Annotated in this window: 46 protein-coding genes; 8 read left to right on the top strand and 38 right to left on the bottom strand. The window is 62.2% G+C overall.

The genetic code is table 11. The features are described 5' to 3' along the window. Nucleotides 1-131: 131 nt before the first annotated feature. The 9 genes from der to ndk form a co-directional block, all read right to left on the bottom strand. Nucleotides 132-1,478 (bottom strand): ribosome biogenesis GTPase Der, encoded by a 1,347-nt coding sequence (gene der, locus BM269_RS26300; protein ID WP_057259522.1) that lies wholly within the window; start codon nt 1,476-1,478, stop codon nt 132-134. A 7-nt stretch (nt 1,479-1,485) separates the two neighbouring features. Next, nucleotides 1,486-2,634, bottom strand: coding sequence for an outer membrane protein assembly factor BamB (gene bamB / locus BM269_RS26295; protein WP_090444591.1), 1,149 nt, complete (start codon nt 2,632-2,634; stop codon nt 1,486-1,488). A gap of 3 nt (nt 2,635-2,637) precedes the next feature. Further along, on the bottom strand, nt 2,638-3,285 hold the full coding sequence (locus BM269_RS26290) for a YfgM family protein (RefSeq protein ID WP_090444588.1): 648 nt from the start codon (nt 3,283-3,285) through the stop codon (nt 2,638-2,640). A 29-nt stretch (nt 3,286-3,314) separates the two neighbouring features. Continuing rightward, entirely contained in the window at nt 3,315-4,619 is a 1,305-nt protein-coding gene (gene hisS, locus BM269_RS26285; RefSeq protein ID WP_211482751.1) for a histidine--tRNA ligase, read from the bottom strand. Nucleotides 4,620-4,663: 44 nt separating this feature from the next. Next, the gene (ispG, locus tag BM269_RS26280; protein WP_090444584.1) at nt 4,664-5,926 is read right to left on the bottom strand and encodes a flavodoxin-dependent (E)-4-hydroxy-3-methylbut-2-enyl-diphosphate synthase; all 1,263 of its coding nucleotides are present in this window, start codon (nt 5,924-5,926) and stop codon (nt 4,664-4,666) included. Between the two features lie 15 nt (nt 5,927-5,941). Beyond that, on the bottom strand, nt 5,942-7,096 hold the full coding sequence (locus BM269_RS30080; protein ID WP_090444581.1) for a RodZ domain-containing protein: 1,155 nt from the start codon (nt 7,094-7,096) through the stop codon (nt 5,942-5,944). 13 nt (nt 7,097-7,109) lie between these two features. Next, nucleotides 7,110-7,925 carry a type IV pilus biogenesis/stability protein PilW gene (pilW, locus tag BM269_RS26270; RefSeq protein ID WP_090444578.1) on the bottom strand — a complete coding sequence of 272 codons (816 nt, stop codon included), beginning with the start codon at nt 7,923-7,925 and terminating at the stop codon, nt 7,110-7,112. Further along, the gene (rlmN, locus tag BM269_RS26265) at nt 7,925-9,097 is read right to left on the bottom strand and encodes a dual-specificity RNA methyltransferase RlmN (RefSeq protein ID WP_090444574.1); all 1,173 of its coding nucleotides are present in this window, start codon (nt 9,095-9,097) and stop codon (nt 7,925-7,927) included. Before rlmN ends, pilW begins: the two co-directional genes overlap by 1 nt. Before the next feature lie 88 nt (nt 9,098-9,185). Beyond that, nucleotides 9,186-9,611 (bottom strand): nucleoside-diphosphate kinase, encoded by a 426-nt coding sequence (gene ndk, locus BM269_RS26260; protein WP_090444571.1) that lies wholly within the window; start codon nt 9,609-9,611, stop codon nt 9,186-9,188. 214 nt (nt 9,612-9,825) lie between these two features. Here ndk and BM269_RS26255 point away from each other — a divergent pair, with 214 nt between their 5' ends. Further along, on the top strand, nt 9,826-10,509 hold the full coding sequence (locus BM269_RS26255) for a Bax inhibitor-1/YccA family protein (protein WP_090444568.1): 684 nt from the start codon (nt 9,826-9,828) through the stop codon (nt 10,507-10,509). 70 nt (nt 10,510-10,579) lie between these two features. Here the strand turns inward: BM269_RS26255 and rlmD are convergent, their stop codons facing one another. The 7 genes from rlmD to BM269_RS26220 all read right to left on the bottom strand — a co-directional run bounded on the left by rlmD (nt 10,580) and on the right by BM269_RS26220 (nt 17,272). Beyond that, nucleotides 10,580-11,920 carry a 23S rRNA (uracil(1939)-C(5))-methyltransferase RlmD gene (rlmD, locus tag BM269_RS26250; protein ID WP_090444565.1) on the bottom strand — a complete coding sequence of 447 codons (1,341 nt, stop codon included), beginning with the start codon at nt 11,918-11,920 and terminating at the stop codon, nt 10,580-10,582. 66 nt (nt 11,921-11,986) lie between these two features. Next, a complete protein-coding gene (rpoS, locus tag BM269_RS26245; protein ID WP_090444559.1) occupies nt 11,987-13,000 on the bottom strand; it encodes an RNA polymerase sigma factor RpoS in 1,014 nt (337 codons plus the stop codon). Nucleotides 13,001-13,010: 10 nt separating this feature from the next. After that, on the bottom strand, nt 13,011-13,904 hold the full coding sequence (locus BM269_RS26240) for a peptidoglycan DD-metalloendopeptidase family protein (protein ID WP_090444556.1): 894 nt from the start codon (nt 13,902-13,904) through the stop codon (nt 13,011-13,013). Nucleotides 13,905-13,920: 16 nt separating this feature from the next. Continuing rightward, complete coding sequence (locus BM269_RS26235) at nt 13,921-14,805, bottom strand: protein-L-isoaspartate(D-aspartate) O-methyltransferase (protein WP_090444552.1); 885 nt, start codon at nt 14,803-14,805, stop codon at nt 13,921-13,923. Next, nucleotides 14,802-15,539 (bottom strand): 5'/3'-nucleotidase SurE, encoded by a 738-nt coding sequence (surE, locus tag BM269_RS26230; RefSeq protein WP_090444548.1) that lies wholly within the window; start codon nt 15,537-15,539, stop codon nt 14,802-14,804. Before surE ends, BM269_RS26235 begins: the two co-directional genes overlap by 4 nt. A gap of 54 nt (nt 15,540-15,593) precedes the next feature. Further along, nucleotides 15,594-16,646, bottom strand: coding sequence for a KGGVGR-motif variant AAA ATPase (locus tag BM269_RS26225; RefSeq protein ID WP_139232880.1), 1,053 nt, complete (start codon nt 16,644-16,646; stop codon nt 15,594-15,596). A gap of 20 nt (nt 16,647-16,666) precedes the next feature. Further along, complete coding sequence (locus BM269_RS26220; RefSeq protein ID WP_090444542.1) at nt 16,667-17,272, bottom strand: toll/interleukin-1 receptor domain-containing protein; 606 nt, start codon at nt 17,270-17,272, stop codon at nt 16,667-16,669. 120 nt (nt 17,273-17,392) lie between these two features. Here BM269_RS26220 and BM269_RS26215 point away from each other — a divergent pair, with 120 nt between their 5' ends. After that, a complete protein-coding gene (locus tag BM269_RS26215; RefSeq protein ID WP_090444539.1) occupies nt 17,393-18,367 on the top strand; it encodes an NADPH:quinone oxidoreductase family protein in 975 nt (324 codons plus the stop codon). Here BM269_RS26215 and BM269_RS26210 read toward each other — a convergent pair. From BM269_RS26210 to BM269_RS26170, 9 genes are read right to left on the bottom strand one after another with little or no spacing between them, the layout of a single operon-like run. Further along, nucleotides 18,357-18,761 (bottom strand): hypothetical protein, encoded by a 405-nt coding sequence (locus BM269_RS26210; RefSeq protein WP_090444536.1) that lies wholly within the window; start codon nt 18,759-18,761, stop codon nt 18,357-18,359. The two genes, BM269_RS26215 and BM269_RS26210, sit on opposite strands and share 11 nt — an antisense overlap. Before the next feature lie 12 nt (nt 18,762-18,773). Beyond that, nucleotides 18,774-19,514 carry a DUF899 domain-containing protein gene (locus tag BM269_RS26205; RefSeq protein WP_090444533.1) on the bottom strand — a complete coding sequence of 247 codons (741 nt, stop codon included), beginning with the start codon at nt 19,512-19,514 and terminating at the stop codon, nt 18,774-18,776. Beyond that, entirely contained in the window at nt 19,511-20,164 is a 654-nt protein-coding gene (locus BM269_RS26200) for a Vgb family protein (RefSeq protein ID WP_090444530.1), read from the bottom strand. Before BM269_RS26200 ends, BM269_RS26205 begins: the two co-directional genes overlap by 4 nt. A 48-nt stretch (nt 20,165-20,212) precedes the next feature. Then, nucleotides 20,213-21,424: a helix-turn-helix domain-containing protein gene (locus tag BM269_RS26195; RefSeq protein WP_090444527.1), complete on the bottom strand. Its 1,212-nt coding sequence runs from the start codon at nt 21,422-21,424 to the stop codon at nt 20,213-20,215. Between the two features lie 6 nt (nt 21,425-21,430). Beyond that, nucleotides 21,431-21,901, bottom strand: a complete 471-nt coding sequence (locus tag BM269_RS26190) for a hypothetical protein (protein WP_170860488.1) — start codon at nt 21,899-21,901, stop codon at nt 21,431-21,433. Continuing rightward, nucleotides 21,898-22,260 carry a GFA family protein gene (locus tag BM269_RS26185; protein ID WP_090444524.1) on the bottom strand — a complete coding sequence of 121 codons (363 nt, stop codon included), beginning with the start codon at nt 22,258-22,260 and terminating at the stop codon, nt 21,898-21,900. Before BM269_RS26185 ends, BM269_RS26190 begins: the two co-directional genes overlap by 4 nt. Continuing rightward, nucleotides 22,257-22,946, bottom strand: coding sequence for a DUF6683 family protein (locus tag BM269_RS26180; protein ID WP_090444521.1), 690 nt, complete (start codon nt 22,944-22,946; stop codon nt 22,257-22,259). The genes BM269_RS26185 and BM269_RS26180 overlap by 4 nt, the downstream gene beginning before the upstream one ends. Continuing rightward, nucleotides 22,943-23,326, bottom strand: a complete 384-nt coding sequence (locus BM269_RS26175) for a hypothetical protein (RefSeq protein WP_090444518.1) — start codon at nt 23,324-23,326, stop codon at nt 22,943-22,945. The genes BM269_RS26180 and BM269_RS26175 overlap by 4 nt, the downstream gene beginning before the upstream one ends. Then, nucleotides 23,323-23,988, bottom strand: coding sequence for a DUF6683 family protein (locus BM269_RS26170; protein WP_090444515.1), 666 nt, complete (start codon nt 23,986-23,988; stop codon nt 23,323-23,325). Before BM269_RS26170 ends, BM269_RS26175 begins: the two co-directional genes overlap by 4 nt. Nucleotides 23,989-24,096: 108 nt before the next feature. On the opposite strand from BM269_RS26170, the gene BM269_RS26165 reads away from it, so the two are divergent. Then, complete coding sequence (locus BM269_RS26165; protein ID WP_139232879.1) at nt 24,097-24,861, top strand: alpha/beta hydrolase; 765 nt, start codon at nt 24,097-24,099, stop codon at nt 24,859-24,861. Between the two features lie 9 nt (nt 24,862-24,870). Here the strand turns inward: BM269_RS26165 and BM269_RS26160 are convergent, their stop codons facing one another. The 3 genes from BM269_RS26160 to BM269_RS26150 are packed head-to-tail and all read right to left on the bottom strand — an operon-like array spanning nt 24,871 to nt 28,169. After that, nucleotides 24,871-25,911 (bottom strand): DUF2157 domain-containing protein, encoded by a 1,041-nt coding sequence (locus BM269_RS26160; RefSeq protein WP_090444510.1) that lies wholly within the window; start codon nt 25,909-25,911, stop codon nt 24,871-24,873. 15 nt (nt 25,912-25,926) lie between these two features. Further along, a complete protein-coding gene (locus BM269_RS26155) occupies nt 25,927-27,942 on the bottom strand; it encodes a DNA repair helicase YoaA (protein ID WP_170860487.1) in 2,016 nt (671 codons plus the stop codon). 26 nt (nt 27,943-27,968) lie between these two features. Then, the gene (locus tag BM269_RS26150; RefSeq protein WP_055931517.1) at nt 27,969-28,169 is read right to left on the bottom strand and encodes a YdcH family protein; all 201 of its coding nucleotides are present in this window, start codon (nt 28,167-28,169) and stop codon (nt 27,969-27,971) included. 135 nt (nt 28,170-28,304) lie between these two features. On the opposite strand from BM269_RS26150, the gene BM269_RS26145 reads away from it, so the two are divergent. Beyond that, nucleotides 28,305-29,111 (top strand): PP2C family protein-serine/threonine phosphatase, encoded by an 807-nt coding sequence (locus BM269_RS26145; protein WP_090444503.1) that lies wholly within the window; start codon nt 28,305-28,307, stop codon nt 29,109-29,111. On the opposite strand, the gene BM269_RS26140 is transcribed toward BM269_RS26145, so the two are convergent. The 7 genes from BM269_RS26140 to BM269_RS26110 form a co-directional block, all read right to left on the bottom strand. Beyond that, the gene (locus BM269_RS26140) at nt 29,108-29,824 is read right to left on the bottom strand and encodes a hypothetical protein (RefSeq protein ID WP_090444500.1); all 717 of its coding nucleotides are present in this window, start codon (nt 29,822-29,824) and stop codon (nt 29,108-29,110) included. The two genes, BM269_RS26145 and BM269_RS26140, sit on opposite strands and share 4 nt — an antisense overlap. Before the next feature lie 13 nt (nt 29,825-29,837). Further along, nucleotides 29,838-30,935 carry a cell division protein ZapE gene (zapE, locus tag BM269_RS26135; protein ID WP_090444497.1) on the bottom strand — a complete coding sequence of 366 codons (1,098 nt, stop codon included), beginning with the start codon at nt 30,933-30,935 and terminating at the stop codon, nt 29,838-29,840. A gap of 110 nt (nt 30,936-31,045) precedes the next feature. Continuing rightward, nucleotides 31,046-32,479: a dihydrolipoyl dehydrogenase gene (gene lpdA, locus BM269_RS26130; RefSeq protein WP_090444494.1), complete on the bottom strand. Its 1,434-nt coding sequence runs from the start codon at nt 32,477-32,479 to the stop codon at nt 31,046-31,048. 13 nt (nt 32,480-32,492) lie between these two features. Next, entirely contained in the window at nt 32,493-32,822 is a 330-nt protein-coding gene (locus BM269_RS26125) for a PspC domain-containing protein (protein ID WP_090444491.1), read from the bottom strand. Between the two features lie 69 nt (nt 32,823-32,891). Then, the gene (gene odhB, locus BM269_RS26120) at nt 32,892-34,127 is read right to left on the bottom strand and encodes a 2-oxoglutarate dehydrogenase complex dihydrolipoyllysine-residue succinyltransferase (RefSeq protein WP_090444488.1); all 1,236 of its coding nucleotides are present in this window, start codon (nt 34,125-34,127) and stop codon (nt 32,892-32,894) included. Between the two features lie 74 nt (nt 34,128-34,201). After that, nucleotides 34,202-37,057: a 2-oxoglutarate dehydrogenase E1 component gene (locus BM269_RS26115; protein ID WP_090444485.1), complete on the bottom strand. Its 2,856-nt coding sequence runs from the start codon at nt 37,055-37,057 to the stop codon at nt 34,202-34,204. A 173-nt stretch (nt 37,058-37,230) separates the two neighbouring features. Continuing rightward, complete coding sequence (locus tag BM269_RS26110) at nt 37,231-38,130, bottom strand: LysR family transcriptional regulator (RefSeq protein WP_090444483.1); 900 nt, start codon at nt 38,128-38,130, stop codon at nt 37,231-37,233. 100 nt (nt 38,131-38,230) lie between these two features. Between BM269_RS26110 and BM269_RS26105 the strand changes: the two genes are divergently transcribed. The 4 genes from BM269_RS26105 to BM269_RS26090 all read left to right on the top strand — a co-directional run bounded on the left by BM269_RS26105 (nt 38,231) and on the right by BM269_RS26090 (nt 41,371). Further along, nucleotides 38,231-39,079 (top strand): MBL fold metallo-hydrolase, encoded by an 849-nt coding sequence (locus tag BM269_RS26105; protein WP_090444480.1) that lies wholly within the window; start codon nt 38,231-38,233, stop codon nt 39,077-39,079. A 195-nt stretch (nt 39,080-39,274) separates the two neighbouring features. Then, on the top strand, nt 39,275-39,646 hold the full coding sequence (locus tag BM269_RS26100; RefSeq protein ID WP_090444477.1) for a BlaI/MecI/CopY family transcriptional regulator: 372 nt from the start codon (nt 39,275-39,277) through the stop codon (nt 39,644-39,646). A 44-nt stretch (nt 39,647-39,690) separates the two neighbouring features. Beyond that, nucleotides 39,691-40,098: a DUF2251 domain-containing protein gene (locus tag BM269_RS26095; RefSeq protein ID WP_090444474.1), complete on the top strand. Its 408-nt coding sequence runs from the start codon at nt 39,691-39,693 to the stop codon at nt 40,096-40,098. A gap of 1 nt (nt 40,099) precedes the next feature. Beyond that, on the top strand, nt 40,100-41,371 hold the full coding sequence (locus BM269_RS26090; RefSeq protein WP_090444471.1) for a leucine-rich repeat-containing protein kinase family protein: 1,272 nt from the start codon (nt 40,100-40,102) through the stop codon (nt 41,369-41,371). A gap of 1 nt (nt 41,372) precedes the next feature. On the opposite strand, the gene BM269_RS26085 is transcribed toward BM269_RS26090, so the two are convergent. The 3 genes from BM269_RS26085 to BM269_RS26075 all read right to left on the bottom strand — a co-directional run bounded on the left by BM269_RS26085 (nt 41,373) and on the right by BM269_RS26075 (nt 57,657). After that, nucleotides 41,373-44,708: a S41 family peptidase gene (locus BM269_RS26085; RefSeq protein ID WP_090444467.1), complete on the bottom strand. Its 3,336-nt coding sequence runs from the start codon at nt 44,706-44,708 to the stop codon at nt 41,373-41,375. A 418-nt stretch (nt 44,709-45,126) separates the two neighbouring features. After that, on the bottom strand, nt 45,127-45,711 hold the full coding sequence (locus BM269_RS29910) for a hypothetical protein (RefSeq protein WP_229204804.1): 585 nt from the start codon (nt 45,709-45,711) through the stop codon (nt 45,127-45,129). Between the two features lie 9 nt (nt 45,712-45,720). Beyond that, complete coding sequence (locus BM269_RS26075) at nt 45,721-57,657, bottom strand: hypothetical protein (RefSeq protein ID WP_211482750.1); 11,937 nt, start codon at nt 57,655-57,657, stop codon at nt 45,721-45,723. Between the last annotated feature and the right edge of the window lie 14 nt (nt 57,658-57,671).

Below are 57,671 nucleotides of genomic sequence, written 5' to 3'. Positions count from 1 at the left end.
TGGGGATGCTGCTCCAAAGACACTGTACCTTGTTTTTTTAAATCTTGCAGCCGGATAAACCTTAAGATCGACTTATCCGGGGTCAGGATCGGCATTTGCTCTGCACATGTCGGACCTGAACCCGTCCGACTTTATTTGCCTTCGCGCTTATCGAATGGATTCTTGCCGTTGCGCAACTCAATGCGCAGCGGGGTGCCGACCAGCTTGAAGCTATCACGGAAATGCTTCTCCAGATAGCGCTTGTAGGGCTCGGACACCGCATCCAGCGAATTGCCGTGGATCACGATGATCGGCGGGTTCTGGCCACCCTGGTGCGCGTAGCGCATTTTCGGCCGCACGCCGGCCTTGCGCTTCGGCTCCTGCTTCTCCAGTGCTTCCTGCAAGGCGCGGGTCAGCTTAGGCGTCGGCAGGTCGGCCGTGGCAGCGGCATAGGCGCCGTTCACCGACTTCATCAGCGGGCCGATGCCGGTGCCGCGCAGGGCCGAGATGAAGTGGGTATTGGCGAAGGACAGGAAGTCGAGCTTGCGGTCCATGTCCATCTTCACCTGGTCGCGGTCGTCCGACTGCAGGCCGTCCCACTTGTTGACCGCCACCACCAGGGCGCGGCCGGTCTCCAGGATGAAGCCCGCGATGTGGGCGTCCTGCTCGGAGATGTCCTGCTGCGCATCGAGCATCAGGATCACCACATTGGCTTCCGAGATCGACTGCAGCGTCTTCACCACCGAGAACTTCTCGATCGCTTCGAACACCTTGCCGCGGCGGCGGATACCCGCCGTGTCGATCAGGGTGTACTGCTTGCCTTCGCGCTCGAACGGGATCTCGATCGAATCGCGGGTGGTGCCCGGCATGTCGAAGGCGATCACGCGCTCCTCGCCCACCAGGGTGTTGATCAGGGTCGACTTGCCCACGTTCGGACGGCCCACCAGGGCGATCTTCACGCCGCGCTCTTGCGGCAGCAGTTCTTCCTCGTCGGCCGGACGCGAGGCAAACGCCTTGTCCAGCGCTTCGGCCACCAGGTCGTGCACGCCGTCGCCGTGGGCGCCGGAGATCGCATACGGATCGCCCAGGCCCAGCTCATAGAAGTCCGACACGGCCGCGGTGTAGCGCATGCCTTCGGCCTTGTTCACCACCAGCAGCACCGGACGGCCGGACTTGCGCAGGAAATCGGTAATCGTCTTGTCGTGCGGGGTCATGCCCTGGCGGCCATCCACCAGGAACACCACCACGTCGGCTTCGGCCACGGCCTGCTTGGTCTGCAGCGCCATCTGGAACATGATGCCTTCCTTGGCGACCGGCTCGAAACCGCCGGTATCGATGACCAGGAACGGGCGATTGCCCACGCGGCCCTCGCCGTAGTGACGATCGCGCGTCAGGCCAGGGAGGTCCGCCACCAGCGCATCGCGCGAGCGGGTCAGTCGATTGAAAAGGGTCGATTTCCCGACGTTCGGGCGACCCACAAGTGCAATTACCGGCTTCATATTGTTTTTATTCGACCGCGATAGCGGCCACAGTCCCATTCTGGGTTTGGAAAATCACATTCGGACCGGACAACAGCGGCGCCGACTTGATGGCGCTGCCGTCGGTGCTGATCCGACCTAATACCGTGCCATCTTCCCGCGACAGGAAGTGCACATAACCTTCAAGGTCGCCCACGGCCACGAAACGGCCATAGGATACCGGCGCCGACAAGCGGCGGTATGCCAGCTTCTCGTTCTTCCATGCCGATGCGCCGCCTTCGCGGGCAAAGGCCTGTACAGCGCCCTTCTCGTCCGACACGAACACGAAGCGCTGGTCCACGCCCAGGCCCACGTCCGACGATGCCGGCTTGGTCCAGCGGGCCACGCCGGTGTTCAGGTCCATGCAGCCTACCTTGCCCTGGTAGCTCACGGCGCACAGGTCCTGCTCGTACACGCTCGGCGTGCCGCTGATGTCGGACACGCGTTCCAGCTCGGTGGCGCCGCGCGGTTCGGACAGCGGCACCTCAAAGCGCGGCACGCCGTTCGACAGTGCCAGCGCCAGGATGCGGCCCGCAGGCTGCGCCGCGTACACGTTATTATTGGCGATCACCAGGCCCGGCATATTGCGCAGGGTCAGCGGCGGCGTCACGCGCTGGATGAACCAGCGCTTCTTGCCGTCTGCCGCGTCATAAGCGGTAACCTTGTTGTCCACGGTGCGCACGATCACCACGTCGTTGCCGACCGCCGGCGCCGACAAGATCTCGCTCGAAGCCTGGACCTTCCACAGCGCCTTGCCGCTGCCGTCGAAGGCCATCAACTGGCCCTTGACGGCGCCTACGGCCAGCAATTTGCCGTCCGGACTGACGCCGACACCGGCGGTCAGGTCGGCGCCGGTCTTGCTGCGCCACTGCACCTTGCCGCTGGCGGCATCCAGGCGTTCGATCACGCCATCGGAATCGGCCACGAACACGCTGTTGTCAGCCAATGCCGGCGTGAACACGTTGGCGCCTGCCTTGCTGGTGCTGTGCTTCCAGACCATGCGCGCCGGCACGCCCGATTTGAGTTCTTCCAGCTTGGCCGGGGCGAACTTGTCTTCCTTCTTGAACGGATTCAGGCTGCCGCAACCGCTAGCCAGTGCCAGTACGCCCAGTGCAATTACAGTACGGGTCGTCAGCATGGCTTAAGCTTTCACTTCCGGCACGGTGCCGCCGATCGATTCGAGCTTGAGCTGGATCAGCTGGCGGCCGGGATTGTTCTTGTCGGCGGCTTCCAGCGCGGCCTTGTAGGCGGTGCGGGCTTCCTCCAGCTTGTTCTGCGCGGCCAGGACGTCGCCTTTGCGGTCTTCCACCGCTGCCTTGAACTGCGGCAGCGCGGCCACTGCCAGCGCCTTCAGCGCAGCGTCGTAGGCTTTCTCGTCCAGCAGCACGCCTGCCAGGCGGATCGAAGCGATGTTCTTATGCTCGTCGTTGCCGTGCGCAACCACCCACTCCAGCTGTGCCTTGGCAGACTTCAGGTCATTGGCATCGAAGAAGGACTTGGCGGCGCTCAGCGCGCCCAGCGAGGCGTATGCCGTGCGGCCGAACTTGGCTTCGATGTCGCCAGCCACGCGCGCCACCTTGGCATTGTCCTTGGCCGTGACCGCGGTCTGCAGTTCATCGAACAGCACGGACGCTTGCGCCGCCTGGTTGCGCTGGTAGTAGTTCCAGCCGTTCCAGCCGGAATAGGCCGCCAGGCCTGCGATCACCACCCAGGTGGTCAGGTTGCCGTACTTTGCCCACCACGCCTTGAGGTTAGCAAGCTGTTCTTGTTCGTCGAGATCGTATGCCATGTTTCAGTCTGCCTGTTTCTGTATTTTGATTAATGGTGGTGGTGATGGCCATGGTCATGATCACAATCATCTCCGCATGTGATCTGGTCCACGACGTAATCGACAACGCCTTCAAACGCGACGGTCTGTTGCTGGCCCTCGCCTTCTGCAGCGCGCATTGCCTTGACGACGGCAGTATGGTTGGCCACTTCGTCTTCGCCGATGATGACTGCGAAGGTTGCGCCGGAGCCATCGGCTTTTTTCATCTGCGACTTGAAGCTGCCGGCGCCGCTGGCGCTACCGCAGTGCAGGATCACGTCCAGGCCGGCGTCGCGCAGGCGCTCGCCGATGATGAAGGCTTGCATGCGTGCCGCTTCGCCCTGGTGCACCAGGTAGACGTCGCACTGGCGCGGCGCGGCGGTGTCGCCGGCGCCTTTCATCAGTTCGATCAGGCGCTCGATGCCCATGGCGAAACCAACCGCCGGGGTTGGCTTGCCGCCGAACATTTCGATCAGCGGGTCGTAACGGCCGCCGGCGCAGACGGTGCCCTGCGCGCCCAGCTCGTCGGTGACCCACTCGAACACGGTGCGGTTGTAGTAGTCGATGCCGCGCACCAGGCGGGTATTGACGGTGTACTGGATCGCGTTGGCGTCCAGGATCGTCTTCACGCCTTCGAAGTGCGCCAGCGACTCTTCGCCCAGGTAGTCCAGCAGCTTCGGCGCGCTGTTGACGATACCTTGCAGGTCCGGGTTCTTGGTGTCCAGGATGCGCAGCGGGTTGCTGTGCAGGCGGCGCTTGGCGTCGGCATCCAGGTGCTCTTCGTGCTGTTCCAGGTAGGCGATCAGGTCGACGCGGTGGCGGGCGCGCTCCTCGGCGTCGCCGATGGAGTTGATTTCGAGGCGGATGTTTTCCAGGCCCAGGTCATCCCACAGGCGGCGGCACATCGCGATCATTTCGGCGTCCACGTCGGGGCCGGTGAAGCCCACCGCTTCCGCGCCGAACTGGTGGAACTGGCGGTAGCGGCCGCGCTGCGGTCGCTCGTGGCGGAACATCGGGCCCTTGTACCACAGGCGCTTCGGGCCCTCGTACACCAGGTTGTGTTCCAGTACGGCGCGCACCACGCCTGCAGTGCCTTCCGGACGCAGGGTCAGCTTGTCGCCGTTCATGGCGTCTTCGAAAGAATACATTTCCTTCTCGACGATATCGGTCACGGCGCCAATGGCGCGCGAGAACAGGCGGGTCTCTTCCACGATCGGGGTGCGGATCTGCTGGAAGCCGTAGCTCTGCACCACGGACTGCGCGGTGTTCTCGAAGATTTCCCACAAATGGGCGTCAGCCGGCAGGAGATCGTTCATCCCCTTGATGGCTGTGATTTTGTCTGCTTTATTGGACATATTCTTTAAGCTGCCTTGCTATAGTTTTTCTGTACGTAGTCGAGCACGATCGCCTGGAACTCGCTGACGATGTTATCGCCGCGCAGCGTCGCCACCTTCTGGCCGTCGACGAAAACCGGCGCGGCCGGCGATTCGCCGGTGCCCGGCAGGCTGATGCCGATGTTCGCATGCTTCGATTCGCCCGGGCCGTTGACGATGCAGCCCATCACGGCCACGTTCATCGCCTCCACGCCCGGGAAGGTCTTTTTCCATTCCGGCATCTGCTCGCGCAGGTAGCTCTGGATATCGTCCGCCAGTTCCTGGAACACGGTGGACGTGGTGCGGCCGCAGCCCGGGCAGGCAATCACCATCGGGGTGAATTTGCGCAGGCCCATGGTCTGCAGGATTTCCTGGCCCACCACCACTTCCTTGGTGCGGTCGCCGCCCGGCTCCGGGGTCAGCGAAATGCGGATGGTGTCGCCAATGCCTTCCTGCAGCAGCACCGACAGCGCCGCGGTCGAGGCCACGATGCCCTTGCTGCCCATGCCCGCCTCGGTCAGGCCCAGGTGCAACGGGTAGTCGCAGCGCTTGGACAGTGCGCGGTACACGGCGATCAGGTCCTGCACGCCGGACACCTTGCACGACAGGATGATCTTGTCGCGCGCCAGGCCCAGTTCTTCCGCACGCACCGCGTTTTCGATCGCGGAAGTGATCAGCGCTTCGTACATCACGGCTTGCGCGGTCCATGGATTGTCGCGGGCCGCGTTTTCGTCCATGATGCGCGCCAGCAGCGCCTGGTCCAGCGAGCCCCAGTTGACGCCGATGCGCACCGGCTTGTCGTACTTGGCCGCCACTTCGATCATCTGCGCGAACTGGGTGTCGCGCTTGGCGCCCTTGCCCACGTTGCCGGGGTTGATGCGGTACTTCGACAGCGCGGCGGCGCACTCCGGATACTCGGTCAGCAGCGTGTGGCCGTTGTAGTGGAAGTCGCCCACCAGCGGCACGTCGATGCCCATCTTGTCCAGCTGGTCGCGGATGTAAGGCACAGCGGCCGCCGATTCGGGACGGTCCACCGTCAGGCGCACCAGTTCGGAACCGGCGCGCGCCAGTTCCTTGATCTGGATCGCCGTCGCCACCGCGTCGGCGGTGTCGGTATTGGTCATCGACTGCACCACCACCGGCGCGTCGCCGCCGACCCAGATCTTGCGCTCGCCGTGCTGCACCAGCACGCGGCGGCTGGCACGGCGTGCCAGTGGTCCGGATGGGATCGGGTTGTTCGAAGAAGACATGCTTGGCTACTCTTATTACTTGATGTTCACGAGGGCATACGACTTGCCCGGACCTTGCGTCAGTTCCAGCTTGCCGCCGGCCAGGTTGGCGCTTACCGCGCCCGGCTTGCCGACGATCAGCACGTCATCCGCGCGCACATTGAAGGTTTGCGTGCTGCCGGCCCGCACTGTGCCACGGGTCACGTTAGGCTGGCCGACGCGGCGAATCTCGACCCACGAATCTTCCTTCACGGTCAGCACCAGCTTGCCGCCCGCGCTGCCTACCGCCGGCGCCGCGCCCGCCACCGTCGCCGGCATGGCCGGCGCGGTCGCTAGCGGCGCGCCGCCCGGCACAGGCGTTGCTGCCGGCGCCGGCGCAACGGCCGCCGGCTTGACCGGAATCAGGCCTGGCGAGGCCGGGGCGGTCGCTGCCGGCGCAGTGCCAACCACCGGCGCGGCACCCAGGGTTGGCGCCGCGCGGTTGACCGGCGCTGTGGCAGGTGCGGCAACGCCACCGGTGGTCGTGCTCATGCCGGCGGCCGCTGCCGGCACACCGACACCGGCAACCGCATCCGGCGCAGTATTGCTGCCTGGTTGCGGCGGTACCGAAATCAGCGGCACGTTCTGCGTCTGCATTGGCGCCTCGGCAGCCTGCCCGGCCGGCTGGGTCACCACCACCGGTGCAGGCGCTTCGGCCGGCGTAACAGGTGCGGCAAGGCCGCCACGGGTCGCTAGGGTCAGTGGCGACAGGATCCCCATCTGCCAGGCCGCAGCCAGGCCAATCAATGCCAGCACGCCAATCCCGGCCACGATCGCGCCCAGCGGCTTGCCATTATTGCGTTCGTTCAGCGAAGGGAAGCGCGACTGCTGGAACGAAGCCTGCACCCGGGTCGGACGCACGGTCGCGTCGGCGTGGCCGGCGGCCCCCTCCACTTCCACCATTGCCACCAGTGGCGCCGGATCGAGCCGCACCGCCTTCGCGTAAGCGCGGATGAAACCACGCGTCACCGCGCGGTTTGGCAATGCATCGAAATCACCCTGCTCGATAGCCGCCACCTGGCGCGGCGCCAGTTTCAATTGGTCTGCCACCTGCTCCACTGACAGGCCCATGGCCTCGCGTGCTGCTGCCAGTGCTGCCCCGGGCGTGGAAGCATGCTGCTGGCTGGTCGGCTTGTCCTGCTCAGAATCCATTGGTTCCCCGTTCTCACTCATCAAACGCCCCACGTTGATACGCTGCATACTCCGGCGACTGGGCGTGATGGCGCCGCAGTTGGGTCGCAAAGCTCTGCTCCAGACCCTCATCGCCCATTTTGTGCTGCACCTTGACCGCCAGCCACAGCACGTCGGCCGACAGGCCGTCCAGTTTCGCCACCTTGTGCAATTGCGCGATAAAGAAGCCGGCGCGCGGATAATCGCGCCGCGCATAGTACACCTTGGCCAAGCCGATATTCGTTTCCGGCACATCAGGCGCCAGTTTCAGGGCCGGCAACAGGTATTTTTCCGCCTGGTCGATGTCCTTGATCTTCAGCGCACAACTGCCCGCATTGTTCATGGCACTGGCCGGCGAACGGTAATTGCGGCTTGCCAGCGCCGTATCGAAATGCTTGAACGATTCCTTGATGCGATCGTTCTGGCACAGGAAGGACCCGTAATTATTGTTCAGGTCAGGATCGTTCGGCGCCATTTTCAGGGCCTGCAGGAAGTTGTCGTTGGCCAGTTCCTTCTCGCCCATGCGCATATAGATGATGGCGCGCAAGCTGTAGCCATTGGCTCCCTGCGGATCGGCTGAAATCGCCTTCTTCACCTCATCGAGCGCGATCGGGTAATTACCCTGCTCGAAATAACCGATCGCGAGCTGCATGCGGATCTCCGCGCGTTTTTGCGCGGCGGTCTGGTCGGAAACGGTTTTCAGGTCTTCTTTGCCACTGGGGCCAGTCACCGAGGTCACGCAGCCCGCCAATACACTGGCCAGCGCGACCGCGGCCAGGCACTTGAAGCGGCGCTGGGCGAAATCGGTCATCAGGAACGGATCTCCACAATCTTGCCGAAATCGGCGCCGTACTTCTTCTGGTATTCGGTCATCTTCTCCATCCTTTCAGCCACGCGGGTGCGATCTTTCACTTCCCCCGCCAACTGCCCGCAAGCTGCGTCGATATCATCGCCGCGCGTCTTACGGATGGTGGTTACGATGCCCGCATTCATCAGAATTTCAGCGAAGGCCTTGATGCGCGGGTTCTTGGAGCGCAGCAGGCCCGATTCCGGGAAGGGGTTGAAAGGAATCAGGTTGAACTTGCAATTGACACCGAACTGCGGATGGTTCACCAGCGCGATCAGCTCGCGCGCATGCTCATCCGTGTCGTTGTAGTTATCGAGCATGCAGTACTCGAATGTGATGAAGTCGCGCGGCGCGAACTCCAGGTAGCGCTTGCATGCCGCCAGCAGTTCCTTCAGCGGGTACTTCTTGTTGAGCGGGACCAGCTCGTCGCGCAGCTTGTCGTTGGAGGCGTGCAGCGATACCGCCAGCGCCACCGGCACGTCTTGCGACAGCTTGTCGATCATCGGCACCACGCCCGAGGTGGACAGGGTCACGCGGCGGCGCGACAGGCCGTAGGCGTTGTCGTCCAGCATCAGCTTGAGCGCGGTGGCGGTCGGTCCGTAATTCAGCAGCGGCTCGCCCATGCCCATCATCACCACGTTGGTGATCTGGCGCTCGCCTTTCGGGCCGGGTTCGATGCCTTTGGTTTGGCGCAGCGCGAATTCGGCCATCCACAACTGGCCAATGATTTCGCTCACGGTCAGGTTGCGGTTGAAGCCCTGTTTGCCGGTCGAGCAGAAACGGCAATTCACGGCGCAGCCGGCCTGAGTGGAAATGCACAGCGTGCCGCGGTTTTCCTCCGGGATGAACACGGTTTCCACGGCATTGCCATTACCCACGTCCACCAGCCATTTGCGGGTGCCGTCGGTCGAAGTATGGTCGCTGATGGCAGTCGGCGCCACGATGTGGGCGCGCGTCTTCAGCTTCTCGCGCAAGGACTTGGCGAGGTCGGTCATGCTGTCAAAGTCGGACGCACCGAACTGGTGGATCCAGCGCTGCAGCTGTTTGGCACGGAAAGGCTTCTCCCCCAGCTCGGCGCAGTAGGCGACTAGTTGCTCCGGATCGAAATCCAGCAGATTGGTGAGGGATGTTTCCATGCTTTTTTACTCAATTTCAAAAACGGCTTTGCCCCGGACCAAAGATCCGGGGCAAGGCGCAATACTACTTTACTACTTTTCCGTAAGCTTAACGGGAGTAGACGTTCAGTGCTGGGAAGTAGTAGGCGATTTCCACAGCAGCGGTTTCAGCGGCGTCGGAGCCGTGCACAGCGTTAGCGTCGATGGAGTCAGCGAAATCAGCGCGGATGGTGCCTTTTTCTGCCTTCTTCGGGTCGGTAGCGCCCATCAGGTCGCGGTTTTTCAGGATCGCGCCTTCGCCTTCCAGAACCTGGATCATCACAGGACCGGAAATCATGAAGTCCACCAGGTCCTTGAAGAAAGGACGCTCGCGGTGCACTGCGTAGAAGCCTTCGGCTTCAGCGCGCGACAGCTGGGTCATGCGGGCAGCGATCACTTTCAGGCCTGCGCCTTCGAAACGGCTGTAGATCTGGCCGATCACGTTTTTGGCTACTGCGTCAGGTTTGATGATCGACAGGGTGCGTTCGATTGCCATTATGAAAAACTCCAATAAAAAGAAAGGTTTAAAACAAGAAATTAGATTCTCGATCAACCCTAGATTTTAACATAGTTCACTCTCTATGCCTAAGGAAACACTCCGAAGGGGCGAGTAAGGGCTTCCCCTAAGCGTTTTTAAGTATTTCCTAAGCCAGAAAGTCCCCATCCGGTCGACGGCATGCTATGCTTTTTGGTAAAGGAGGCATTTAAATATGCAAAACGTACATCATTTTGGTAGCGGCGTCGCCACCGACAACGCACAGATTCGCAACCGCGTGCTGCGCAATACTTACTGGCTGCTGTCGCTGTCCATGATCCCGACCGTATTGGGCGCGATCATCGGCGTCATGTTCGCCATTCCGATTCCGCGTGGCTTCATGGGTTTCCTGCTGTTCATGGCAGTGGCGTTCGGCTTCATCTGGGGCATCCAGAAGAACAAGGATTCCGGCCTCGGCGTCGCGCTGCTGTTGGGCTTCACCTTCTTCATGGGCCTGTTGCTCACGCCCTTGCTGACCCGCACCCTGGGCTTTGCCAACGGCGGCACCCTGATCATGACCGCCTTCGGCGGCACGGCAGCCATCTTCATGGCGCTGGCCAGCTACGCGACCGTGACCAAGCGTGACTTCTCGATGATGGGCAAATGGCTGTTCGCCGGCGTCATCGTGGTGCTGCTGGCATCCGTGGCCAACATCTTCCTGGGCATGGGCGCGCTGGCCATCGCCATCTCGGTACTGGTCATCGCCATCTTCTCGGCCTACATCCTGTACGACGTGCAGCAGATCGTCAACGGCGGCGAGACCAACTACGTGTCCGCCACCCTGGCGCTGTACCTGGACGTGTACAACATCTTCAGCAGCCTGCTGAGCCTGCTGGGCCTGGCCGGCGACCGCGAATAAGCGCTACGCCACCCCATAAAAAAGCCGGCTTGCGCCGGCTTTTTTTTCGTCCTTGATGCGCCCTCTCGGATCAGGCCAGGTCGAACACCGCCATCGACTCCACGTGCGAGGTGTGCGGGAACATGTTCATCACGCCGGCTTGCGACATGCGGTAGCCGGCACGGTGCACCAGCACGCCGGCGTCGCGTGCCAGGGTCGAGGGCGAGCAGGACACGTAGACAATGCGCTTTGGCAGCAGGTCCGGATGGCTGTCCTTCAGCTCGGCCAGCGCCAGCGACAGGGCCATGGCGCCATCGCGCGGGGGGTCGATCAGCATGCGGTCGAACTTGCCCAGGGCAATCAGGTCATCCTTGGTGATTTCGAACAGGTTGCGGCACTGGAAAGTAGTGTGGCCGTCGACGCCGTTCACCTTGGCGTTGGACAGCGCGCGCTCGGTCAGCGCGGTCGAACCTTCGATGCCGACCACTTCGCGCGCCTGGGTTGCCAGCGGCAGCGTAAAGTTGCCGAGGCCGCAGAACAGGTCGGCCACGCGCTCGTCCTTCTGCACATCCAGCAGGCGCAACGCCTTGTGCACCAGCACCCGGTTGATGTGGTGATTCACCTGGGTGAAGTCGGTCGGCTTGAACGGCATCTTGATGCCGAATTCCGGCAGCGCGTAATACAGTTCCTTGCCGGCCGGGTAGAACGGATAGGCGGTGTCCGGGCCTTTCGGCTGCAGCCACCACTGGATCTGGTACTGGTCGGCGAAGGCCTTCAGCTTGTCTTCGTCGCCCTCGCCCAGCGGCACCATATTGCGCATCACCAGTACGGTATTGTCTTCGCCGACGGCCAGCTCGATCTGCGGCACCTTGTCGAAGATGGTCAGCGAATGGATCAGGGCGCGCAGCGGCATCATCATGTCCGAGACGTGCTGCGGCAGGATCTGGCAGCTCTGGATGTCGGCCACGAACACCGATTTCTTTTCATGGAAGCCGACCAGCACCGTGCCTTTCTTGGCCACGTAGCGCGCGGACAGGCGCGCACGGTAACGGTAGCCCCAGGTCGGGCCGTACATCGGGCGCATCATGGTGTCGGACTTGACCTTGGACAGGTGCCACAGGTTGTCTTCCAGTACGCGCTGCTTGATCGCCACCTGCGCCGACGCTTCCAGGTGCTGCATGGAGCAGCCGCCGCAGATCTCGAAGTGCTCGCACTTCGGCTTGACGCGCATCGACGATTCCTTGTGCAGCGCCGTCATGCGGCCCTGCTCCCAGTTCTTCTTCTTGCGCAGCAGTTCAAAGCTGACTTTTTCACCCGGCAGCGCGCCTTCGATGAAAACGACCTTGCCCGGCGAGCCGTCTTCGTTCTCGATGTGGCCAACGCCACGGGCATCCATGTCCAGGGATTTGATGTCGACGATAGTGTCTTGCATAGCGATTAAGGTTGCAGCCGGCGCGTTGCGCGCCCAAAGCCCGCTATGATAACAGACCGCGCTTCGCTATAGCAGCGAGTCGCGCACTACGCCGCGCGCCGCCATGGCGCGTTTCAGCTTGACCAGCGCCTCCTGCTGGATCTGGCGCACCCGCTCGCGCGTCACGCCCATTTCCTCGGCCAGGGTTTCCAGCGTGGCCGGATCATCGTTATCCAGCCCGAAACGGCGCATGATGACGATGCGCTGCTTGTCCGGCAGCTTGGTCAGCCAGTCGCGCACCAGCACCGTCATCTCGTGATGCTCGGCCCGCGCATCGGGCGAATCCTCGGAATCGCCCGGCAGCATGTCCATCAGCGAGGACTGCGGGTCGTTATCGAGCGGCGCATCGAGCGAGGTGGCGTGCTCGGACAGGGCCAGGATATCCTGCACCTCCTCCACCGGCCGCCCCACCAGGTCGGCGATATCCTCCGCCGTGGCATCCTTGCCATTGTGGTGCTGCGCTTCCAGGTGGTACTTCCCCCGCAGGATCTGGTTCAGTTCACGCACCATGTGCACCGGCAGGCGCACGGTGCGCGCCTGGTTCATGATGGCGCGCTCGATGCTCTGGCGTATCCACCAGGTGGCATAGGTGGAGAAGCGGAAGCCGCGCTCCGGCTCGAACTTGTCGATGGCGCGCATCAGGCCGATATTGCCCTCCTCTATCATATCGAGCAGGACCACGCCGCGGTTGATGTAATGCTTGGCGATCGAGACCACGAGGCGCAGGTTATGCTCGATCATGGTCTGGCGGGCGGAGAAATCGCCCTGCTTGGCCAGTGTCGCGAAATGCACCTCCTGCGGCGCCGTCAACAGGGGACGGGTGCCGATCTGGTTCAGGTAGTGCTGGGTGGTGTCGGTGGAGAGCTCCGCCGCCAGGACTTTTTTCAGCTCGTCGACGGTTTCGACGACAGCGCTGCTGCCCTCGACCGCAACCTCGCCGTCCGCTTCCATGGAATCGATGGCGACTTCATCGATCGGCTCGTCCGGGAATTCCTCAGGAATCGAGTCGTCTTCCAGTTGGTCATTCGGCGAGCGTGTCATGGGTGCTTATCTAGCGGTTAGGCAGGAATTTCGATGGATCCACCGGCTTGCCCTGCTGCCTTATTTCAAAGTGCAGCTTGACCGTGTCGGTATCGGAGTCCCCCATTTCAGCAATTGCCTGGCCCCTGCGCACTTCCTGCCCCTCCTTCACCAGGATGGAGCGGTTATGGGCATAGGCCGACAACAGGCTGTTACTGTGCTTCACAATGACGAGATTACCATATCCGCGGATGCCGCTACCGGCATACATCACTTTTCCTCGTTCGGCAGCCAACACTTGTTGCCCGGCGCGGCCGGCGATGTCGATGCCCTTGTTCTTGCCCTCGTCGAACTGGGCCACCACGCGGCCGTCGGAAGGCCAGGTCCACGACAGGTCGCGGTCTTCGGCGCTGACCGCCGCTGCCGGCGGCACGGCCGGTGCCGGTGTCGGCGCCAAGCCGGCAACCAGGGTCGGCTTGTCGGCGCGGTCGTCGGATTTCTGCAAATCGGCCACGGCGGAATCGGAATATGGACGCTTCTCCCCCTTGGGCGCCGACTTGCGCGGCGGCGGCGGGGTTTTCTCGATCTGCGGCGGGGTCGGCACAGCCGCCAGCTGCACGCCTTCCGGCTGCGTCAGGCGCAGCACCTGGTCGACCTTGATGTCGTCCGGGTTGGCCAGGTTGTTCCAGGCCGCCAGGTCGCGGTAATTCAGGCCGCGGTCAAAGGCGATGCGGATCAGGGTGTCGCCCTTGTGGACAGTGTAGTAGCCTTCCTTGTCTTTCGGCTCTTCCGGCGCCGGCTTCGACGGCGGGGCAACCAGCGGAATCGAGCGATCCTCGACCGGGGCCGGCTGCTTCACGGTTTCACAGGCGGTCAGCACGACCACCGAGGCGGCCATCAGGAAAAGGGAATATTTCTTCGTCATTCTATTAATCTGTGTGTTAAACGGTGCCAGGGCGCAGCGGCACAAAATGGCAGTCTTCCAGCGTCTGGCGCACCCATTCGTTCTTGCTGACACGGGTCACCAGTTCGAGATGCTGGGTGCGAGCCCCGACCGGGGCGACCAGGCGGCCGCCGATATTCAGTTGATCCAGCAAGGCCTGCGGCACTTCCAGGCCGGCGGCGGCAAGGATGATGCCATCGAAAGGCGCCGCCTGCGGCAAGCCTAGCATACCATCTCCGTAGTGCAAACGCAGGTTCGGCACCCGCAGCGGGCGCAAGTTGGACTTGGCCAGTTCGTGCAGGGGCTTGATGCGCTCGATCGAATACACTTCTTTCGCCACGCAGGCCAGCACTGCCGCCTGGTAGCCGCAGCCGGTGCCGATTTCCAGCACGCGCTGCAAATCCTGCCCGGCGCGCATCACTTCGATCATGCGCGCCACGATATAAGGCTGGGAAATGGTCTGGTGGTGGCCGATCGGCAGCGACGCATCGATATAGGCCTGCGGCGCCAGGCCTTCATCCATGAACATATGGCGCGGCACGGTGTCGAGCGCGCCCAGCACCACCGGGTCGCCGACGCCCTGCTTCGCCACCCGCTGCACCATGGCGCGGCGCACGCCGTCCGACACCAGGGCATTCTGGCGCGGCGCAGCCATGGGACCAAGCTGCACCTGGGCGCGCTCCTGGGCATAGGAATGGGCGCGTGAAGGCGATGCCACCGGTTGCGGCGGGCGCCAGCCGCCCGGGCTGGCAGCAGCGCTGCGGGCGGCGTTCTGGGTTGCGGTTTGTGGCGTGGCCACGGTGTTGTAGACCGGCTTTTTCGCCGGGCTCTTGTCGGTAACGGATGACAGGGGCAGCGGGAAAGTGCGGGTCTTTTCGCTCATGCGATGGCCTTTGCCAGGGAATCGAGTTGTTGGCGATGGGTCAGGTCGATCTGCAACGGCGTCAGCGACACGCGGCCATTGGCGACGGCATGGAAGTCGGTGCCTTCGCCGGCGTCCTTGCAGGCGCCGGGCGGGCCGATCCAGTAGATTTCGCGGCCGCGCGGGTCGAGCGCCTTGACCACGGGTTCGGCCTGGTGGCGGCGGCCCAGGCGGGTCGGCGTCAGCGGTCCCAGTTGCTCATACGGCAGGTTCGGGATATTCACGTTCAGCAGGTAAGGCCGCTCCAGCAGCTCCAGGTAGCGCTGCACCAGGTCGCGCGCCACGCGGGCGGCGGCATCCACATTGGCCCAGCCGTAGGAACCCTGCGAGAAGGCCATGGCCGGCACGCCAAACAGATAGCCCTCGGTGGCGGCTGCCACGGTGCCCGAGTACAGGGTGTCGTCGCCCATATTCGGGCCGTTGTTAATGCCTGACACCACCAGGTCCGGCACATGGTCCAGCAGCCCGGTCAGCGCGACGTGGACGCAATCGGTCGGCGTACCATTGACAAAATAGAAACCATTGGCCGCCTGGTGCACCGACAAGGGCCGGTCCAGCGTGAGGGAATTGGAGGCCCCGGAGCGGTTGCTGTCCGGTGCCACAACCACGATATCGGCGATGGGCTGCAGGGCTTCCGCCAGCGCATTGATGCCGGGCGCCAGATAGCCGTCGTCGTTACTGATAAGGATTCTCATACAGGGAATTTTACCTGAAGCAACGACGGGCGCAGCCAGCCGGCCACCACAAATTTACATGACAGCGGGTAGCGGCCAGTATCCGGCGCGGTCCTGCGCCAGGGGCAGGCTGTGGTGGTGGTTCAGCGTCACCGGCCCGGCCGCAGGCAAGCGTTGCCAGGGACAGAGTCCAGCGCCAAACCATTGCATAAATGCATAGTAGCCTTGCTGCAGGGCCAGTGCCGGCAGCGGCTCGCCACTGGCCAGGCCGGCGCAGTGCGGCAATTGCACCGCATCGAAGTAGTCTTCCAGCGACAGCCAGGGCAAGCCGTAGGCCTGGCCCAACATGTCCTCGAACAGCGCCTGGTAGCCGCCCTCCCCGTCGGCACCGCGCCGCCAGAACGTGCATTGTCCCGCATCCGCGGCATCGATGCGCGACGGCAGCGGGTACACCAGCAACTGGCGCTGTTCGTCTTCATGGCAGCTGCGGTAAGCGGTGGCGCGCGCCACCAGGTCCTGCAAGCCGTCGAAGTTCTGCCGGTTCGGCGCAAACACCAGCACCAGCCGGGTCGGCAGCAGCGTGGTGCAGATGGCGGCACAATCGCCGCGCCCGCTGCGCGCATCGACCAGCACATCGCCGAAATAACGCGCCAGGCGCGCGGCAAAGGAGCGGAACAGCGCGGGGCAAGCGTCGAACAAGCCTTGCCAGTCCAGCATTGCCGCGCGTTCCGCATGGCTGCCATCGCACCGCCCAGCGCGCAGCAGCCAGAGTGGCCGGTCATCGCATGCCCTGACCAGGTACTGTTCCCAGCGGACCGCGCTGAGCACCGCGTCGGCCAGCGCCTGATCGCTGGCGTAGCGGCCGGCGCGTTCCAGCAGCTGCTCGCGGCATTCCTCGAACAGGTCCAGCACGCCCGGGGCCTGCGCCGCGCCGGGAAAATAGTAATGCAGGCCCGGGGCCTCCAGGTCCCAGTCGATCAGCAGCACCGGCGCCGTGCGGCGGCATGCCAGTATGTGCCCAAGGTTGGCCAGTGCCATGGTGCGGCCTACGCCGCCTTTATAGGAATAGAAGGTGGTGACTTCGCCGGCTGAGGGCAGCTCCGGCAGGTGCAGGCGTAGGTGTTCCATGGCGCTCTTTCGGTGGATACTCAGCGTGGGAAGTGCGGTGCTGCCGGCGGGCGCCATTCCGGCGGCACCGGCGGCAGCGCGAACTGCCTGCAATCGTGCTCGGGCGGGATGCTCGCCTTCAGGCAGTGGTAGTGCATCGTGATGCGATCGACGATGCGCCGGATGTCGGGCAGGAAATCGGGGTTGGTCTTCAAGTCCCCGGTTGCCAGCGTGTAGCGCGAAAAATCGACATACATGCCAGGCTCGCTGATCTGGCGCGGCAGGTTCAGAGGATGGCGGGTCATGATCACAGGGATGATCAGGTGGCTGGGAAGCTCGTACCAGCCGCTGCGCTCGGCCTCGATCATCTGCATGGCGGCGAACTCGCGCCGGGTGTATGGGTGGGCCTCGTACTTGGGCGTGTAGATCACGATCATCGTCGCGCTCTGGCACATCGCCAGGGCCAGGCGGTGGTCGATATCGTCGCCGCCACCCAGTTGCTCGCTATCGACAAAAAGTTCGGTCTCGTTGTCGAAATGGGGCTCCAGATAGCACTTCAGGGCATCGACCAGGTCGTCCTTGAAGTGGCTCATATATGCGTGCTGGCCATGCGCGTAACTGAAAAAGCAGCCGTACCGGATACTCATGGCAATCGCCTCCCCTGCCAAGCCAATGTATCCCCCTCCCGCACGGTAAACTTTGTGCCCGCGCAAAATGTTCTCGGGCATAATCGCACGATCGTTCCAGAAAAAAATCAGGGAGACCAAATGAAGGCTATCGTTTGCAAGGAATGGGGCTTGCCCGACACGCTGGTGCTGGAAGAAGTACCCGACCCGCAGCCCGGCCCGGGCCAGGTGGTGCTGCAGGTAAAGGCCGCCGCCGTCAACTTCCCCGATGTGCTGATCATCCAGGGCAAGTACCAGTACAAGCCCTCCCTGCCCTTCACGCCGGGCAATGAAGTCTCGGGCGTGGTGCTGTCGGTGGGCGAAGGGGTGCAGGGCTTCAAGCCGGGCGACAAGGCGATTGCCTTCTCCGCGCACGGCGGCTTTGCCGAACAACTGCTGGTGCCGGCCGCTTCGCTGATGCCGATGCCGCCGGGGATGGACTTCGATACCGCCGCCGCGATTAGCCTGACCTATGGAACCTCGCACCATGCGGTGGCGGATCGCGCCCAGTTGAAAGCCGGCGAGACCATGCTGGTGCTGGGCGCCGCCGGCGGCGTCGGCCTGGCCGCGATCGAAATCGGCAAGGCGCTCGGCGCGCGCGTGATTGCCGCCGCCTCCAGCGAAGAAAAGCTGGCCGTCTGCAAGGAGCATGGCGCCGACGTCCTGGTCAACTATGCCAGCACCGACCTGCGCGAAGCAATCAAGGCCGCCACCGACGGCAAGGGGCCGGACGTGATCTATGACCCGGTCGGCGGCGAATACGCCGAACCGGCCTTCCGCTCGATCGGCTGGCGCGGGCGCTACCTGGTGGTGGGTTTCGCCAACGGCGAAATCCCGAAGCTGCCCCTGAACCTCACGCTGCTCAAAGGCGCCTCGTTGATGGGCGTGTTCTGGGGCGAATTCGTCAAGCGCGAGCCGAAAGCCAACCTGGCCGGCATGATGCAGCTGCTAGGCTGGCTGGCCGAAGGCAAGATCCGTCCTCATATCTCGGCCCGTTATACGCTGTCCGACACGCCGCATGCGCTGCAAGCCATGGCCGCGCGCAAGGTCACCGGCAAGGTGATCATCAAGCCTTGAACCACTGCACCAAGCGGGCGGCAAGGTAAATAACCGCGCCGTTCGCGGCAAGCATCGCCACCAGGTGCAGGCCCAGCGCGGCCACGGCCTGCGACAGCAGCCCCGTGGCGCCGGAGCCGCAGATCGTAATCAAGGCCGGCATCAGCACGAAGCCGGCGCCGTGCGTGGTCGACGTGATGAAAGTCCACAGCGCCATGCCGGCCTGCCCGGCCAGCGCGTGGCCCTTACTGAAGCGGCAGGCCAGCGCAGCGACCAGCAGCACGCCTGCGCCCCACTGCAGCGCGGCACGGTCCAGCGGCAGCCTGAAGGCCAGCGCCGCCGCCACCACCGCCATCGACGCCAGGTGGCCGCAGGCGATCGCCGCCACGGCCCGCCAGGGCCGCAAGCTCGACATGGCGTCCCCGCATCAGGCGTGGGCGGATCCGCAGCACGACGCGGCCGGCTGCGCGTAACGGTCGTGATGCCTGACCCACGCCATGGTGTAGGGCAAGCCCTCTTCGTGGCGTCCCAGTGGCGTGAGATCGAGGAAGCGATAGGTGTGCATCATCACTTCCACGCCGCGGCCGAAGGTCGAATAGGTGTGGTAGACCACCCCCGCATCATCCTTGTAAAACACGCTGACGCCGGGCGCGTCTTCGTGCGGAAAGCCTTGCCCGGCATAGTTGTAGTAAACCTCGCCGCCGGCCATGTCTTCCGGCGCGAAGCTGACGTGAAAGTCGTAATTGAAATCGCTTTCCCCCGACGACACCCATTTGAACTGCCAGCCCATCTCCTTGCGCATGCGCTCCAGGCTGGCCAGCGGTGCACGCGACACCACCACCAGGCTTACGTCGCGCTGGGCCAGGTGCGCCAGCGCGCCGTCCGTATGGTCGGCCATGTAGGAACAGTGCGCGCAGCCGCGCTCCTGGCCAGGAGCGAACATGAAGTGCTGCACCACGAGCTGGCTGCGTCCTTCGAACAGGTCGGACAGCGACCGCTTGCCCTGCGGCGTATCGAACACATACTGCTTGTCCACGCGCACCCAAGGCAAGGCGCGCCGGGCGCTGGCCAACTGGTCCTGCTGGCGCATCAACTCCTTCTCGCGCACCAGCAATTGCTTGCGCTGCGCCACCCATTGCTCTTGATTGACGACCGTATGCATGTTCATTCTCCTTGCGGGCGGCGCACTGCGCGCACCTTGCCGCTGTTTTCGCCGCCGGCATAGAACAAGCCTGCGCCATCGGATTCCAGACCGCTGACGAACACGCCGGGCGGCATTTCCAGCAGTTCCAGCACAGCGCCGCTGTGCGGATCGACGTGGCGGATATCGCTTTGGTCGCCCTCCCAGGTGCCATGCCACAGCTCGCCATCCACCCAGGTCACGCCGGTGACGAAGCGGTTCGACTCGATGGTGCGCAATACGGCGCCCGTCTCGGGATTGATCTGGTGGATCTTGCGATCGCGGTACTGCCCTACCCACAAGCTGCCTTCCGCCCAGGCCAGGCCCGAGTCGCCGCCCTTGCCGGGCGCGGGGATCGACGACACCACTGTGCCGCTGGCCGGGTCGATCTTGTTGATCCGTTCCGCGGCGATTTGGTACAGGAACTTGCCATCGAACGCCGTGCCGGCGTCGGCAGCCAGTTCCAGCGTGCGTGCCGGCTTGCCGTTTTCCGGATCAAAGCCGACCAGGCGGGCGCCGGTGGCAGCCCACACCAGATGGCCGTCGTAAGTAACGCCGCCGACTTTGCTAACGCCGTCGAACGGGCCGTATTCGCGCAGGATTTCAGCCTTGCGCACCTTGTGTGAATTTCGGGTCATTGCATTGCTCCTTATGAGGCGCGCCTTGATCTGCGCCGCAAGTGAACTTTATTCCAACGGCAGTGACGCAGGGAGTAACAAGATTGTCGTGAATCCGGCCAGCGGCGGCGCCAGCCAGCGCCGCGTGCGGGCATTGCCGATCGAGCGCACCTGCCCGGCCGCTTCGAGATCAGCCAGCGCGCGCTGGACAGTGCGCTGGCTGGCATCGAGCGCCAGCGCCAGCGCGGAAGTCGACCAGGCAGCGCCGTCGGACAACAACGCCAGCAGCGATGCCTGCGCGCCATCGATGGGCGGCTCCAGCACGGCCACCGCGCGGCCAGCCAGCGGCCGGATCGCAAAGCCGAGCGGCGTGGCTTCGACACCGGCCAGTCCTTTCAGCAACGCGCGCAGGCGGCCGATCTCGACCCGCAGCCGGGCGCGGTGGGTCTGGTCGGGGCGACGGGTGTTGAAGGCGTGCTCGATCAGCAGGTCACGCTCGGCGTCGCCGGGCCAGGCCTCGGCCAGGCTGCGGGCCAGCGCGAACAATACCGGCCTGCGCGCCAACGGGCGCCAAGTGGCGCCGCCGCCCAGGCCGCGTCGACAGGCATCCAGCACCAGCGTGTCGGAAGCCAGCAGCAACACCACCTCATCGAGCGACATGTCGCCGCCGCCATGCCGTCGCGCGGCGGGGCGCTGCAACGCGGCGTTGGCGTCCATCACTTCGGTCATCAGTTCCGGCACGCCCGAACGCGCGGCCGCCGCACCTGCATGCGCGAGTGCCGCCCGGGCCGCTGCAGGGCGCAACGAACGCATTGCCAATTCGGCTGCTGCCAACTGCGCCACCGCCGCCAACGCCGGTGTCAGGGCACGTATATCGAGTCGCGACAATTCCGCCGCGGCAGCTTCGAGGCAGCCCAACAGGAGAGCTCTCCGGGCCGCGATCAGGCGCGCCTGCAACGCATTGCCGTAATCGCCATGCCGTTCCAGCACCGCCAGCGCGCTTGCCAGCACGCGCGGCGGGCCGGCGAAATCGCGCATGGCCAGCGCCACTTCGGCTTCGGCCACCACACAACGGGCGCGCGCCAGTTCTTCGTGCGCGCCGAAGCCACGGCCGGCGCGGCGCAGCAGGTCTCGCGCCTTGGGGTAGTCGCCCAAGCGCGCCATGGCAATGCCGCGCAGGGCCAGTGCCGGCGGATCGTCGCGCAGGGCCACATGCTTCAGGGCTCCCAGCACATCGCCGCTGGCAAGCGAACGGGCCGACGCGGTGATCAGGGAATCCATCGAGACTCAGCCAGCCTTGAGTGCGCGGGACACCGCGGCGCGCAACAGGATGCGCGAATAGAGCTGATGGAAGCCAAGCAACGCGCGGAACACGCCGCCCTGGCGCGAGCGCACCACGGCCGAACCAAAGTACAAGCGCGTACCCTGCCCTGCCGGCGACACCATCAGCCAGGAGCGCGTACTACCGGCGAAATCGCACATCAGCAATTGGCCGGGTGCCCGCTCTTCCACCGACCACGCCGCAAACTGCTGGCGCTGGCCATGCGCCAGCTCGCGCGCCTCCGCGTCGCGCGAAGGACGCGCAACGAACAGCGCCAGCAACAGGCGCTCGAGCTTGAATACCGCGGTGGTATAGAACGCCTCGACAAAGGCTGCATGCGCCACCTGGCGCGGCACGTCGATGGCGAAGCAATCGGTGTATGCGCCCTGCTCACGGTAACGCTGCAACAAGGCGTCTTGCGGCAGGTCGGCGATCATAGATAGGTCCAGGTATCGGCGCCATCGAACTTGCGCCGCTCCAGCGGGGTCACCGCTTGCGGCGCGAAGTTGGCCATATTGACACCCATGCGGCCGTCGCCATTGGGTTGCAGCGACTTCCAGTGCGTGACGCAGCCGCAAGAGCGGCAGCGCACCGTGCGCAGCGATTTATCGCCCCAGACATAATCCTCGGTACCTGCGGGATCGCCCTCGATGCGCACAGCGTCTTCAGGGTAGAGGGCCCACAGCGCCCGCGTGCGGCGGCAGATCGAGCAGTTGCAGTCGATCAGATAGGCCGGTGCAGCCGGCACCTCGATCGTGATGGCGCCGCAGTGGCAGGAACCGTTAAGAGTGGTCATTTGACAAGCATAACACCTCGCTCATCGATCTGCAGGTGCTCGGGATCGGTCCCCAAGACCAGCTTCAGGTTCTCGCGTGCGCTGTTGCGCAGGTTGGCCGCCACCTGCTCCGGCTGTGCCTTTTGCTGCTGCGACTTGTACGCCAGCGCCATGAAGGCGCCCACCATCGCACTTTTCTCGTACAGGTTGCGGATCGTTCCTGCGCTTTGTTTCTCGGCCAGCCGGCGCGTGCCGCCGCCCTCGCGCAACTGCTCGGCCACTGCCGCGAACTCCTCGTCCGGCACATCGCGATTGGCGAATACCATGTAATTGCCGACGATGAAGGCCGCCATCGCACCATCCAGGTCGTCGCGCTGCCAGCCCATTTTGGCGGCGATCTGCTGGTAGATATCCATGCTATGCTGAAAAGCCTGGGTCATCGCAGCCTGGCTCGATGCTGGAAATACCCTGGCCAGTTCCTGCGCATTGCGCTGCACCGCCGGCGGTGCATCCAGGCGCGCAGGCTTGCTGCGCGAGCGGGCGCCGGTATTCATCGCATTGTTGTTCATCACCGCCATATTGGCGAAGTTGATCATCGGCGCCGTCGTCATCGAATAATCAAGTCCCAGGCCTACATAACCTTGTGCTCGGGCCACCGATGCCGTAAGCAACGCTGCGCACAGCACGGCCTGCCGCAGGCGCCTCATGCGCTCATCATCTGGCTAGGCAGCAGGTCGGACATGTTCTCCGCCACGCTGCGCGCATTGAAGCAGCGGAAGCGGAACTCGCCGCCCTCCTCGAGTTCGACCACTACGATGCCGGTCAGGATGCCGAACTCGCGCCGCACCGCCCGCACCTCGCGCAAGGGAATATGCACCGGCTGCAGATCGTCGTGCACCGCCTTGTTCATGATGTTCGGCACCCAGTCCAGGGCGTCCGCCGACACGGCGACGATACCGCCCACCCACAATCCGCCAATGACGGCGCCGATGGCTTCCACATTGCGCCCGGCAGCCCCGCCGAGGCGGCGATTGACGACGGCATCCGTGATGAAGGCATTGCACAACTTCTTGATAAAGATCGTCATTGGAACCTCATGCCGTTTTTGTCGATGAAAAGGTTGGCCGGATCGCCCTTCAGCACCAGTTGCAGGTTTTCGCGTGCGGCGTTGCGCATGTTTTCATAGACGGCCGCAGGCTGCGCTTGCTGCTGGTGCGATTTGTAGGCCAGGGCCATGAAGGCGCCGATCATGGCGCTCTGCTCGAAGACGTCGCGCACCTTGTCCGCTTCGTTGCGGTCGTTGATGTTCTGGAGTTTGTTCTGTGCGCGGATTTGCCTGGCCACCGCATTGAAAGCCTCGTCCGGGACTTCGGTGTTTTTCAAGACCATGTAATTCCCGACCAGGAATGCCGCCAGGCCGCCTGCCATGTCGCGCGGCGTCCAGCCCATTTTCTTCTCGACCTGGAGGTAGACGTCCATGCTTTGCAGGTAGATCTTTTCCATCTCCATGCGCTTGTCCAGCGGGAAGTGCTGGGCAAGCTTATGCGCGTTGGCCTGCACGGCCGGCCTCGATTTGGGCAGGACCGGTGGCGCCTTCTTCGCATTGGTCGCCGACGGCACTGGAATGCGCAGGTCCGGCTGCGGCCAGACCACAACGTTATCGTAGCTCATGCCAAAGCCGCAGCATTGGCTGTGCGCGGCGGGCGCCAGCGCCATCGCCAGCGCGCCCAAGATCAACTTGCACTTCATCGCGTCACCTCGACTGTTGCATAAAACGTTGCCTGAGAATATACAATTTCAGACAATGCGCCAATTGAATCGAGGTGCGTGAAAGTCACTCGGCACAGGAGATGGCAAATGAGGATGCACACGCTGGCATGGCTGGCCCTCGCGCTGCACGGCGTGGCGCAGGCCGGGGAAGTCCTGCTGGATATTCCGACGCGGCCCGGCGCCACCGTGCGTGTGCTGGAGATGACTGGCGAGCACACAGCCGGCCACGTTGTGCTCTACCTGGCCGGCGGCTCGGGCCAGCGCGGCTTGCAGGGCGTCTGGCCGGGCAGCCTGCCGACCGATCCGGATACCTTGTTCGGCGCGCAGCGCCAGATGGCAGAACAAATCGGCGCCATGGTGGCGCTGGACACCGCCAGCGACCATGAAGTGCTGGATATCGACAGCCGCCAAGGCGCCGCGCACCGGCAGGATGTGGCCGCCGTGCTCGATTTCATGCGCAAGCGCCATCCGCAGGCGCGCATCGTCCTGATGGGCAGCAGCGACGGCGCCTTCTCGGCTGCGTATGTCGCCAACCGCTTGCCATCAGTTGATGCGGTGGTGCTGGTCAACGGCAGCGGCGATGCCTGGGCCGAAGTGCCGCACCTGAAACGGCCGGTGCTTGGCGTGCATCACCGGCGCGACGCCTGCCTGCCGTTCCGCGAAAGTTATCGGAAAGCGCGCTTCTTTCCCCTGATCGCAGTTGACAGCCTGGCTTTCCCGCAGGTCTACGCCGGCACCCTGCGCGACTGCAGCCGTGAAAGCGCCCACGGCCTGCACGGCCAGCGCTCGCAAGTCTATCGGGCAATCGGCAACTGGCTTGTTACCGGCGAAGCGCCGCCGGAACTGCGCTAGGCCGCAGCTTCACGCGCGGCGTTCGACCAGCAGGCGCACGGGACCGGGCAGCCATTGGCGCAAGCCGGCCCCGATCGCTGCTTCGCGACGCTGCCAGAACACGCCGGCGGCGATGATGGCGATGCCGATTGCGGTCAGGGCGACCGGGAACAGCAGACTGTCGCGGAAAACGGTGTACGACAAGTGGCCAAGGTAGCCGGCCAAGCCAAAGCCGCCAAATACGGCGAAAACGCGGCGCGACAAGGCTGCTCCGATGCCGATCATCAGGACGTTGATCAGGCAATAGACCAGCTTTCCGAACTCGCTGCCTGAGTCCATCGAAGACAAGGCGCCCCAAAACGTCAGTACGCCCCAGATATACAACCAGAACGCATAGTCCTTGCTACTTCGGTTGCGCAGGTCGATCCACAGCGCAAGCAGCGTCATGGCGACGCCGAATACCGCCGAGATGATCTTGCCTTCGCGGGAGAACAGGCTGTAATGGCCAAGCAGCATTTCGGTCACATCCATGCTCATGTACCACAGGGTCACAGCCAGCGGCATCACCGTGAACGGCATGCGGTAGCGCCACAGCACTACGGCGCCGGCAGCCAGCGTGGCCAGCTCCATGAAGATCCAGCGCCAGTCGATGTAGTAGTGGTAATTGCGGTACGAACTGCCGGCGCCACCGCCTGCCCATAGGCCCAGCATATGCTGCAAGCCATAGACTGCAAGCGGCACCAGCACCACGGCGAAGGCCGCCAGCACCCCGGCCGGCAGCACCAAGCCGCGCACGCGCAGCCATTCGACCGCGCCTAGCGCCGCCACCATATAGCACATCGAAATGAACAGCAGGCCGGTGCCGCCGAACGACTCCCAGCCCAGCGTCATGAACAGCGACATGGCGCCGATGGCGATCAGGCCCCCCAGGTAATACAGGATGTGCGCCGGCTTGAAGCCGGGCGTATGCTGCTCACGCTCGACCAGGAACTGCCACAAGCGCCCAGCCTGGCCTGCATCCAGCAGGCCCTGGCCTGCAGCCTCATCCAACATCGCTCGCGTCAGTTTCATTGCGTATCCCTGGGCTCAATGACCTTTGAAGAATTCCAGGACGTCGGCCGCCTCGCGCGTACGCTTGAATGGCGGCAGGCTTTGCCAGATGCGGCGGCCGTAAGGCTTGGAGATCACGCGCGGATCGCACAGCATCAGCACGCCGCGGTCGCCCTCGTCGCGGATCAGGCGGCCGGCGCCCTGCTTCAGGTTGATGATCGCTTCCGGCAGGGTGTGGCCCATGAAACCGTTCAGGCCCTGGCGCTCCATCACTTCGATGCGGGCCGCCAGCACAGGATCGTCAGGAGGCGCGAAAGGCAGCTTGTCGATGATCACCAGCGACAGCGCTTCGCCGCGCACGTCGACGCCCTCCCAGAAGCTCTGGGAGCCGATCAGCACCCCGTTGCCGGCCTTGCGGAACTGGTCCAGCAGCTCGGTACGGCCACGGTCGCCCTGCACGAACAGCGGGAACTTCAGGCCGCGCTTGTCGAATTCGTCGCGCAGGCGGTCGGCCGCGCGCTTGACAGCGCGCAGCGTGGTGCACAGCAGGAAGGTGCGGCCGCCGGCCGCTTCGATGACCGGCAGCGCCGCATCCAGCACGGCATCGGTGTAGCCCATCGAATTCGGGTCCGGCAAGCCCTGCGGCACGTACAGGATGCCCTGCTGTTCGTAATTGAACGGGCTTGGCCAATTGCGCGCCACTTCATTCTCCAGGCCCAGTTGCTGGGCGAAGTGGGTGAAGTCGTTTTTCACCGCCAGCGTGGCAGAGGTGAAGATCCAGCTGCGCGGCACGCCTTCACGCTGGCCATTGAAGATCGGTGCGATCGACAGCGGCGTTTTATGCAGCTGCAGCGAGCTTTGGAAGGCTTCGACCCAGAACACGGCCTCTTCGCCGGCAGCCACTTTCGCTTTCGGGTCGAATTTCCACGCTTCCAGGCGGGCCGACAGCTCGTTGCCGCGCACGCGGCATTGTTCGATGGTTTCGGCGCGCTCGGCGTTCTTATCCAGCACCTCCACCATGTCGATCAGTTCATCCTTCAGCGTCTGCAGCGCGGGGAAGAAATCGCTGGATGGCGCGATCTGCGGCAGCGACATGCGCACGATGTCCTGCGTGAAGGTCAGGCGCAGGTCGCGCGCCGCCTTTTCCACCGGCGTGACGACTTTGGCCCATTCGGCGCCGTCGCGCGCATGGGCCAGGCCCTCGGCCAGCACGTCGCGGCACAGCTCCAGGATCTGCGAGGTGGAGACGCTGTCGCCAAAGAACAACGTGGCGGTATCGGGCAGCTGGTGCGCCTCGTCGAAGATGACGGTGTTGGCGGAGGGCAGCAGTTCGGCCACGCCGGTATCTTTCAGCGCCACGTCGGCAAAGAACAGGTGATGGTTGACCACCACCACGTCGGCCTGCTGCGCCTCGCGCCGCGCCTTCATCACGAAGCAATCCTGGTAGTACTGGCACTCCTGCCCCATGCAATTCTCGCGGGTCGACGTCACCAGGTTCCACACCAGGGCATTTTCCGGCACGCGCGCCAGTTCGGCCTTGTCGCCGGTGCTGGTCATCTTCAGGAAGCGCGAAATCTCGCGCAGGTAGCCGACATCTTCGCGCGAAGTCATGCGGCCGTTCTGCAGCGTGCGTTCCAGGTGGTAGTGGCACAGGTAGTTGGAGCGCCCTTTCAGCAGCGCCACCGACACCGGCGCCTGCAGCGCGGCGCGGATGGTCGGGATATCGCGCAGGAACAACTGGTCCTGCAGGTTCTTGGTCCCGGTGGAGACGATGGTCTTGCCGCCCCACAGCAGGGCCGGCACCAGGTAGGCGAAGGTCTTGCCGGTGCCGGTACCCGCTTCGGCGATCAGGGTCTGCTGCTTGGCGATGGCATCGGCAATCGCCTTGGCCATCTCGGTCTGCGATTGGCGCGGACGAAAGCCGCCCACCGCCGGGCCCAAGGGGCCGCCGGGTCCAAACAGGCGCTCAATATCGGCGTCGTGCGCCCCCGGAGGAAAAACCGGATCGTTCGGCGCGCCGGGAGCGGCGGTCGGCTGTTGTGGATCTGTCAAGTTCGTAGAAGAATGAGTGGCCCTGCTCAGGCCGGTACGTCGGGCACCAATTGCATTTTCAGCAGGGTGATATAGTCTTTCAATTGCAACTTGCGCTTCTTGAGGCGTCGCAACTGAAGTTGATCGTGGTGACCATCCAGGGTCAACATTTCAATGACTGCATCCAGGTCGCGGTGCTCAACATCGAGCTCAACGATGCGACGCTGGATTTCTTCTTTGTTGATCATAAATGGAAAGTCGGCACGATTTCGATTAACGTTTGCTTACAGTTTCGTAGCGACAACAGGCTATACTTGCAACGAAACTGCATACTGTGCATAGTTTAACTCAGGTAGTCATTGGAAAGAAGCTGTCAACTCCCTATGAGCACGTACAAAATCGAGGCCGGAACCGCGCAACATATCGGTAGCCGGCCCCAACAAAATGACCGTGTCGCGTTGTTTACGGCGCAGAAAGCGCCCGGCTATGTGCTGGCCGTGCTGGCCGACGGTATCAGTGGCGGCGCCACCGGTGCTGAGCAGGTGCTGCATACCGCCAAACAATTGTTTGATGAATACCGGGCCGCGGAGTCGGTCCACTTGCCGCGATTGCAAGAATTGCTGCGCGAAATTGCGAACGACGTCCACCAGATCCTGGTCATGGACCCGCGTACCGGTGCCAGCGAGCCGCAGTCGAGCGTGGTGCTGATGGTGCTGACGCCCGAACGCCAGGCCGTCTGGGCCATCGTCGGTGACTCACGTTTGTATCGTTTCGACAACAAGGAATGCCTGGCCCGCAGCAGCGATGCCGACTATGTCGCCCACTTGATGGAGAAGGAAAACCTGCCCGAAGAAGCGGCGCGCAAGCACCGCCAGGCCAAGCTGCTCAGCAACGCGCTGGGGAACAAGCATCGCGACCCGTTCGTCACGTTCGGCGTGCAGGAGAACCTGAAGGCAGGCAATGCGTTCCTACTGTGCTCGGACGGCTTGTGGTCTTACTTCGCGGACGTGGAACTGGCGAGCGCAATCGCCAAGAAATCGCCGCGCGAGGCGGCTGAACTGCTGATCAACAAGGCGCGCGAACGGGCGCAGGGCAAGGGCGACAACTGCTCGATGGCGATCATCAAGCTGGTCGCCCCGCCAAAGGAGCCGGTCAACTACACGGTGCAGAAGCTGCGCAAAGCCGTTTAAGGCTTCTTCGCGGCGTCGGCCTTGGCCGCTTCGGCCTTGGCCTCGGCCTCGGCTTTCGCGGCTTCGGCCTTCTGCGCTTCGGCGGCACGGCGCTTTTTCTCTTCCTTCTCGGCCACCTTGGCCTTGACTTGCGCCTGCCGCTTTTCCGATTCCACTTTCTTGCGCTCGAACGCAGCCGCCTTGGCTGCGCGCTCCGGCGCCGCAGCTGCTTCCTGGGCGGCGCGCGCGCGCTCGCGGGCGTCATGCTCCGCCTGGCGCTGCTGCACCGACACCGCCGCCGGTTTCTTTGCCGGCTTCAGCTCAGGATTGGGCCGCGGCGGCTTCGGATGGGCGGTGTTATAGGCCGCTTCGGCGGCATCCTTGCGGGCGCGGTCTTCCAGCTCGCGGTCGCGCACGTCCACCGCACTGCGGCGCTTGAAGTAATTCGCTTCCACTTCCACCGAGCGCAGCTCGGCCATGCGCAGGCGGCGCTGCTCCTTGGCCTCGTCGATGCAGGCGTTGACGAAGAACTTCTCGTAGCAAAGCTGCTCGCTGGCGTTGAACTCCGCCTCCACCGATGCGCGGTCCTTGGCCACTTGCGCCAGGCGCGCGTCGGCCTGCTCGATCGAGTGCGTTTCGGGGATGCGCGGGGCTCCCGTTGCCGCCGGACGGCCGATGTCCTGCGCCAGCACCGCGCTTGGCAGCATCAAGGCCAGCCAGATCCAGTTCTTCAAATTTTTCTCCTTGTCAGGACAGCTTTTCGGCAGCGCCGCGCTGTTCCTTTTCCATATACTCGCGCGATTGCATCTCGACGATGCGCGACACGGTGCGGTGGAATTCGTTGGACAGCACACCGGAGGTGTACAGCTCCTCCGGCTCCACCTCGGCCGACATGATCAGCTTGACCTTCTGGTCGTAGAACACGTCGATCAGCCAGGTGAAGCGGCGCGCTTCGGACGATTGTCCGGCCGACATCATCGGAATACCGGACAATATCACGGTATGGAAGCGGCTGGCGATTTCCAGGTAGTCGTTCTGCGAGCGCGGGCCGCCGCACAGCGTGGCGAAATCGAACCAGATGATGGTACCCGCGCGGCGCAAGGCTTTCAGTTCGCGGCCCTCGACATGGATGCGCGGGTCTTCATCGGAGGTCTCTGCGACACGCGCGAAAGCTTCGCGCAACTGGTGGTCGGTATTGGCGTTGAGCGGCGTGTAGTAGGCATCCACCTGCTCCAGCGCGCGGCCGCGGTAATCGACGCCGGCATCCACGTTCAGCACATCCATCTTTTCCTTCAGCAGGGCGATGGTGGGCAGGATGCGGTCGCGGTGCAGGCCGTCCGGGTAAAGCGTGGACGGCTCGTAATTCGAGGTCATGATGAAGGACACGCCGTTGTCGTACAGCGCTTTCATCAGGTTGTACAGGATCATGGCGTCAGCCACGTCCGATACGTGGAATTCATCGAAACAGATCAGGCGGTACTTCCTGGCGATCCGTTTCGCCACTTCGTCCAGTGGATCTTCCACGCCGCGCAGTTCGTCGAGCTGCATGTGGACATCGCGCATGAATTCGTGGAAGTGCAGGCGCGTCTTGCGCACCAGCGGGATCACCGAATAGAACGAATCCATCAGGAAGGATTTGCCGCGCCCTACCCCGCCCCACATGTACACGCCGCGCGGCGGCGTCGGGCGGTTGATCAGGCGTTTGAAGGAATTCGAGCGTTGCGACTTGTACTCGACCCATTCGTCGTAGCACTGCTGCAGGCGGTCGACGGCGCGCTGTTGGGCGGCGTCGGCTTTGAAGTCGCGCTGCGTGAGCGCGTGCTGGTAGAACTCTTGGACGTTCATGTTTATTTCAAACAGGTAAACCAGTGTCAGACCCGCAAGGTCTGACACTTATGACGCGGCTGTCGCGGGCCTGGTGCCTGACCCTGCGGGTCAGGCAGCGGTTTACCGGTTTAGAAGTTCAGCGTACGCTTGTCAACAGCCAGCGCTGCTTCCTTGGTCGCTTCGGACAGCGACGGGTGTGCGTGGCAGATGCGCGCGATGTCTTCGGCGGATGCCTTGAACTCCATCGCCACCACCGCTTCGGAGATCAGCTCGGAAGCCATCGGGCCCACGATGTGCACGCCCAGGATCTCGTCGGTGGTTGCATCGGCCAGGAACTTCACCATGCCGCTGGTATCGCCCAGCGCGCGTGCGCGGCCGTTCGCCAGGAATGGGAAGGTGCCGGCTTTGTACGCCACGCCTTCAGCCTTCAGCTGCTGCTCGGTCTTGCCCACGGAAGCGATTTCCGGATGGGTGTAGATGACGGATGGCAGGGTATTGAAGTTGGTGTGGCCATGCTGGCCGGCGATGCGCTCAGCCACGGCAACCGCTTCTTCTTCCGCCTTGTGCGCCAGCATCGGGCCGCGCACCACGTCGCCGATTGCCCAGACGTTCGGCAGGTTGGTCTTGCAGTCGTCATCCACGGTGATCATGCCGCGCTCGTCGACCGCCAGGCCCACTTTGTCGGCGCCCAGGCCGATGGTGTTGGCGGTACGGCCGATCGACACGATCAGCTTGTCGAACACGGACTTCTGGGCTTCGCCCTTGGCGTCGGTGTATTCAACGGTGACGTTGTTCTTGCCGGCTTCGACCTTGGTGATCTTGCAGGACAGGTTGATCGACAGGCCCTGCTTGGTCAGCAGCTTCAGTGCTTCCTTGGCGATCTGCTCGTCGACTGCGCCCAGGAAGGTCGGCAGGCCTTCCAGCACGGTCACTTCGGAGCCCAGGCGGCGCCATACGGAGCCCAGCTCCAGGCCGATCACGCCGGCACCGATCACGCCCAGCTTGGCCGGTACGGTGTCGATGTTCAGGGCGCCGGTGTTCGACAGGATCAGTTTCTCGTCGAACGGTGCGCCCGGCAGTGCACGCGGGTTGGAGCCGGTAGCAACGATGATCTGCTTGCCGGTGATGGTTTCGGTGGTCTGGCCGGAGATGGCGATCGGGTAGCCTTCAGCGCCAGCGGCGCCGGCGAATGCGCCGCGGCCGTGGAAGAAGGTGACCTTGTTCTTCTTGAACAGGAACAGGATGCCGTCGTTGTTTTGCTTAACAACGGTGTTCTTGCGCTTCAGCATCTGGGCCACGTCGAAGGACAGGCCTTCCACGTTGATGCCGTGCTCTTTGAAGCTGTGCGATGCATGGTCGAAGTGCTCGGACGATTGCAGCAGCGCTTTCGATGGGATGCAGCCTACGTTGGTGCAGGTGCCGCCTGGGGCCGGCTTGCCGGCGTCGTTGCTCCATTCGTCAATACAGGCTACGGAAAAGCCCAGTTGCGCTGCGCGGATGGCGGCGATGTAACCGCCAGGACCGGCGCCGATAACTACTACGTCAAATTGTTTGTTGCTCATGTCTTTTCCCAAATCATTGGTCGTCCGTGGGGACGAAAATCCACATAAGGATGTAAATCAGCCCCCCGAAGCCGAGGCATGTTGCGACCAGAACGAAGATCAGGCGCCAGATCCAGGATTCGATGCCGGATTGCCTGGCGATGCCGCCGCACACGCCGCCTAGCCAGCGGTCGGTGGTGGAGCGGCGCAGCTTGCCGACTTCAGCGACGAAATCGTCGCCGGCCTGCTGGCTGGTACCGCCGCCTTGCAGCAGCTTTTCCTTGGCTCGGGCGAATTCTTCATCGCTCAGGGCACCGGCCTGGTGCAATTCGTGCAGGCGCTTCAGTTCTTCGGAGACGCTCATGTGACTCCCTTCGTGTTTAAAACGGCAAGCCGGTGCCCGACCCTGCGGGTCAGGCAAGGCCTTTCTGGATTACAGGTCCAGCAGCAGGCGCGCAGGATCTTCCAGGGCTTCCTTCATTGCCACCAGGCCCAGGACAGCTTCGCGGCCGTCGATGATGCGGTGGTCGTAGGACATCGCCAGGTAGTTCATTGGGCGAATCACGATCTGGCCGTCAACGACAACAGCGCGGTCCTTGGTGGCGTGCACGCCCAGGATTGCCGATTGTGGCGGGTTGATGATCGGGGTCGACAGCATGGAGCCGAAGGTGCCGCCGTTCGAGATGGAGAAGGTACCGCCGGTCAGGTCTTCCAGGGTCAGCTTGCCTTCTTTGGCTTTCTGGCCGAATTCGCCGATCTTCTTCTCGATCTCGGCGATGCTCATCTGGTCTGCGTTGCGCAGGATAGGCACCACCAGGCCGCGTGGGGAACCCACGGCGATACCGATGTCGAAGTAGCCGTGGTAGACGATGTCGTTGCCGTCGACCGAAGCGTTCAGGATCGGGTACTTCTTCAGTGCGTGCACGGCGGCCTTGACGAAGAAGGACATGAAGCCCAGCTTCACGCCGTGCTCTTTCTCGAACTTGTCCTTGTACTTGTTACGCAGGTCCATGACCGGCTTCATGTCGACTTCATTGAAGGTGGTCAGGATGGCGTTGGTGGACTGGGACTCGACCAGGCGCTCGGCGATACGTGCGCGCAGGCGGCTCATTGGCACGCGTTCTTCCGGACGATCGCCCAGGTTGGCGGCGGCTGGCGCAGCAACCTTCTGCAGTTGTGCCTTGGGAGCGGCTGGCGCCAGCGGTGCCGGAGCGGCTGGTTTCGGTGCGGCGGCAGCAGCCAGGGCGTCGCCCTTGGTCACGCGGCCGTCTTTGCCGGAACCAGCAACGTCGGAAGCGGCGATGCCGGCTTCGGACAGGATCTTGGCAGCGGCTGGCATGGCAACGCCGGACTTGTCGGCGGCGGCAGCAGGAGCGGCGGCTGGTGCAGCGGCAGCAGCAGGAGCCGATGGGGTCGCGCCGGCAGCGGCTTCGGTATCGATGATGGCGATCACTTCGCCGGCAACCACGGTGGCGCCGTCGGCCTTGATCACTTGCACAACCACGCCGGCGGCTGGTGCCGGCAGTTCCAGGACAACCTTGTCGGTCTCGATGTCGATCATGTTTTCGTCGCGGGCCACTGCCTCGCCGACTTTCTTGTGCCAGGTCAGCAGGGTCGCTTCAGCGACGGATTCCGACAGTTGAGGAACTTTGACTTCGATTTGTGCCATTTGTTTTTTACTCCGAATTTTGTGTATTTTTTGCGCCGCCCGCATCGCGCGGGCGGCTCACCCGCTTATTGCGATTACTTGGTCAGGATGAAGCCCTTCAGCTTCGAGAACGCGGTTTCCAGCAGGTCTTTCTGCTGCGCGTAGTGCTTGTCGTAGTAACCCACGGCAGGCGAAGCGGAAGCTGGGCGGCCGGCGTATGCCAGCTTCTGGCCCGATTCCATTGCCTCGAAGATGTTGTGCTGGATCTGGAACCAAGGACCCTGGTTCTGCGGCTCGTCCTGCGCCCACACCACTTCGGTCAGGTTCGGGAACTTCTTCAGTTCAGCAGCGAACGCCTTGTGCGGGAACGGGTACAGCTGTTCGATACGCACGATGGCGGTATCGGTCACGCCGCGGGTCTTGCGGGTGTTGACGATGTCGTAGTACACCTTGCCGGAGCAGGCGATCACGCGCTTGACCTTCTTGGCATCGATGGACTCGTCCACTTCGCCGATCACGGTCTGGAAGGCGCCCTTGGCCAACTGCTCCAGCTGGGAACCTGCATCCTTGTTACGCAGCAGCGACTTAGGAGTCAGGATCACCAGCGGCTTGCGGAACTGGCGCACCATCTGGCGGCGCAGCACGTGGAAGATCTGCGATGCGGTGGTCGGCTGCACAACTTGCATATTGTTGTCAGCGCACAGCTGCAGGAAGCGCTCCGGGCGGCACGACGAGTGCTCAGGACCCTGGCCTTCGTAACCGTGCGGCAGCATCATGACCAGGCCGGAAGCACGGCCCCACTTCACTTCGCCGGAGCTGATGAACTGGTCGATCACCACCTGGGCACCGTTGACGAAGTCGCCGAACTGGGCTTCCCAGATGGTCAGGGTGTTAGGCTCGGCGGTCGAGTAGCCGTACTCGAAGGCCAGCACTGCCTCTTCGGACAGCACGGAATCGATCACGGTGAACGGTGCCTGGCCTTCTGCGATGTTCTGCAGCGGGATGTAGGTGCCGGCGTCCCAACGTTCGCGGTTCTGGTCGTGCAGCACGGCGTGACGGTGGGTGAAGGTGCCGCGGCCGGCGTCCTGGCCGGTCAGGCGCACTGCGTAGCCGGAGGAAACCAGGGATGCGAAGGCCAGATGCTCGCCCATGCCCCAGTCCAGGTTCATCTCGCCCTTGCCCATGGTGGAGCGGTCAGCCAGGACCTTCTCGACCAGCGAGTGCACTTTGAAGCTCTCAGGCACGGTGGTGATGGCAGTCGCCAGGCGCTTCAGCTCGGTCATCGGCACGGCGGTATCTGCCGCGTCGGTCCACTTGCGGTTCAGGAACGGCAGCCAGTCAACGGCGTACTTGTTCTTGAAGTTGGAGATCACCGGATCAATGGTGTGCTTGCCCTGGTCCATCGCAGCACGGTAAGCGGCCACCATGGCGTCGCCGCCGTCGGCCGGGATCACGCCCTGGGTGATCAGCTTGTCCGCGTACAGCTTGCGGGTGCCAGGGTGCTTGGCGATCTTCTTGTACATCAGCGGCTGGGTCAGCGCCGGGGTGTCCTGCTCGTTGTGGCCCAGTTTGCGGAAGCAGATGATGTCGACAACGATGTCTTTCTTGAACTGCAGGCGGTAGTCCAGGGCGATCTGGGAAGCCAGTACCACCGCTTCAGGATCGTCGGCATTCACGTGCAATACAGGAGCCTCGATCATCTTCACGACGTCGGAGCAGTAAATGGTGGAACGTGCATCGCGTGGATCGGAGGTGGTGAAGCCGATCTGGTTGTTGATCACGATGTGCACGGTGCCGCCGGTGCCGTAGCCACGGGTCTGCGCCAGGTTCAGGGTTTCCATCACAACGCCCTGGCCGGCGAATGCCGCGTCGCCGTGCACCAGGATCGGCAGCACTTGCGCGCCCTGCGCGTCGCCGCGGCGGTCCATACGGGCCTTCACGGAACCTTCAACCACCGGGTTGACGATTTCCAGGTGGGACGGGTTGAACGCCAGCGACAGGTGGACCGGGCCGCCTGCGGTGGAGATGTCGGACGAGAAGCCCTGGTGGTATTTCACGTCGCCAGCCGGCAGGTCGTCGGCGTGCTTGCCTTCGAATTCTTCGAACAGGTCCTTAGGCGCCTTGCCCAGGGTATTCACCAGCACGTTCAGGCGGCCGCGGTGGGCCATGCCGATAACGATTTCCTGCACGCCTTTTTCGCCGGCGCGCTGGATCACTTCGTCCAGGGAAGCGATGAAGGTTTCGCCGCCTTCCAGCGAGAAGCGCTTCTGGCCGACGTACTTGGTATGGAGGTAGCGTTCCAGGCCTTCAGCAGCGGTCAAGCGCTCCAGGATGTGCTTTTTCTTTTCCGCGGTGAAGTTAGGGGTCGAACGGATCGACTCCAGGCGCTCCTGCAGCCAGCGCTTTTCGGCCGGGTCGGAGATGTACATGTATTCCGCGCCGACGGAGCGGGTGTAGGTGTCCTTCAGCAGGTTGGACAGGTCGCGCAGGGTCGCGGTCTCTGGGCCGAAGTAGGTGTTGCTGATATTGAAAACGGTGTCCTGGTCGGCATCGGTGAAGCCGTAGAAGGAAGGTTCGAGTTCAGGAATGCTTGGACGCTCCTGGCGCTGCAGAGGATCCAGGTTAGCCCAGCGAGAGCCCAGGTAGCGGTAGGCTGCGATCAGCTGGGTGGCGGCCACGCGCTTGCGGCCCATTTCGGCGTCGGACGAAGCGACGATGGTGCGGATTGGACCCGCTTTCGCGCGTTCGGCGAAGGAAGCGATGACGGACGAGTGCACGACGTCTGGCTTGGCGCTGCCGTCAACTGCCGGCACGTTCTGCATGGCGTCGAAATACTGGCGCCAGTTGTCTGGCACGGAGCCAGGATTTTCAAGATACGCTTCGTACAGTTCTTCTACGTACGGCGCGTTCCCACCAAACAGGTAGGAATTGGACGTCTGTTGTTGCATCATTTCTTTGCTCACCTTTCTTCGCGCTTCGCGAGGAATTAGCGGGTTGTTCAAACCTTCCGCGACACGGCCTGACCGGTTAGCGGATTGCACATCAAGTTGTGGGGAAGGGCTCTGTGTTTCCAGATTTTCCAAAAACGGTCGCCTAGCATAGCACTGTCATTGAACTGAAACAACTAAAACTCCGATCCATGCCGGGCGAACCAGTCGGCCAGGTAATCGAGCAAGACCCGCAGTGCGGGCGGCATGTGCTGGCGCGATGTATAAATGGCATGAATTCCCAGCGCCTGCGCTTGCCAGTCCGGCAAGACTTGCACCAGCCTGCCATCCGCTATCAGCGGCTGCACCACGAAGCGCGGCTGCATGGCGATGCCTGCGCCCTGCCCGGCCGCCGCCAGCAATGCCATCGACTCGTTCGAAGACAGGTTGCCGCCTACCGGCACCTCTTGCGGCGGCTCGCCATCGCGCACCAGCGTCCACACACTCTTGCCGAAATAGCTATACGCCAGGCAGTTATGCCGCGCCAGCTCCTGCGGCGCGGCGGGCGCTCCATGCTGGGCCAGGTAGGACGGCGAGGCCGCCAGCATGGAGCGGCACTCGCCCAGTTTGCGCGCGATCTGGTTCGGCTCCAACGCATTGGTAATACGGATCGCCAGGTCGATGCGCTGTTCGACCAGATTGACGGCGCGGTTATCGACCTGAAGGTCGACCGTCACCTGCGGATACTGGCGCAGGAAGTGCGCCAGCGCATCGGCGAGCGCTGTCTGCGCCAGGAACTGTGCGCATGCCACCCGCAGCAAGCCGCGCGGTTCTCCCGCTCCCGCATCGCCTGCCGCCGGAATTGCCCCGGCCAGCGCCAGCAATTCGCGGCAACGCGCCAGCGTCACCTCCCCAGCCGCGGTCAAGCCCAGGCGGCGCGTGGTCCGGTGCAGCAGGCGCGCACCCGCCCACTCCTCCATCTCCGCCAGGTAGCGCGTCACCATGGCGCGCGACATATCAAGTGCCTCGGCGGCCCCGGCCAAGCTGCCGCGTTCGGCAATGGTGACAAAGACGTTGGCAGAAGCGATGCGATCCATATGAACGATTTATGCAATAAACAGTTTCAATATATCCTATTTTTCGATCATATCAAAAGGCCTACACTGGCAGCATCCACTCACAACAAGGAACACAGACATGATCAAGCACACGTTCGCCGCAGCCGCCTTCGCCGCAACCACGATCGGCGCCTCCGCGGCCCCGCTGACCCTGGAAGTCTTCAATCCGGGCGAAGCCGCCATCTTCCCGGTTGCCTCCGTACTGGTCAAAGGCGAGAAAGACGCCGTGCTGGTGGACGCCCAGTTCTCGCGCGCCGAAGCTGAAAAGCTGGCCGCCCAGATCAAAGCCAGCGGCAAGCGCCTGACCACTATTTATGTCAGCCACGGCGACCCGGACTTCTACTTCGGCCTGGACGTGCTGAAAGCCGCCTTCCCGCAAGCCCGCATCGTGGCACGCGGCACCACCATCGCCGCCATGGAAAAGAAAGCCCAGGCCAAGGTGGCCTACTGGGGCCCGATCCTCGGCGCCAACGCACCGAAAGGCGTGGTGATGCCGGAACTGCTGCAAGGCGATATCGAACTGGAAGGCCAGAAGCTGCAGGTTAACGGCCAGGGTGACCGCAGTTATGTGTGGATTCCGTCGATCAAAGCCGTGGTAGGCGGCGTGGTCCTGTTCAAAGGCCTGCACGTCTGGGTGGCCGACACCCAGACGCCGGAATCGCGCGCCCAATGGCTGACCGTGCTGGACGACATGGCCAAGCTGAAGCCGACGACCGTCGTGCCCGGCCACTTCGCCCCCGGCAGCGCCCTGACGCCGGACGCCATCAGCTACACCGCCGACTACCTGCGCCGCTTCGAAGCCGCCACTCCAGCCGCCGCCGACAGCGCCGCCCTGGTCGCCGCCATGAAATCCGCCTACCCGCAAGCCGGCCTCGACAGCGCCCTGCAACTGAGCGCCAAAGTCGCCAAAGGCGAAATGGCCTGGTAAGCCCACTGCCGAGCCCGTGTCCCACCGTGGGGTCACACCCGAAATGAGACACGAGCACGGCTGCAGTACGGTTGAGTCCGTGTCCCGATTCGGGTGTGACCCCATGGTGGGACACGAGGTCGACAGTTCGCAGTCATAGACTTTTCTGTCTAGATCATTTATTCTAGATCCATTGCTGTCCTTCCTGGATCTTTCATGCCGCTCCCGAAACCTACCCCTAGCGAACTGGAAATGCTGCGCCTGTTGTTTGCGCTTGGCCCGGCAACGGCGCGGCAGGTGCATGATGCGGCCGTGGAAACGCGGCCGGATATGCAGTACGCCACCGTGCTGCGACTGCTGCAAGTGATGCACGCCAAGGGCCTGCTGAACCGCGACGAAAGCCAGCGCGCCCACGTCTACTCCCCTGCCGAGCAACAGGATTCGATCCAGACCTCTTTATTGAAAGACTTGATCCACAAGGCATTTGCCGGCTCCGGCAAGGCCCTGGTAATGGCCGCGCTGCGTGGCGGCCACGTTTCGGCCAAAGAGCGCGCTGAAATCCAGAAAATGCTGGACGAGGAAAGCTAGGCGCAAGCTATACTGCGCCCACGCAAACTCTTCGGTTTCTCAGCATGCCACTCCTGATCGATGTAGACGGCCACCATACCGTCGGCCAGCAGACCCATTTCGAATCCCACTCTCCTGACGGAAAATTCGCAGTCGTCTTCCAGGATGATGCCGAAACCGGCTATTTCTACGCCATCGATCCAGCGGCTGAAGGCAACAAGGTACAGGACGGTGTGCACGTTTATAACGTCGCCGACGTCGCCGATAGCGAAAAGTTCATTCATTTCCACGTTGGCTGGTCGCAGGACTCGCGCAAATCCGTCCTGATGATCAACGGCGTGCCGCAAGCCGTGTTCGACTTCGACGCCAAGCGCGGTTACTGCCAGTCCGGCTACCCGGAGCCGCGCGGTGACGGCGACTGGGGCAAGCATAGCCACGCCTGGTCCGAAGACACCGCCAAACTGTTCGTGTAATTTGATGCAAACGCTTCAACAACTGCGCTCCGGCCAACTGGCCGGCGCAGTGCGGCTGCAACTGCGCGGCGGCCTGACTGATTTCCCGCGCGAGATTTTCGACCTGGCCGATACGCTCGAAATCCTGGACCTGACCGGCAATGCCTTGTCCGCCCTGCCGGACGACCTGCCGCGCTTACACCGGCTGCGCATCATTTTCTGCTCTGAAAACCAGTTCACCGAACTGCCCGCAGTGCTGGGCCGCTGCCCTTCGCTGACGATGATCGGCTTCAAGGCGAACCGGATCGTGAGTGTGCCAGCCGCCGCCCTGCCGCCGCAGTTGCGCTGGCTGATCCTGACGGACAATCGCATCGAGCAGCTGCCCGCCGAAATCGGCCGCTGCACCGACATGCAAAAACTCATGTTGTCCGGAAATCGCTTGAGCGCATTGCCGCCGGAGCTGACGCATTGCGGCAAGCTGGAATTGCTGCGCATTTCCGCCAACAAGCTATCCGGGCTGCCGGAATGGCTGCCCGCCATGCCGCGACTTGCCTGGCTGGCCTTCGCCGGAAATCCGTTCAGTGAAGCGGCCATGCCGCCCGCCGCCAGCATTTCCTGGGGCGAACTGCACATCCTGCACAAGCTGGGCGAAGGCGCGTCCGGCGTGATCAACCAGGCCACCTTCAATGGTGAGCCTGTCGCGGTCAAGGTATACAAAGGCGCCATGACCAGCGATGGCTTGCCGGAACAAGAGATGGCGGCCTGCATCGGCGCCGGAACGCATCCCAACCTGATCCCCGTTCTCGGAACAATCCCGGACCATCCCGCCCGCCTGCCGGCGCTGGTCATGCCGCTGGTCGATCCCGGCCTGCGCAGCCTGGCCGGCCCGCCAAGCTTCGCAAGCTGTACGCGCGACGTCTACGCCGACCACCAGCGCTTCAGCGCCGAAGCACTGCTCGGCATCGCGCGCGGCGTCGCTTCCGCTGCCGCGCACCTGCATGCGCGGGGCATCATGCACGGCGACCTGTACGCGCACAACATCCTCAACTGCGGCACAGGCAAGGCGGTACTGGGCGACTTCGGCGGGGCCTCGCGCTTCGAACCGGGTTCCGCACTCGCTGCTGCGCTGGAGCGGCTGGAAGTCAGGGCCTTCGGTTATCTGCTGGAGGAGTTGCTGGAACGCTGCGAAGAGGAACTGCCGCTGGTTCGGGCGCTGGCAAATGACTGCCTGCGCCCAGCACCTGCGACACGCCCTGCGTTTGCCGAAGCATTAGCAAGGCTGGCAGCGGCTTGAATCAGCGGCTCTTGTCCGGGTAAGCCGGACGCGCCGGCCGGCTTGGCGGCGACTTCGCCAGTTCGGCTTTGATCACCTCAATCGCTTTCTCTAGCTGCGGGTCGCGGCCCGCAATCACGTCCGCCGGGTTCTGGTCGACTTCAATATCGGGCGCCACGCCTTCATTCTCAACGCCCCAGCCGCCCTCGCGCGTCCAGAATGCCAGGTTTGGCGCAGTTATGGTGCCGCCATCCAGCAGTACGGGAAAACCGAGGATGCCCACCAGCCCGCCCCAGGTGCGTTTGCCGATCAGCGGGCCAAGCTTATTCTTGCGGAACATCCACGGCAGCAAGTCGCCGCCCGAGCCGGCCGTTTCATCGATCAGCATCGCGCGCGGTCCCTGGATCGAGGCGGAAGGCGTCTTCATGTCCGCGCCATAGCGCATGGCCCACCAGGCAATCTCTTGCTTCTGCAGCAGTTCGATGTAGTAGTCAGCCAGACTGCCGCCGCCGTTGAAGCGTTCATCGATGATGATCGCATCCTTGTATGACTGCGGGTAGAAATAACGCTTGAAATAGGTGTGTCCCAGTCCCGCCGTATTCGGCACATAGACATAGGCAACGCGCCCGCCGGTTGCGGCATCCACCTTGCGGATATTTCCTTCCACCCAGTCGCGGTTGCGCAGCGCATCTTCGCTCGCCACCGGCACTACCGTAATGTGGCGCGCGCCCTTGCCGTCCGCGTTCGGACCGACCGTTATTTCGATTGCGCGGTTGGCCGTATTTTCGAACGCGCTATACAAATTGGTCGGCGGCGCCAGCGGACGGCCATCGACCGCCAGCAGGAATTCGCCGACTTTCACGTTCAATCCAGGCTCGGTCAATGGGGCACGCAGCGTCGGGTTCCAGTTCAGTCCCCCATAGATCTTCTTGAAACGGTAACGCCCATTGGCAACTTCATAGTCAGCGCCCAGCAGGCCGCCCGGCACAGGCTTGGCGTCGATGAAGTTGTCGCCGCCACCGCCCCGGTGATGGCCAACCGCCAATTCGCTGCACAACCATTGAATTACGCGGTTCAGGTCACTGCGCGTCGCCACGTCCGGAAGGAACTGGGCGTATTTGTCGCGCATGGCTTTCCAGTTCACGCCATGCATGTGCGGGTCGTAGAAATAGTCGCGGTTGATGCGCCAGGCTTCATCGTAAATCTGCTTCCACTCCACGCGCGGGTCTGCCTTGGTTTCGATCGCCTCCACACGCAGCTTGCCTTCAGACGGCGACAGCAGCTTGCCCGTAGCGGAGCCCATATTCCACTGTTCCTTCAGGCGCCACACGATCTTCTTGCCGTCGGCGCTGATCTCAAATTCGTTCGCTTCGGCGACGATGGTTTCGGTCTTGCGGTCCTTCAGGTCGAATCGCTGAACCTGGCGTTTACCGTCCACTTCACGCAGGAAGAAGATCTGCCCTTCTGCCCCTGCCTCCAGATCAAAATATTCCGAAACTGGCGGCGGCATATCAACAACGCGAGTCGAAATGCCATCCCAGTCGATGCGCATTGGCGCAGGCGGTTTGGCCGTTGCAGCGGCGGCCTTGGCTTTCGCATCGGCGCCGCGGCTGGTGGCCGAGTCGGCAACCACGCGTTCGTCGCTCTTGTCGCCGGTCGGTCCATCCTTGGGCGGTTCCTTGGGCGCAGGAGCGGCAGCCCCCTTCTCTTCATCGCTTTCGCGGACCAACGGCGACGGAATGTCATTGCGCAGCACCATCAGCCAGAGAGAACGCGTTGGACGATTGTCCTGGTTCTGCAGCGAGAACCAATTGTTGCTCGGCCCCGCGTCGGTGGAGGCGAAGAAGTAAAGGTATTTGCCGTTGCGGTCGAAGACTGGGTTGGCAACGTCGGAAAGGCCATCCGTCACCGCGTGCGATTTGTCCTCGTCCAGCGCGTAGATATAGGCTGTGCGCGTATAGCTCAGTGAGTTGAGCGTATAGGCGATGAAACGCGAATCAGGCGACCAGACACCGCGCAGAGACTTTTCGACGCCATACATTGGCTCGGTGGCGACTTTCTTTTGCACGCCTGTCGCCAGGTCGATGTAATACAACGTCCAGGAATTGTCGATGAAAGCGATCTTCTTGCTGTCCGGCGACCAGACGGCGCGTTCGAAGAAACCGGAACCGTTCAGCTTGAACTTGCGCAGCTCACCCTTGCCGTCCTGTTGCCGGACATGCAGAGCGTACTCGCCACTTTCATCGGAAAAGTACGCGACCTGACGCCCATCCGGCGACCATGCCGGGCCCCGTTCATGCGCCCCCGGAGTTTGCGTCAGATGACGAATATCTCCCTTCTCGGCCGGAAGCGTGACAATATCGCCGCGGAACTCAAATGCCACCCGCGCGCCCGACGGTGAAATGGACGAATTGCGAATGTATTTCGCCCCGCGTACCCAGCGCTCCCGCGAAAGGCCCAGGTCGGCACTTACCCCGATTGCCAACCGCTTTCCTGCCGTCGCCCCGGAGTCAATATCCAGCATGTGCAGATATCCTGCCTGCTCGTACAAGATTTGGCCGCCAGAAAATGATGCATTCAATACCGGGAAATCCGGGTGGCGCGTCAACTGGTTGACGCTCTTGCTGCGGACATCATAAACGTAGAGATTAAACTCCCCGTTCCGGTCAGAGCGGAAATAGACCTTATCCCCAGCCCACATCGGGTCCACGTCATTCACCCGGCTGGCCGGCTGCGGGATTCGTTCAACTACCTGCGTATCCCGATTAAACAGCCAGATAATTGAATTCAAGCCGCCGCGATAACGTTTCCATTGCAGGAAAGCTGGCGAAGTCGGGTTATACGCAAATCCTCGCCCATCAGGGGAAAAAGTCGCCCGCGCGGCGTTGGGAATTTCCAGCTTGGTTTCCACGCCGCCGCCAACGGGTACTGTAAATAGATTGCGATAGCGGTTATTCGAAGCCACTCGAGGCGAAGTGAATAGAACCTGTGAACCATCCGGCGTAAAGCCTTGTACCACATCCTGCCCCGGATGCCAGGTCAGCCTGCGTGGAATGCCCCCAGTGATCGGCAGGATAAAAACATCCGTATTCCCGTCAATATTCGCGCTGTAAGCAATCGACTTGCCGTCAGGAGAAAAGTGAGGATTGGACTTTTCACCGACGTCTGATGTCAGCCGCTGCACCTCGAGTCCTGTGTGATCAGCTACCCAGACGTCACCAGCATAGATAAATGCGATATGGCTCTTGGAAACAGCCGGCTCGGACAGGAGCCGGGTATCACCAGTATTAGGGGCCGCGACGGCATTGGAAGCAAGCGTCAATACCAAGAAGAAAATGAGCTTTCGATCCGTAAACAATCAGACCTCCGAATGGAAATGGGCGTTACGCCAAGTGCCGAGTGACCTCAACGTTATCAGGTTTCGACAATCGGAGGTTGAGCCGAGAAACTCGAGCCAAAAGATTGTCCATTCACACCAGAATTTGGCACATCAACAGCAACATTTCGGCAACTTGGGCAAGTCGATCGGGTTCGTGGGTGTAAGAGTTTCCTGACTAGCTGGCCACTTCCTTGCAGCCATCGACACAGGCCTCCCCCAGCCCACCGATGACGTGGCGCGCGCTGGACGAACACGCATGCTCTTCCGCGCTAACGCGTGGACAATGATCGACAGCAGATGATCGGCAAAGTTAGATCAAGCATTCATGACCGCCTTTTAGGGCAGACACGAAACCTGTTCAGTCAACCGTCGGGCATCAATGCTCGTCTCGGCGTCATCAATTGATTGAGATCCCCGGAACTTGCTCCAATAACCTTCGCAAATCGTCAACCAAAATTCCATTGTCCGCTGCAAGAATCTCAGCATTCGAAACGATCGCCTGGCATTCTGGGTCCACATCAGTATAAACATCTAACGTAACGTCGAGGTCGCCAGGCCAATTTGTTTCGAGCACAAACTCTCGGGCATCTGCGGGGTTGAAAATACAAAAATGGGGCCATCCGGGCAGCTTAATACTTTTCATATCGCTATTGAGGAAACGACATCCATGCATCATTGAATCCGAAAAATCGCAGTTGGTAATTGATGACTTTGCTTGATCATCCCAATCACCAAAATCACACCCCCAAAACTCACCCCGGAACTTCACATTCTGAAAATGCGCGTTGTGAAAGTGAAAATCACTCAAACGAACTTGTTGAGTAAACGTTCCGCCAGCCATATTTAATCCACGAAGAGATATCCCCTTTGCAGCAGTCCGCGAAACTACGCTGCAATTAAGTAACTCAAGGTTCGGACCCAACAAACTTACCGAATTCTGTTCAAGTTCAATTACTTCGCCAGATACTATTTTATTTTGCATAATTTCCTTTTAGAACGTAATCATCCGGAAGAGAACATCAGGCATCCTCTTACTGTGATCGTTCATGTTTGTTTTAGTGCCAGACATAATATCGTAACTCAGGCCGGTGGCCGGATCCACAACGTCGACACCACGTCTACTCCATTGTAGGTTCATGTTCGCGATATCAGCATTGTCTCGCACTTGATTTTCAATCCATCGTCCTTTCGCCTGCTGCTCGGCCAAATTCGCCCTCCAGTACTCATCGGCCTTCCTTGCTTTAGCAATATTTGCACGCTCGTTTGCCGAGAGATGGCGCCTTGGATTCCAAGAGTTCGCAGCGGCATCCGTAACTTGCTGAAGTTTAGCGCCAACTGGATCGTTCATCGGTATGGCGCTCAAGTCCATGTCCCTTGGAAGATTCCACCGTTGTCCTTCGATTAGAACTTGACGGTTACCCGTTTGGTGCTTAATCACGGTGGTGAACTCACGCTGAACATTTGGATTCGCGCTAGAACCTCGCGTCAATACCTTGTTATGCTCCCCTACTGCAAAGGTCACAGGAGTGCCGAGAACTTCAATCGGAACGTTGCCTTGCTGAGCTACAAATTGTTGAGGCTTGACTGAGTTTATCCCAGGGCGCGACGTCGCCTGACTATACGCACCAGTTCCAGACGAGAACGCAGGACTGCCCGCCCCATTTAGTTGACCAGGAACTTTCGTCTGCAACGTCCCATAGTCTGGAGTTTTTCCAGCGTATCTGCGAGAACCGTAGAATGATCCATTTTCTCGAGGGCTCCAGTTCTGTTCTTTGGGGGCTCGCCCGATGTTCGAGCGACCAGACGGTACAGCAACAACTGCGGCGCCCCCCTCAAAGACCACACTGCCTGAGCGATTCATCGCGGCGATCTGATACTCATCCGCCCCAAATAATCGACCAATTTCCCCATAAGCAAATCCGCCAAGAAGAGCACTTTCCAGCTTGTTTCGGCTTCTAAGCTTCTCATACTCAGCCGCTGCAAACTCAGGCGTATCAGTAGCTACCAGCTTCGGACCCGGCTGTGCCTTTGCATAGGCTTCCCGCTGAGCGGGAGTTGCCTTATCCAGCCACGCGTTCGAACCATATGCCACAATGCTGCACTGATCATCTTCGATCTGTTTCAAGATCGGGGTGTTCTTAAGGTAAATCTGACCGACTGGAGCCGCATCCAAGATCTCGGTAAGGGTCAATGGTGGTGCGCTTTGCGATATCGCCGCAAAGCTCGGCGTAGGAAGCGCTTTTATGCCTTCCTTAGCATTCAATGCGGCCAGCGCTTCTTTGCCAGATACCGTTACGATCTGCATTGGCGGCTCTTTGGCCTCCTTATTAACCGCTTCTCCGATCAGTGCAGCTTGTCCTGGCGGCAGATAGCAATTGTTGTTTGCCAACCAGCACGCAACATCTTCCTGTCCATTGAATTTGACAATGGCCGGTTTCCCCCCCGAGTAACGTCCGCGGTAATCGGCGGATGCATATGCCTGCACACGGTTAGCGTCGGTATCATCCCGCCCATTGGACCATTGGCCAACCACGACCTCGTGGCTGTTTTCCTGAGGCCCCGCATTGGTAGCCAATCCATCCTGACCAAAATAGGCCTCGTTATCATTTACGCCGGCCAGTGATTGGTGCGACGTCCAACCGGTTCCGCTCCAGATGGTCAGTTCATTTTGTCTTGATGCGCCATCAGCTAAACGACCGCCGCCGCCTAGTACATTTGCCACGCTAAGATTCGGCAGGTCCAGCGCTTCGTCCTCAATTGCAGTCAACGCTGGAATATCGCGCTTCCCGGAAGCGTGGTCGTTTCCAGTGAACGAATTAGCGAACTCAGTAAGCGCATTTGCTGCTGAATCAATCCCTTGACTGATGAACGATTCAAAGCGATTTGTTAAGTTGTCGTTGCCGTAGCTCTCGGCGACATCGCTCTTGATTTGGCTTCCAACACCATCCACCAGTCCGTCGATAAAGTTGCCACCACGCCGTTCGGACAAATAGCCACCGAGCACGCCGCGGGCAGCATAGGCGCCGAACGACCCTTCGCCGCCAAGAGTGTCAATGTTGTTATTGATCAGCGCATTGCCGACCGTCGCCAAGGTGCTCACGCCAACGGCCTTCCAATCCACGCGATTGTTCTTGATCACCTGATAGGAAATATTCTGCGCGGCCGAGGAAACAGCGAGCTGGGCGTATTTGCCCCATGAACCGCTCAAGACCGTTCCCGATTCCCCGATGTAGGAGCCAACCTGTTCACCGACGAAGTTCCCGGCCTTCTGCGAGACATACGATGCAGCCACAGCCTTCCAGCTGAAGTGCTCGCTGGTCAACGCGGTCGTCAACGCCGCACTCGCGAATGCGCCGACCTGAGTGCCGATCGCAGTGGCCATGCCAGGGGCCGCGCCAAGAGCTGTGGCGCCTTGCGAAACGGCGCCGCCAACTGCGCTTGATACATAGCTACCGATCCCCTGCGACACATAGGCCATGGCGCCCGCTTTCGCGACCGCCTTGTAATCCATGTATTCATGGTCGCCATTGCCCAGAGGGTCATAGAACGTGCGCATGAAGTCCTGCAAGTTGCCGGAGAACGGATTAAGCGTACGCTTCACAAAGCGCTTGAAGTCGAAGTTACCGTTCAGCATATTGGTCGTATGCTGCTCAGCAAGGCTGCCCGCTGCGGCCGCCAGCGCCACGTTACCGGTGAAGTACACCACCACCACAAACACAATGATGGAAACGATCTTGGCGATGAAGCCCCACTTCGACTTCGGCGGCGGCGGCGACGGCAGGTTCGGCATGGTGCTGCCAACCAGCTTGCCGTTGTTATAGGTCTGCTCCAGCGAAACTCCGCTCTTGTAAGCAGGTGCGGTCAGTGCCTGGCCGCCGTGCAGCGCCTGGCCAGGCTCCAGCTTGTTGGCCTCGGCCAGCTTGTACCACAGCGATGCATCGCCGTAGATGCGCTGGGCGATCGTCTGCAGGGTATCGCCGTCGTTTGCCACAACCACGTTGCCGCCATTGCCAGGCGTGCTGCCGCCAGCTACAGGATCGTCGATCAACGGATTCTGGCTGGCGTTGAGGTTGTAAGCACGCCAGAAATTGTCCTTCTGCTCACCGGACATGTCACCGCCGAAGCCACCGGAGTTGGTGCTGTAACGCATCTGCAATTGACCGTTGGCGATGACCTGGTATTGCTCCTGAATCGGCGCGTTCTTGTCGACTTCAGTCGCCTTCAGGATGTTGCCCTGGGCGTCAAACACGAAGAACTTCGACTTCGGTCCGGACTTCGGCGAATCGCCGCTGGCCGGTTCTTCGAAGTTCACAGCAATCATCTTGCCGTCGGCGTTGTACACCATGACGCTCTTGGCCGTGGCACCAGTTCGTCCGGCGAGCTTGCCGCTTTCGCCGCGCATATAGCCTTCCGACCACTGCAAGACAGCGCCAGTCGAACCCGCGCCGTAAGTGCTGGTATAGAACTGGCTCATGTCATCGCCAACGGTCGAGAAGGAAGTGCTCTTCAAGACATTGCCGGCGGCATCGAACTTGTCGTTGGTCTGGCGGAACTTGACGCTGCCGTCATCGTTATAGCCTTCCGTTACCAGCGTGCGTCCCGCAACGTCATACGACATGGCGTGTCGCTCGTAGCCAGTCTTTGCCTTGCTTCTCACCAAGCGCGACAAGAACGACACCTGGTCGCCATATTCGGCCTGCTGTTCCGCATAGTCGGCCAGCGCTTTCTGGTAGGCGGTGTAGTCGATGTTGTACTGCGTGAGCAGCGCCTGGTATCGGTCCTTGTCCGCTTGCGGTGCATTCGGACCCGGGTCGACCGGGCGCTTCGGTTCGATTGGCGCGACTGGTGCGACGTCAGCCTGCACGTCAGGCATCTCTTCGACCTTGGTCCACTCTTCCACCACGCGGCCCGCGGAATCGTAGCGGGTGTTGTACTGCTGTCCACCGATGACGCTGGCAACGAGACGGTTCATCGCATCGTAGGTGAATGTCTGCGTAGCGCCGCCGCCTTGCGTCTTCCTGCCGAGGTTGCCGTCAACGTCATAGACATAGTCAGTCGTCGACTCGTCGACCGCGCCGGAAGCATTCGTCGCGTCGGCGCGCACTATACGATTCAACGCATCGTAGAAGAAGTAGCCATCCTGGTTGCGTCCCGGTCCGGAACTACTGGACCAGGAGTTGAAGCGGCTGCGGTTGCCGAAGCCGTCGAACTCCATGCGGACGAACTGCGACCCGGTACCGAGATCGGCTACATCTACGCCAACCAGGCGATGCTCGGCATCGTAGACCAACACATTGCGCTGGAAGGTCAGGCCGTTCTGCTCCTGGACTTCAGAGATGCGGTTACCCACTGCGTCGTAGGCATAGTAGGTCCAGCGGTTGGTGTTCGCCGCTGCGCTCATGCCGGTCACCAGTTCGTGGATAGTGGCAACCTGGCCGGCATCGTCATAGGTGTAATCGACAGTCTGGCCTTTGCTTGCCTGGGTGCTGCGCACCAGCAGGCCGGCATTGTCATACTCATTGATGGTGATGGAGCCGTCGGCACCGATCACCTTCTTGAGATGGCCCAGCTTGTCGTACTCGTTGATGACGGTGTAATTGAGTGCATCCTTCGTCGTTTTCTTGTGCCCGCTCTTGTCCCAGGTCGTGTAGCTGGTGTTGTTCAGTGCATCCGTCGACGAAGTCAGGTTGCCTTGCTCGTCGTGGGTGTACTTGGTGACCACGCCAGTCCCGGTGGTGATGCTCGCCAGGTTGCCGCGGTTATCGTAAGCGAAGGTCTTGCTCATGGCGCGCTGGCCATCGTTGAGCGTGCTGTGCGAAGCCAGGTCGAAGCGCCAGTTGTCCACCACTGGGTGGGATTCCTTGACCAGCTGGCCGATGCCGTTGTAGTCGTAGTTGCAGACCACCCGGCCGCCGATGATGTCGCTACGCAGTTGGCCGAACACGTCATAGGTGTGTTCTTCAGCCTTGACACCGTTGACGATGGTCGACAGCAGTTGTCCCGCGATGTTGTAGTTTTCAACGGTCTCGCGATAGCGCGCATGCAGGCTATCGTTGTCTTGCGGACCCGCGACGGCCGCATTCTCACGGTCGGTGGTCTGGCGCATGACAACCATGCCACGCTCGCCGAACACATAGCTGAACTCGCGGACTCGGCCGCCGGCAGTGCCGTCGGCCTTGGTGTGGCTTTCGCTCAGCTTGCGGCTCTTCAAGTCGTAGGTATAGGTGACCGTCGGCGCTGGTTTTCCCGCAACCACCGGCTGCGTGTCCTGCAACAGGTTACCCCAATGATCAAAGACCTTGATCGACTCAGGGCGCTGGCCCTGGCGGACTGGCTGCACCTCGCGGATGCAACGGCCTTCACTGTCATAGTAGAAATCGGTGCGCCGTACGTCGCCCGCCTGTGCCAGCTCCTCGGCGGAGGCGGCCAGCGACAGGTCGCGGTTGCCGTTGAAACTGCCTGCACTGACCATCATCGCCGTGCGCTGACCGCGCAAGTCATTCAGGAACACCTGGGTGACGCCTGCTTCGTTGCTGCGCCACAGGTGGCCGGCATCGTCGTAGTCGTAGCTGTATTCCTGCTCGCCCTGCTTCTTGTAGATCAAGTCGCCGAACGCGTTGTACTTCAGGGTGACACCCTGGTCGGAGTCGGACGTCAGTCGGCCCAGCAGGTCGTATGCCCAGTTCGAAGGCGCATTGCCGTTGTTGATGGCGCCAGTGGCTTGTTCGCGTGCCTTGTTGCCGCCAGCATCGTACAACACCTCGTGCGTAATGCCCGCAGCATCGAAGATGCGCACCGGGCGACCCGCGTAATCGTTGTCGATGCGGGTGCGGCGGGTGGCCGGCGAGTTCGGGTCAACCGCTACGGTCTTGCCTTCCACCAGCACGCCCTTCTCGTACTGCACGGTTTCAACCACGTGGCCACCAGGGCCGTAAAAGTTGACTGTCAGCGCGAAGCCTTCGCCATTCGGACGCATGCCGTCCAATACGGCGATGACATGCCCCATGCCATCGTAGGTCATGATGGTTGGCGAGTTCGAGCCGGTCTGGCCCGGCCCCCAGGAGTTCGCAATGACGACGTTGCCCTTCTTGTCGTATTGACTGGTCTTCACATATCCGCTGTTGGCGGTTGCCAGGTGGGCGCGGTCGTTCAGGGTCTCTTTGGTGATGCGCTGTGCTTCGTCGTACTCATAGGTCGTGATGCGGTCGTGTGCAGCTTCCTGCGCAGCCGGCATCGGCTCGTAGTCACCCTTCCAGCCCGCGATTGCGGTAGCCGACTCGGTGACGGACACCTTGTTGCCAAAGTCGTCGTACTTGTAGACGGTCATGAAGCCGGCGTTGCTGACGGTTGCCTTGAGCTTTCCGTCGATGTCGTACCAGCTTGCCTCCACGGTCTTTTCACCTGTGACTGGGTTGATGGTCGCAGTGGAGAGCAGGTTACCGAAGGTGTCGTAATCGCGGACAGTCTTGATGCCGGCCTTGTAGTACTGTTGGCCAGCCGGTGCCGTCGGGTCATACACAAACGCTTCCGGCGCCTGCGATTCGATCACGCGGCCCGCGCGGTCGACAGTATTGCTGATGGTGCGAGCGCCGGTCCGATCCAGGCCTGCCACGATCTGGTCGAGCGCCGGCGTGTCCATGCTGGTGAAGTTCGCCAGCATTTCTTTCGGAACGGCAGCCGCGTAGCGCGTCATCTCCAGCTCGTCACCAAAGACATTGCGCTTGTATGCGGTGACGCCACCATAGTAGTCAAGCTCGTACTTCAGCAGGCCCGACTCGTCATAGAACCTGCGAATGCCGCCGCCCATTTCGGTCGACGTGCTATGGACCTGGCCGAGCGCGTTGTAGCGCGGCCCTTTTTGCACAGCCGTCGAAGCCCAGGCAGTTCCGTTCCAGTACAGGGATTCCGGGGTTTCCGTGCCGCTGGCGCGGCCAGCGTAATCGTACACATAACGGACGGAGCTGCTGTCAAGGTTCCCATTGGAGCCGGAAATCTTGCGCTCGACCATATTGCCGTTGCCGTCGTAGACGTACTCGGTCACCGAACGGTAGGTGCCACCGCCCTGTGCCGGCAGCGCCGGACCAATCTCCATCCACAGGCGGCCTTCACCGTCATACTTGTATTCCCAGACATTGCCTTCCTTGTCTGTGAAAGTGTTCCTGCGGCCGTTGGCGCCATAGGTGGTGAAATCGGTGGCGCCCATGCTGTCGGTGGCGCTGCGCATCTGGCCCAGGGCGTCATAGGTGTAGCTCGACGTATGGTCGCGCGGCGCTGCGACTTTGAACAGTGCTTCGAGGCCGCCCAGGCTGTAGTCGGCAAAGCCTGCGCCGCCACGTACCGTAACATGTTCCTCGAACAGGATCTCCGCGCTCACGTTGCCGTGCGCGTCGTACTCGGTGCGCTTGACCGCGCCCGTCATGTCAACGCTATACACCAGGCGGTCCTGGCTGTCGTAGGCATAGTGGCTGATGCGATCACCGGCAGACGTCGCAACCGGCAGCTTGGCACGAACGGCCGGATCGGCCCACGCTGCGGCCAGTGCTGCAACGTCACCCACCGTCGCCATGTACTCGGCGTGTTTCAGCTTGTTGCCGTAGGCATCAAAGCTCTGGCTGGTGACGGCGCCGTCCGGGTTGACCTGCAAGATCAGGTGATGGTCGGCGTCGTAGGCCATCAGGGTAATGCGGTCTTCCGCACTCACCGGTACGCTGGATGGTTCGGAACCCGGCACGATCTTCGAGGCCGACTGCACTTTCCTGATCACGTTGCCTTGATCGTCGTAGCTGAAGGCTGTGACGATGCCGCCCTGCTCGCTGTACACCAACTGGTTCTTGTCGTTGTAAACATTGCGCGTGCGCAGGTCGAAGCTGGCCTTGCCGCCGGCAGCCAGGCGGCTTGCGGCAGCGCGTGACAGGTCGACAATCGGGCGCATTTCGTTGTACGGCAGGCCATTGACCGGCAGTGGGGACGCTTCGTACAGGCCCTTGGTATCCGCATACCGCACGCTCTCGATCACGTTGCCGTGAGCATCGTAACGAACGGCACTCGCTTCGTATGGCGACGGCAAGCCGACGCTGGTCCAGATCACGCGGCCAGCGGCATCGTAGACCATGCCCTTCACGATGTCTGTCGAATCGCGCGCATCCAGCCTCCAGTCCGGATCCGGCAGGCGGCCGGTCGACTGCGTGCGCACCAGGTTGTGCGACGCATCGTAGAAGAACATCTTCTCGCGATTGCTCGAATCCCTGCTGAATACTACCTGGCCATTCAGGTCATAGCCTTGGAGCGACGGTTCGCCATCCGGCACAACCGTTTCGATCAGTCGGCCGTCGGAACCGTAGCGATACCTGGTGGTGCCGCCGTACGCATTGGTATTGGCGATCACACGCCCATTAGCGTCGAAGACCTGGCTCAGTTGGCCATCCTTGGCATGGTCGCTAATCGCTGCTGCCGCTGCCGACAGTGCAGCCATCGTGGCCGGCGTTGCCGGATCGATGGTCTTGGCAAAGATCGTCTGCCTGACGACATTGCCGTCGTACGTCCATTGGGACAGCTCGCCCTTGCTGTTCAAGCTGAAGACCTGGCGGCCAGCCGCGTCGTAGACGCTGCGGCTCCAGTCATCGCGCTGCGCATCCACTGCCACCGGCAGCGTGCCGGCCTGCGGCGCGGTGCTTTCTGCAGTCGGACGAGCGGTACGGTTGGTATAGCGTAAGGTTTCGGTGACGTTGCTGTCGGCGTCGTATGCCTGGCGGGTCACATAGCCGTCCTGGTCGACGTGCAGCACCTGGCGGCCTTCGCTGTCGTAGGCGAACAGTTGTACCTGGTCGATCGGGCTGGCCGCCACCAATTGCGGTGCGGCATTGTTAGCCAGTACGGTTGCGTACTGCACCTGCTTCACGACGTGCCCTTCGACGTCGTAGGTGAAGCCGGTTACCAGGCCGGCGCTGCTGACATCCCACAGCAAGCGGCCGGACTGATCGAACACGCGGCGGCTTACCACATCGCGGCTGGCGTCCGCTACTGCGGCCACGGCTGCGCCGATGTTGGCAGCCGAGGTGGCGCTGTCAAAGGCAATGTTGGCGGTGCCTGCCGCAGCGTCGCCCAGGAAGCCGAAGTAGTCGTCGATGACGCGCGACGTGAACAACGAGGCAGTCGACACGCGCGTGGCGAATGCGGTCTTTTCGACCACGTTGCCGCGCAGGTCATACTTGAACGCGACCACATTGCCCGAGATATCGAGCGTGTAGACAGCGCGGTTCTGCGCATCGTAGACGGTGTGCAGGACGCTGTTGTGGGTGGTGCCGTCATAGACGTTGCTGACCTTGCGGCCGGTTTCGTTACCGATACCGTCATAGGCGTAGCGGGTAACGTTGGCGGAGCCGGTGAAGTCGAAGTCGAACGGGCGATCGAAGGCGCAAGTGGTCGACTCCACACGGCCTGCCGCATCGTAGGTCCAGGTGTAGCGGTTGGCCGGATTGGTCAGCGCAGCCTGCAGTGCAGTAGCAGTGAGCTCCACGGACGGACTAACCCTGGTGAAGGTATTGGTCTCGCTCACCAGTCCGGCGCCGTTATAGATGTGCTTGATCGCCGTGCCGGCCTGGTCGACGCTCCAGATCTCGCGGCCGCTGTTGTCGTAGACGTAGCGGGTGCGCAGGTCGTTCGCCGCATCCGCGTTGGCGGCGGCCAGCGCGGACAGGCTTTCCTTGCTGGCGTTGACACTGCTGTCGACCGGCTTGTGGTAGGTGATCGACTCGATCACGTTGCCGTGCGAATCGAACTTGCGGGCGGTCAGCAAGCCGGTGTGGCCGATGCTGAAGATCTCATTGCCGGCGCCATCGAAGACACTTTGCGCAACCAGGTCCTTGCCGGCATTCGCCTGCACGGAGTCTGCCAGTGCCGGCGAGCTGATGGCCGTTGGTCGCGCCACTCGGTTGCCGAAGACGGTGGTCTTGACCTTGTGGCCGTTGGCGTCGTACTCGTACTTCGTGACCTGGCCGGTCGGGTCGACCGTGGACACGATGCGCGAATCGGCATCGTAGTTCACCAAGCTGACACGGTCGTTCGCCGCTGCGTGGACGGAATGGATGTCCGCCCCCGTTGCCAGCGGCGTCGTGTAGCTGATCGTCTTGACGACATTGCCGAAGCTGTCGTGGCTGTAGGCCGTGACCAGCCCTTTGGAGTCCGACTCCATGACGAGACGGTTGTCGGCGTCGAAGACCTTTTGGGTACGCAGGTCGTTTGCGTCGTCGGCCACCAGGGCGCCCTGCACTGCTACCAATGTGGCGGCAGTTACCAGCGGGATGCGCTTGGCGTAGATGCGGCTTTCGACCACGTTGCCATTGCCGTCGTACTTCACGCCGGTGACCTGGCCCATGCCGTCGATGGTGAACAGCGGGCGGCGGGCGGCGTCGTACACCGTGCGCGTGACGTTGTCGCGCGCAGGATCGCTGACCACTGCGGGATCGCTGCCAACCACCCACTTCGAGATATCGATCGGGGTTGCGTAGGTCACGCGGGACACGACGTTGCCTTCACCGTCGTAGGTGAAGTTGGTCGCACCGCCCATGCCGTCGATGCTCCAGGACAGTTGGCCGGCCGCATCGAACACCTGGTACTGGTGTACGTCCTGCGCGTTCGCGGCCGGAGCGACGATGTCGCTGCCGGTCACGTACTTCGTCGGATCCAGGCGGGTCGCATAGACGATCTTCTCGACCTGGTTACCCTTGCCGTCGTAACGGTACTGGATCACGCCGCCGGTGGCGTCCATTTCCCAGGTCAGGCTGCCGTTCTTGTCATACACACGCACGGTGCCGTCGTCGAGGCCTGCGCTGGCGCCTGCCACTGCAGCGGCATTGATACCGGCTGCGAAGTCGGCACCTAGGGCTGGGGCAAAACGTGCAGCGTACACGGTACGGCGTACCACTTCACCCAGGTTGTTATAGGCGTAGCCGGTCACTGCGCCGGTCGCATCGGCGCTCCATTGCAGACGGCCATCGAGGTCGTAGGCGTAGCGCAGGCGCACGTCGCGGTTGGCATCGGCGACCGAGGACAGCGCCGCGGCCACTGCAGCTGTGTTGGCGGCGGTGGCCAGCGGAATCGGGCTGGCATAAGCGATCTTCTCGATCGCATGGCCGTTGCCGTCGTAACGGGTCTCGGTCACGGCACCGATGCTGTCGATGCTGTAGATCTCGCGATTCAAGATATCGTAGACCTTGCGCACCACGTGGTCGTGCGCCGCATCCGCTGCAGGAGCGGTGATTGGCGCGGCACTGGCTGCCGTTGGGCGGACCAGCGGCCTAGCAAACGCGGTGGACTTGACGACGTTCGAGTTGGCGTCGTACTCCAGCGCGGTCGCCATGCCGTGCTCGTCGACACGCAATACCAGTCGGTTGGCACTGTCGTAGCTGCTCAAGGTGACGCGGTCGCCCTCTCCTGCCACGACGCCGGACGGATTGGCGCCGGCAGCGACGCGCTGCGCATACACCACCTGCTTCGCGAGGTTGCCGTCGATGTCGTAGCTGAAGCCGGTCACCTGGCCCAGGCTATCAACTGACCATTGCAGGCGGTTGGCGCTGTCGTACGCATTGCGCACATGGACATCGCGGCCGGCGTCGGCCACGGCGTCCAGTGCCGCGCGCATGGCGGAAATTGTTGCTGCGGTCGTGACAGGAATCTTGTTGGCATAGGCGATGCGCTCGAGCACATTGCCGACGCTGTCGTACTTCATTTCGACTGCGTCGCCATTGCCGTCCACGGTGAACACCAGACGGTTCAGCGCGTCGTACACGGTGCGCAGCATGCCGTCGCGCTGGTCGTTGGCCACCACGGCAGGTTCGGTCCCCACCACCCACTTCGTCATGTCGATGCGGGTGACATAAGTGCGGCGCGCGGTCACGTTGCCGTTACCGTCGTAGCTGAAGCGGGTCACGCCGCCCATGGCGT

Source organism: Duganella sp. CF458, from assembly GCF_900113115.1.
In the GTDB taxonomy this organism is placed as follows: Bacteria; Pseudomonadota; Gammaproteobacteria; order Burkholderiales; family Burkholderiaceae_D; genus Rugamonas.
This window is presented reverse-complemented; position numbering and strand designations above follow the sequence as displayed.

What these genes read in the sequence shown, in the direction of transcription:
- der (WP_057259522.1), bottom strand. Translation starts at nt 1,478, where the DNA reads ATGAAGCCGGTAATTGCACTTGTGGGTCGCCCGAACGTCGGGAAATCG.
- bamB (WP_090444591.1), bottom strand. Translation starts at nt 2,634, where the DNA reads ATGCTGACGACCCGTACTGTAATTGCACTGGGCGTACTGGCACTGGCT.
- BM269_RS26290 (WP_090444588.1), bottom strand. Translation starts at nt 3,285, where the DNA reads ATGGCATACGATCTCGACGAACAAGAACAGCTTGCTAACCTCAAGGCG.
- hisS (WP_211482751.1), bottom strand. Translation starts at nt 4,619, where the DNA reads ATGAACGATCTCCTGCCGGCTGACGCCCATTTGTGGGAAATCTTCGAG.
- ispG (WP_090444584.1), bottom strand. Translation starts at nt 5,926, where the DNA reads ATGTCTTCTTCGAACAACCCGATCCCATCCGGACCACTGGCACGCCGT.
- BM269_RS30080 (WP_090444581.1), bottom strand. Translation starts at nt 7,096, where the DNA reads ATGGATTCTGAGCAGGACAAGCCGACCAGCCAGCAGCATGCTTCCACG.
- pilW (WP_090444578.1), bottom strand. Translation starts at nt 7,925, where the DNA reads ATGACCGATTTCGCCCAGCGCCGCTTCAAGTGCCTGGCCGCGGTCGCG.
- rlmN (WP_090444574.1), bottom strand. Translation starts at nt 9,097, where the DNA reads ATGGAAACATCCCTCACCAATCTGCTGGATTTCGATCCGGAGCAACTA.
- ndk (WP_090444571.1), bottom strand. Translation starts at nt 9,611, where the DNA reads ATGGCAATCGAACGCACCCTGTCGATCATCAAACCTGACGCAGTAGCC.
- BM269_RS26255 (WP_090444568.1), top strand. Translation starts at nt 9,826, where the DNA reads ATGCAAAACGTACATCATTTTGGTAGCGGCGTCGCCACCGACAACGCA.
- rlmD (WP_090444565.1), bottom strand. Translation starts at nt 11,920, where the DNA reads ATGCAAGACACTATCGTCGACATCAAATCCCTGGACATGGATGCCCGT.
- rpoS (WP_090444559.1), bottom strand. Translation starts at nt 13,000, where the DNA reads ATGACACGCTCGCCGAATGACCAACTGGAAGACGACTCGATTCCTGAG.
- BM269_RS26240 (WP_090444556.1), bottom strand. Translation starts at nt 13,904, where the DNA reads ATGACGAAGAAATATTCCCTTTTCCTGATGGCCGCCTCGGTGGTCGTG.
- BM269_RS26235 (WP_090444552.1), bottom strand. Translation starts at nt 14,805, where the DNA reads ATGAGCGAAAAGACCCGCACTTTCCCGCTGCCCCTGTCATCCGTTACC.
- surE (WP_090444548.1), bottom strand. Translation starts at nt 15,539, where the DNA reads ATGAGAATCCTTATCAGTAACGACGACGGCTATCTGGCGCCCGGCATC.
- BM269_RS26225 (WP_139232880.1), bottom strand. Translation starts at nt 16,646, where the DNA reads ATGGAACACCTACGCCTGCACCTGCCGGAGCTGCCCTCAGCCGGCGAA.
- BM269_RS26220 (WP_090444542.1), bottom strand. Translation starts at nt 17,272, where the DNA reads ATGAGTATCCGGTACGGCTGCTTTTTCAGTTACGCGCATGGCCAGCAC.
- BM269_RS26215 (WP_090444539.1), top strand. Translation starts at nt 17,393, where the DNA reads ATGAAGGCTATCGTTTGCAAGGAATGGGGCTTGCCCGACACGCTGGTG.
- BM269_RS26210 (WP_090444536.1), bottom strand. Translation starts at nt 18,761, where the DNA reads ATGTCGAGCTTGCGGCCCTGGCGGGCCGTGGCGGCGATCGCCTGCGGC.
- BM269_RS26205 (WP_090444533.1), bottom strand. Translation starts at nt 19,514, where the DNA reads ATGAACATGCATACGGTCGTCAATCAAGAGCAATGGGTGGCGCAGCGC.
- BM269_RS26200 (WP_090444530.1), bottom strand. Translation starts at nt 20,164, where the DNA reads ATGACCCGAAATTCACACAAGGTGCGCAAGGCTGAAATCCTGCGCGAA.
- BM269_RS26195 (WP_090444527.1), bottom strand. Translation starts at nt 21,424, where the DNA reads ATGGATTCCCTGATCACCGCGTCGGCCCGTTCGCTTGCCAGCGGCGAT.
- BM269_RS26190 (WP_170860488.1), bottom strand. Translation starts at nt 21,901, where the DNA reads ATGATCGCCGACCTGCCGCAAGACGCCTTGTTGCAGCGTTACCGTGAG.
- BM269_RS26185 (WP_090444524.1), bottom strand. Translation starts at nt 22,260, where the DNA reads ATGACCACTCTTAACGGTTCCTGCCACTGCGGCGCCATCACGATCGAG.
- BM269_RS26180 (WP_090444521.1), bottom strand. Translation starts at nt 22,946, where the DNA reads ATGAGGCGCCTGCGGCAGGCCGTGCTGTGCGCAGCGTTGCTTACGGCA.
- BM269_RS26175 (WP_090444518.1), bottom strand. Translation starts at nt 23,326, where the DNA reads ATGACGATCTTTATCAAGAAGTTGTGCAATGCCTTCATCACGGATGCC.
- BM269_RS26170 (WP_090444515.1), bottom strand. Translation starts at nt 23,988, where the DNA reads ATGAAGTGCAAGTTGATCTTGGGCGCGCTGGCGATGGCGCTGGCGCCC.
- BM269_RS26165 (WP_139232879.1), top strand. Translation starts at nt 24,097, where the DNA reads ATGAGGATGCACACGCTGGCATGGCTGGCCCTCGCGCTGCACGGCGTG.
- BM269_RS26160 (WP_090444510.1), bottom strand. Translation starts at nt 25,911, where the DNA reads ATGAAACTGACGCGAGCGATGTTGGATGAGGCTGCAGGCCAGGGCCTG.
- BM269_RS26150 (WP_055931517.1), bottom strand. Translation starts at nt 28,169, where the DNA reads ATGATCAACAAAGAAGAAATCCAGCGTCGCATCGTTGAGCTCGATGTT.
- BM269_RS26145 (WP_090444503.1), top strand. Translation starts at nt 28,305, where the DNA reads ATGAGCACGTACAAAATCGAGGCCGGAACCGCGCAACATATCGGTAGC.
- zapE (WP_090444497.1), bottom strand. Translation starts at nt 30,935, where the DNA reads ATGAACGTCCAAGAGTTCTACCAGCACGCGCTCACGCAGCGCGACTTC.
- lpdA (WP_090444494.1), bottom strand. Translation starts at nt 32,479, where the DNA reads ATGAGCAACAAACAATTTGACGTAGTAGTTATCGGCGCCGGTCCTGGC.
- BM269_RS26125 (WP_090444491.1), bottom strand. Translation starts at nt 32,822, where the DNA reads ATGAGCGTCTCCGAAGAACTGAAGCGCCTGCACGAATTGCACCAGGCC.
- odhB (WP_090444488.1), bottom strand. Translation starts at nt 34,127, where the DNA reads ATGGCACAAATCGAAGTCAAAGTTCCTCAACTGTCGGAATCCGTCGCT.
- BM269_RS26115 (WP_090444485.1), bottom strand. Translation starts at nt 37,057, where the DNA reads ATGATGCAACAACAGACGTCCAATTCCTACCTGTTTGGTGGGAACGCG.
- BM269_RS26110 (WP_090444483.1), bottom strand. Translation starts at nt 38,130, where the DNA reads ATGGATCGCATCGCTTCTGCCAACGTCTTTGTCACCATTGCCGAACGC.
- BM269_RS26105 (WP_090444480.1), top strand. Translation starts at nt 38,231, where the DNA reads ATGATCAAGCACACGTTCGCCGCAGCCGCCTTCGCCGCAACCACGATC.
- BM269_RS26100 (WP_090444477.1), top strand. Translation starts at nt 39,275, where the DNA reads ATGCCGCTCCCGAAACCTACCCCTAGCGAACTGGAAATGCTGCGCCTG.
- BM269_RS26095 (WP_090444474.1), top strand. Translation starts at nt 39,691, where the DNA reads ATGCCACTCCTGATCGATGTAGACGGCCACCATACCGTCGGCCAGCAG.
- BM269_RS29910 (WP_229204804.1), bottom strand. Translation starts at nt 45,711, where the DNA reads ATGCAAAATAAAATAGTATCTGGCGAAGTAATTGAACTTGAACAGAAT.